This window comes from Sporanaerobacter acetigenes DSM 13106, from assembly GCF_900130025.1.
In the GTDB taxonomy this organism is placed as follows: Bacteria; Bacillota; Clostridia; order Tissierellales; family Sporanaerobacteraceae; genus Sporanaerobacter; species Sporanaerobacter acetigenes.
In genome coordinates, this window is record NZ_FQXR01000016.1 from 1 (window position 1) to 57671 (window position 57671).

The following is a 57671-nucleotide window of genomic DNA, read 5'->3' on the forward strand; positions in this document are numbered from 1 at the left end:
GAAACTATTAGAAGAATTGAACTTGGCAAAGTCATACCAAAATTTGAAACTCTAGAATTATTATCCCTTGCATATAAGCAAGATTTAAATGCTATGTTTCTAAAATATAGAATAGATGATTGTTCTTATTTTTATGAAATTAAAAATAGATTAGAAAGAAAATTTGATGGGGATGAATTTGATACATTATATATTGAACTTGAAGAATTAAACAATTGTATCAAACATATCAAAAGTCCATTTTATAAAAAACTTATAGAACAGTTAATTTTACTTACCCATGCCGTTATTTTATATAAAAATAATAATGATAATGATGAATCCCTTAATAAATTAATTGAAGCAATTAAAATAACTATTCCTGATTTCTCTCTTGATAATTATAATTCATTTATATATTCTTCTATCGAAATAAGAATACTTATGAATATAGCTTTTGTATTAAACGGATTAGGACATAAAGACAAATATCAAGAAATAATGGAATTTTGTATAAGCTCAGTAGATTCTAATGATGAAATGTATCCTAAACTGTGTCACAACTTAGCTGGAGTTTACAGAAGAAATAAAAACTTTGAAAAAGCATTGAAGTTTTCTAATATGGGAATTGATGCTTGTCAAGAAATAGGAGATTTTAATGGATTAAGTATTCTATACTATGGGAAAGGAATTGCTCAATATAAATTGAATAAAATAGAATATAAGAAATCGCTTGAAACATCCATAGTTTTATGTGAAGCATTTGGACAAGAAGAGTTAAAAGATAAAATTATAAGTAACTGTAGAGAAATTTTTGGTATTAAAATGTAAAAGGGTAGAAAATTCTTTTTATTCAACTAATCCAGTTTTGAATGCAAAAATAGCTACTTGAGTCCTATCTCTTAGAGCTAGTTTTGATAGTATTGTGCTAATATTGTTTTTTATAGTACCTTCTGAAAGAAATAGCTTTTCACTTATTTCTTTATTTGTAAGTCCTTTTGCTATTTCTTTTATCAAAGCTATCTCCTTTTCCGTAAGATTGTATTTTTCTATCTCCTTGGTATAATCTTTCTCATTAGCTACATGGGACATCATCTTGTTTGCTACCTGTGGATGAACTACTACACTTCCCTTTAATGAAGCCTTTATTCCCTCATATATTAAATCATAGGAACTATCCTTTAAAAGGTATCCTGTTGCTCCATATTTTAAGGCCTCATGAATATATTCTGTGTCGTTAAAGGTAGTTAATATTAGAATTTTTATATCTTCAAACTCTTCTTTAATGATTTTAGTTCCTAATACCCCATCACATTTCGGCATTCTAATATCCATAAGTATTACATCAACATTTGTCTTCCTGCAAAATTCCAAAGCTTCTCTACCATCTTCACACAATCCTACAACCTCAATATCCTCATAAGTAGATAAGATTATTTTAAGGCCATCCCTTATTAACTTTTCATCATCTACAATTAAAATTTTTGTCTTATCCATAACTCTCTCCTAGAATACTAAACTTTTGTCCAATTTTAATACCACTCTCAATAAAAATCCTTTATCTTTTTGGGTATCATAATCAACTTGTCCACCTAATTCATTTACCCGTTCATAAATGTTGGTAAGTCCCATACCTTTTTCCAAATTATCAGCACCTTGTCCATTATCTTTAAGGGTAAGGATTAAATCATCCTCATTAAAATTCATAAATATATTTACCTTAGTTGCTTTCCCATGACGAACGGAATTAGAAAGAAACTCCTGAACTATTCTATAAACTACAAATGATTGCCCCCCATTTAAAGGCCACTTTTCTTTTGTAAACCCTAGCTTTACATCTACTCCTGTAAGCTTACTGAATTCCTTTGTTAAATCTTCAATAGCTATTATACTTTCATATTTTTCAAACTCCCTAGGTTTTAATTCCCTTAAAGCAGTCCTTATTTCATTTAACCCATCCTTAGCAAACCCACTTAAATTTTTTGCCATATCAGAAGCCATGTTTCCATCTTCTTGGGCAATTTTCTCTATAGCCCCTAATTGTATTATTATAGTAGATAAACTATGTCCCACACTATCATGAATTTCTCTAGATATTCTATTTCTCTCCCTAAGTATAGCTAGTTCTTTTATAGAGTTTGTATAGATTTCTAATTCGCTATTTGCCTTTCTTAATTGTTCTTCAGAAATTCTCAATTTATCATATAGTTCTTCAGTTTTTATCAATCTATCATTTTTATCTTTTACGTAATTTGATAATATGGCCAAAGTAATAAGAGATGCTACATTTAAAGTAATTTCATTAATATTTAAATTTCTGCTCATTAGCCCTGTAGTAAGCATAGCTAGTCCAATAGATATGTATGATAACTTTCCTTTTAGGAGAAAAACTCCATCAATTATTCCTATGCACATATAAGAAAAAACTAATCCACCATAATTTTTATAACAAAAATAAGACACAATCCATTCTAACATCAAAGATATAAATATTATATATTTTTTATCCTTAAAAATAAAAAATCTAATTTGATTATTTATGATAAATATAAGTACCGAAATAACAGTATAAACATCTACATTTTCTTTATATCCTACAATGCTAAATATCAAAGTGGCCAATATAAAATATCTAATGATTATTAATTTTTTATTATTCATAATTTCACCTATTTATTATTTATAACACATATTATAGCACATTGTAAGCTTTTGATAACTACTAGTATGCTTGTCCTGAATTTATAAAACTGTAACCTGTCATATATGTTATAATAGTGATTATTGCACAATTTATATTAAAGGGGGTCTTAATTTGACTTTTAAAATTGGTAAAACTTACTTTGGATTTAATTTAGTAGATGAGTATGAAATAAAAGAAATACAGTCAATTGCAAGAATTTTTGAGCATGAAAAATCAGGTGCACAATTGCTCCATTTAGAAAATAATGATGACAACAAAGTTTTTTCAATTGGATTTAGAACTCCACCATCAGATAGTACAGGGGTTCCTCATATAATAGAACACAGCGTTCTATCTGGTTCTAAAAAGTACAAAACCAAAGAACCTTTCATGGACATGTTAAAAGGTTCATTACAAACCTTTATCAATGCTATGACCTTTGCAGACAAGACAATATATCCTATAGCAAGTAGAAACGAAAAGGATTTCTTCAACTTGATGGATGTCTATTTAGATGCGGTTTTTTATCCTAGTATATATGAAAAGCCTGAAATATTTATGCAAGAAGGTTGGCATCATGAATTGTTTGAAAATGAAGATGATATAGAATATAAAGGTGTTGTTTATAATGAAATGAAAGGCGCCTATTCATCTCCTGAGGCAATTCTAGAAGAAAATATAAGTAAATCACTTTATCCAGATACTTGTTATAGATATTCTTCCGGTGGAAACCCTGATGTTATTCCAGAACTTAGCTATGAAGCTTTTTTAGCTTTTCATAAAAAATTCTATCATCCTTCCAATAGCTACATATATCTATATGGAAATGGAGATATACAAAAACAACTTAAATTTATAGACGAAAACTATCTATCAAAATTTGATAAAATAGAAGTAGATTCCCATATTCATCCTCAAAAACCTTTTACATCTAGAAACGAAATAGTAGACTACTACCCCATTTCAAGTGATGAAAATGAAGAAAATCGTACTTATTTAAGTTTAAACTTCGTATTGGGAGAAAAAACAGATTCAGAAACCTATTTAATGAGCAATATATTGAGTCAATTGTTAATAGAATCTCAAGCTGCTCCCCTTAAAAAAGCATTGATCGATGCTGGAATAGGAGAAGATATATTCCCAATAATCACAGATGGTGTACAACTAGGTTTTGGCATTGTTGCAAAAAACACATCCTTAGATAAAAAAGAAGAATTTGAAAAAATAGTTTTTGATACTTTGAACAAATTGGTTAAGGAAGGCATCGATAAAAAACTAATTCAAGCTTGTATAAATATAATTGAATACAATCTACGAGAAGCTGAAAATTTCGCAACTAAAGGCCTTATATATAATATACAGTCCTTGGATAGCTGGTTGTATGATAGTAGCCCTACAACTCACCTACAATATGATGAAACCATAAATAAAATAAGAGCTACTATAGATAATGGTTACTTTGAAAATTTTATTGAAGAAAAAATCATAAACAACCTCCATAGTTCTATAGTCATCATAGAACCTAAAAAAGGATTGGGAGAAGAAAAAATTGAGAAAACAAAAGAAAAACTAGCTGATTATAAAAAATCTCTTACTGAAAAAGATATAGAGAAATTAATTGCACAAAATGAAAAACTTAAAACAATCCAATTGTCAGATGATACTGAAGAAACCAAAGCTACAATCCCAAAACTTTCAATATCTGATGTAGAACCTAAAGCTTTAATTATTCCTCAGGAAATAATCAAAGATGAAAACTACACTATACTTTATCATGATATCTTCACTAGTAAGATTGCCTATGTGGACTTTTATTTTGATATATCTATGATTGATGAGGAATTGATTCCATATACAAATGTATTAGCTTGGATTTTAGGAAAGATGGATACAGAAAGCATGACTTATTCTGAACTTTCAAATGAAATCTATGTAAATACTGGTGGAATCAATTTCAATGTAAATGCCTACGGGAAAAATAAAAATAGTGAAGTTTTCCATCCTAAATTTATCATAAGTGGCAAGGCTATAGGGAACAATATAGCTAAACTATTAGAACTTACAAATACATTGATTACAGAAAGTAAATTAGAAGATAAAAAACGAGTTAAAGAACTACTTCAACAGTTGAAATCAAGAATAGAAATGATCATATTTGATATGGGACATTCTGTAGCTTCTGTAAGAGTTGGTTCCTACTTCTCACCAATTATGAGATATATGGACAAGATAAATGGGCTAGATTTCTACTGGTTCCTTTCAGATATCCTAGAAAACTTTGATGAAAATTGTGAAGAAATCATGTCCAATCTTGATGAAGTATACAAAAAGATCTTTAATATAAATAATTTAATTGTATCCTTTACTGGAGATAAGGAAGATTTCGCTATTGTCAAAGATAATCTAAAAGTTGTAACAAAAGAACTCAATAAAGAAGAAATAAAAAATAAAGAATTTAATTTTTCTGAAGAAAAATTAAATGAAGGAATACTTTCTGCCGGCAATGTTCAATATGTGTCAAAGGGTTACAATTTCAAAAAACTTGGCTACAACTACAATGGCAGTATGATTGTCCTAGCTACTATACTAAATGGCGATTATCTTCACAATAGGATAAGAGCAAGAGGTGGAGCTTATGGTGCAGGTATATCCTTTGATAGCGCTGGCCATGTAATTACTTACTCCTATAGAGATCCTAATCTTAAGGAAACTATAGAGGCTTATGACAATATGGCAGATTATATTAAGAACTTAAGTCTAGATGATTCCGATTTAACAACATTCATCATAGGAACTATAAGTCGTCTAGATCCAGCTTTGACTCCTCACATGAAGGGTCAAATAGCAACTGTCAGATATATTTCTAATATAAGTCAAGGAGAAGTACAAAAAACAAGAGATGAAGTATTAAACACAAAACTTGAAGATATAAGGGCTCTATCACCTATTCTTGAAGATACAATGAAACAAGATTATCTATGCGTACTAGGCAATGAACATAAGATAAGAGAAAATAAAGAAGTATTTAACAATATTGTTAAATTGAAAAAATAATAAGAAAAGCGGGAGACCACAGGTCTCCCCTACATAGTTTCTATAGATATATTAAATGCCTTATTCCATGCAAATATATTTGCTATGACTAATATAAGTATATAGATATATCTTCCATAGTCAATTTTTGTAGCCCCATAGTGAACCCCAGCCAAAGCCGCTATAACTAAAAACAATGGTATAACAATAAATCCCTGACTCTGACTTACAACTTCAAAAGGTTCAGAAAAAGGTAAAGTCTTTTTCATGCATTTAAAGCAAATCACGATAAATAGTATTATATTTAAAAATGCTATGATCAAATCTAAGGCTATTTTTCCTTTAAATATAATCATGAATACTATACTTTCGAAAACATACATAGGAAGTAAAAGATTAATAACAAAAGCTTTTAAAGTACCTTTAAATATATCTTTTGCCTCAGTAAAAGGCAGAAACTTATAAATCCAAGCACCTTTATACTTATCTGAATAACCTATGACCATAAGTATGGTTGGTATCATAAGGACAACAAAATATATATTAAAGTACATCTTGCTATTGGCTATATTTGCCCATCCTTCATCTTTTGCCATTGACAACAAAAATATAAAGGGAAAAACCAAAGAAATTCCCAATGAAGGATAGGTTTTAAGCTTAAAATTTCTTTCTTTTTTCATCATATTGGTAGCAAATCTAAAAAACGTTCTTTCTTCTTTAGTTCTACAAAATATATTTGATAAATAGAAATTTAATCCTCTATCCCTAACTTTCACATTTCCACTGCTATTGTTCAATTTCTGCAAATTACTTTCAAATGAAGGTGTAAGCTTTACATATATTATTATGGATAGTATAGGAACTATCAAAGCTAATGCTGAAAACAATATCATAGAAGAACTATGATTTATACCTACTATCAACTCAAAAGGACCTCCAAACCACATAGATGGAATTAAGTACTGCCACCACTTGGGAACAAAATCAATATTCATAACATCACTAAAATTAAATAACCTTCCTATAAGTTGATAACCTACAGATAGTGCTATGGACAATATTATTTGTACATAGTTGATAATATCTTTAAGCTTTTCACCATCAAAAAACTTAAGTATCAACAAGTACAATAAAGCAGTTAAGGCTACTATCAACAAATCCATAAGAATTATTTCCAATAAAAATATTATAAAAAATAAAAATCCATGTCTAAATAGTGATACAAGAAGTGCTGGTCCTGTAAAAGAAAATGTTATATAAAACATATATATCAATATATGCACAATCTTTGCCGCACTTAGGGTTTTCCCATCTACTGGCTTTGACAAAATGATGTCTTTGTCTCTTAAATCTAATAGTACAGATGAAAAATCTGAAATCAAAATAGTCATCATCATAAACATCAATATTCCAAATAGAAAACTCATTTGAAATAGATAATTTTCTTTCATAATAACAAAAGGAACTAACATCAATCCTAGCAATATATAAAACCACAGAGATTTTACAATGCTATTTCCTTCTTCACTCTTCTTTTTAGAAGTATTATTTTTCATTACTGTAGGAACTCTTCTTTCATCTAACATAAGCTTAACTTGAAGTATTTTTCTCATAATACAATAGTCTACTCCAAATTTTTCAAATATGGGTTTAAACTTATCTAGGAATTTTAGTATCTTAAAGTCTTTCATATTTCCACCTCTTGAACTACGGATACAATTTCTTCTGCAATTTCTTTGTGTTCATTGAATCCAGTAAGTTCGTTAAATATTCCTTCCAATGAACCTTCCATAGACTTTTCTTTTAGTTCATCAAAGCTCCCATCTGCAACAACTTGTCCATCATTTATAAGGACTATTCTACTACTTATCTTTTCAACTACCTCCATTATATGAGAAGAATAAAATATGGTTTTCCCTTTAGAAGCCAATTCTGCCAATACTTCTTTGAAAACCATAACACTATTTGCATCCATACCGCTCAAAGGTTCATCTAAAAATAGTATATCTGGATTGTTCAATAAACTTGATATTATGACTACCTTTTGTCGCATACCCTTTGAGTAAGAAGAAATTCTTGAATTATATACATCTTTTAGACTGAACAATTCCATTAGTTTCTCTGCCTTTTTATCAGCTACATCTATGTCAAGGCCATAAAGTTCTCCTATGAAAGTTAAATATTCTCTTCCTGTTAAATTGTCATATATATCTGCTATTTCAGGAACATAGCCTATTTTTTTCTTGTATTCTACATTCCCGCTTGATATATTTTGTCCAAATATTTTTACTTCCCCTGTATATTGTTCAATAAGCCCTAGCATTATCTTAACTGTAGTACTTTTCCCAGCACCATTTGGCCCAATATATCCTATGATTTGTCCACTATAAACATCTAAATCTATTCCCTTTAACACCTTTTTAGTACCAAAACTTTTTTTTAATCCTCTTATTGTTATTATTGGTTCATTATATGCTCCCATATATTCACTCCTTCATATTTGTTATGATACAATTTTATCACAAAAATATGTTGAAGGAAAATCCTTCACATTAATCTTTCTTTTTTACTCCAAAAAACCAATTATTTATATCTTCTTCATATTTTCTTTCTGCTAACTCTTCGCATACATCAATAAAGTCCCTCGTCGTAGCAATGGAAAATTTATATTTTTCGTAATAAGTGTTTAAAATATTATAAAATTTATCCTTCCCTAAATCTTTTTCAATTTCATGTAAAAACATAGCTCCTTTGAGCAATAAACCAGTATACTCATTCCCATCTTCTATCATATAAGTTGGCATCAAAATCAATTCTTTTTTACCACTATCGCCAATCCTATTTTTATAGATATCAACAATTTCATCATAGTATTTCTCCCCTTGCTCCTCTCCATAGACTTCATCATAGAAAAGTTTCTCTGCATATATGGCAAAGGATTCATCCAACCAAGCCTCATATATCTGGTTATTCCCTACCACTCCATACCACCATTGATGAGCTACTTCATGAATAATTGTAGTTTCAAGACTTTTATCATTTAATTTGTTACTCTTCCACACAAACACCATTCCAGGATACTCCATACCAGTTGCATCAGCAGTTACAACAGATAATACCTCATAAGGATACTTTCCGAATATTTTATTGTAGACCTCTACAGATTTATATGCTAATTCTGCTGCCTCAGTATTAATTGTCTCACTATTTGGCAATAGATAATTCTTGACCAATACTCCATCTATAACCTTTTCTTGAATAATAAAATCCTGACTCGCGGCCCAAGCAAAATCCCTCATAAGTTTTGCTTCCACATTCCAAACTTTACTTTCTCCCTGAACTTCTTCCGAAAGAATTTTCCCAGAACAAGCTATAATATAATCTTTTGGTGCCTTAATAGTAACACTATAGTTGCTAATATCACTGTAAAAAGGGTCTCCCATGGAGTAATACGAATCAATATTCCACTTTCTGCTATCATATACTGCTGCAATGGGATAGCCGTTTCCTATTTGAAACGTGTTGTCTCCATAACCAAAGCGTTCTTCTGCATTAGGAAGTATAACTTCATATTCCATGTAAATTTCTACAGATTTTCCAGGAACAAGAGCTGATTTCATAGGTATTTTCAATAATGTGCTGTCATCACCAAGTATTGAGTATTTAATCTTTTTACCTTCCACCATGACTTTTGTAACGTTAATTAAGCCTGAATTAAAACCTCCGATATAGGAATCTGAAGAATAAGGTGTTGTACTATCTTCCTTGAATGCATTGGGATAAATGTGGAAGTATATTTCACTTAAAGATACATCTTCATTATTTATATACTTAACCGATTGCTTGCCTATGTACTTTTTCTGTATTGGATCAAACTCTATATAAATTTTATACTCATTTGGTGTCTTAATATCTAAAACATTTCGATTATATTTCTCTTCTGAAAGGTAACTTTCCCAATCCGCCTTGCTTGAAAAGTCTGTTTGTCCTATCTTCTCTTTCGGAGTATCTATTCCTCCTGTTGTAGATGTAGTTCCACCTTCCTTTGTATCACAGCCAATCATTGAAAATATTATAAGGATAATCATAACAATCAATAAAAACCTTTTAATTTTACTCATTATCTTTTCACCTCCAATTATGCCTTTCCAACAATTACAGCAAACTTTAAAAGACTATCGTCAACTGTTTCATAAAACTTTACTTCCATCATCCATGAATCACCATCCTATCATACAAATTATTCTTTCAACATATTTAGAAACTTTATCTTCCTTTGCTGAAGAATTCTCTCATAACAAACTATACAATAATGCTTACCCCTAGAAACTCAAGCTTTTCACTATAAGGAGAATCCTTCAGGTATTGATTTTCTCAATTAATACTTATATATCTTCATCATGAGCTTTTAATAAATGCTAGTATCAAACTAAATTCAGTCCCATTTATTTCGCATTTGATATTTCCCTTAATTTGTCTAACTAATTCATCTACAACAGCCAACCCTATACCACTAGAACTTTTACTTCTTGCCGAATCACTTTTATAAAACAAATCAAAGATTCTATTTGAATCAATCTTATCACTGATGTCAAATCCATTTTTAAATTCTAATATGATTTCATTGTTTACTTTTGACATTGCTATTGCCGCACTATCTCTAGCATGTTCTAAGATATTTTTAATGATATTTTGTATAATTCTAATCAAAGCTATTTCATTTGAAACAATAGAATAATCTTCATCTTCATTGAATTCAATTGATAAATCAATGTTTTCTTTTTCAAATTCTTCATAGTATTGAAAAATTGTATTAACTAAAATTTTCTTTAAATCACATGTTTCTAATTCTAAATGAAATGTTTGATTTTGAAGTTTTGAATATATAAACAAATTCTCAATCATGTAATTTAAGACATTTACCCTATCTTGTAATATATCCGTATAATAATCCTTTTTGTTCAAATCATCGCTTACTTTTAGCAATTGAATATAGCCATCTAACGAAGTTAATGGCGTTCTTATATCATGAGATAAGCTTGTTAAAGTGTTTTTTAAATAAATATCTTTATTTACATATTCCTTTTTTAAATTCTTTGATTGATTGATCAATTCATTAATTTCTCTAGCTAATTTGTTTATTTCTTTATCTTTCATATTGCAAAAAATAATTTTATTTGTATCATGTGAAATAATAAATTTTAATTGTTCAGTAATAGAACGAACTTGTTTCCGATAATTATATAAATATAATATAGCAATAAATAAAATAATAATGATAATAATTAACGCAAACTTCATCCTAATACTCTCCTTATTGAATATCTCTATTATTGATGACATACATACTAATTGCCATATATATTGTCATTGAAACAACCGCTATAAGTAATGGTCTACAATCTCCCAAACTTAATCGTCCAATGTTTCCTGAATTTAAAAAGTACATTATACTTTTTTTATTTGATTTTATGAAAGCATCAACAATTTGTAGTATACCAGCAGAAACTAAAATTCCTATCAATAAACTTGCAATTTCATTTTTTAAAAGTGTAATTAAAAATATCATAAATGATCCAAATGCCACATGTAATATCCATTGATAAACAATATATTTTACCAACAATCCTAAATCCTCCACAAAAACATATCCAAACAATATCTTACTACTTACAAATATTGTTACAGTTGCTACTGCCAATAAAATTAATGAATATATCCCTACGATAATCATTTTAGACAACAATATAAATCCACGATTTGATACTTGTCCTGCAATATTTTTAATAAAACCAGAAGTATTTTCTTTACTTACAAAACCCACAACAAACACGACCAAAAACATTAATACAATTTTGCTCTGAATATTTATTTTGATTAATCCATCAATGGGAACTTTATTATCTTCGCACCACTTTGGCGAAACACTTCCTATATATATTCCCCAATTAACTTCCTCCGAAGATGATTTTAGATTTTCTAATGCAGATGGATTGTTCTTATAATACTCTATATCTGAATAAGACATATAAATGGAGGCAAACATCATTAATATCAAAAACATCAAAATAATCCATGTGGTTTTACTTTTTCTCATACGATAAAAATCCATTCTAATTAGATTGTTCATCAATATTCCCTCCCGTTAAATGAATAAAATAATCCTCTATGGAAATAGATTCTATAGAAATGCTGTTAATGGAAATATCATTCTTATATAATTCCATTGAGATTAATCCACTATCATTTAATCTTTCATAAATATTTATCGTATGATTATCTATTACCTTGTAATTGTTAAATCCTAATTTGTCTAGGACTACAATTGCTTTTTTAGGTTCTTCTATATTTATTTCAATATGATTGCAACATATTTCCTTAAGCTCAGCCTTTGATATTTCTTTTAATAGCCTTCCATCATTGATTATTCCAAACCTATCAACGATCTTTAACAATTCATCCAAAATATGACTTGAAATTATCATTGTTATCCCATACTCTTTGTTGAGTTTCAATACAATATCTCTAACATCCTTTATCCCCTGTGGATCTAATCCATTTATAGGTTCATCTAATAATAATAAATCTGGTTCTCCTACTAATGCCATGGCAATTCCTAATCTCTGTTTCATTCCTAAAGAATATTGTTTTACCTTTTTGTTTGACTCCCCTTCTAGCCCAACAATTTCTAAAATAGAACCAATATATTTAGGATCATTTATCCCTAAGCATAAACACTTTAACTTCAAGTTGTCATATGCCGTTAAATTTGAATATAGTCCAGGAGCCTCTATCAATGTACCTATTCTTGATAAAACCTTTTTCCTGCTAGCCCCACTATAATCAAATAAAGCAACGTCTCCATTGCTAGGTTTCACTAATCCTGATATAATCTTTAAAAGAGTAGTTTTTCCTGCTCCATTTTTCCCAATTAGCCCATAAATTTCGCCTTTTTTTAAATTCAGGCTTATATTATTAATGGCAAATTGATTGCTATATTTTTTTGATAAGTTTTGAACTGAAAGTAAATAATCCATTTTTTAACCTCCTTCTCTTATAATCACTTACATTATAAAAGAAAAAGTTTAATAATTCGAAAATAAAGATTAAAGAATTGTTAAAGATTTATTTGCTTAACCGAAATCCTATTCCCCAAACTGTTTCTATATATTCTTCATCTGAATACTCTTTGAATTTTTTTCTTATATTACTAATATGTACATTTACTGTTTTATCTTCTCCTTCAAAGTATTCGTCCCAAGCAAAATCATAGATATCTTGCTTTGAAAACACTCTACTGGGAAAGTTTAATAATAATTCTAAAATTTTAAATTCTTGTGGAGTTAAATCCACTTCATGATTTTCAATCATTACCTTATGCAAAGATTTATCTAGTGTCAGATTTTTATATTTCATCAATTTATTATACACTTTCTTGTTTTTATTTCTTAATTGTACAAACATTCTAGCCTTTAATTCTTCTATTTTAAAGGGCTTTGTGAGATAATCATCTGCTCCTAACATTAATACATCGACTTTGCTTTCCAATTCATCCTTCGCAGAAATAACAATGATAGAGGAGTCCGTCAAATTCTTTATTTCTGATATTAATTGTTCCCCTGAAATTCCTGGAAGCATTAAATCAAGCAAAATAATATCAAAATCATATTTCCCTAAATAAATCAAAGCTTCTGTCCCAGAAAAAGCCTGTTTACAATTATAATTATTAACTGAAAGACTTTCAAAAATATAATTATTGATATTTGTATCATCTTCTACAATAAGTATTCTTGAATCATTCTCATTAGCCATGCTACCCCCCCTTCTACCTATTCCACCTTACCAACTTTTTAGTACATTATATCATAACAAATATAATACAACCAGCAGGGACCGTTTGAGCTGAACTCTAATGTTATATGGTTTTGCGAACATTTCTTTATTCCAAAAACAAAAAAGGTAAACCCTGTTCCATCCATGTTTTCTGTGATTGAAAACAGAGGTTTACCACCTTGAAAAAGTAAGGACTATTACCTTTTTGTTATGGGGATCGTTCTTCCATTTATACTTATTGAATTAATAGATGATGTATCAATGGGCTTAGGGCTATCAAACAGAATAGCCTCATACTTTCCATCGTTAGAAAAACCAACTCCTCCTCCCCATTTAAGCTGTACACTCTCATTATTTCTATATACTCGCACATCAAAGTTCTCAGCGTCATAAGTATACTTGCTTCCTGAAAAATCTATGCCAAACGGTGTTATTACTATTTTATCAATACCAAGTCCATCAATGTCCATTTGTTTATTAATCTCAATAATATCCTTTTTGGAATCAAATTCAGCCGTTACCTGCCAATTTCCATCTATTTCATCAAATTTCGTGAATTCCCCAGTAAGTGTATAGTCTTCAATATTATTAATATCAATATCATAAATATATTCTGTATATTCATAATGCTCTGGTATTCCCTCATTTTTTACAATCTTACCATTTTCATCAGCAATGCTTAGAATTCTATCGATTTTGTTGTTTTTGTCAACTGCAAAGAAAGCTCTATCAATTTCCTGTATTAACTGACCCTTTTTATCGATAAGGTAAATGTTGGAAAAGGGTTTGACTGTTGAGTCCCTCCAAACCTGTAAATGTAGTTTGCCGTCTATAATGCCCATATTAGTAATTTTGCAATAATCAATTTTAGGGAATGTCTTAATTATTTCGTTTGGCTTTAGAAGGGACATTGCTACATTCCCATTTTGAGAAACGGTAGCGCTAACACCTATATCACCATTTCTGCTTACTTGCACGATCTTAGGATTCTTATTTACTTGGGTTAAATTGATATCATATTCTTGGCCGTTATAAATTTGAGGATTAGACTGGATTTCTTCCATACTAAATGTGACTTTCCCGCTTTTTGCCAAAGCAGAACTTGGAACAGTTTTGTATAAAACAGTCCATAACCCACTGTCTTTGTCATAATAAGCATTTTCTGCTCCGCCGCCGAGAACACCACCGTCAGCTTTTGCGTTAATATAAAATTCTGATGTTTCATTAAGGCGTTTTCCTTCAATATCTTGCATTGTAATATAAGCCTTAAGTCTGTTTCCATACGCTCCAACTGCCACAACTTCCATCTTTATACCATTGTCAATACAACTTAACTCAATTGGCTGAACATAGTGCCTATCAATGGGATTTAACTGACTTAATAACTCTTGAAAACTTGAATTTGTTGCGGCAAGTACGGTTGTAGCACCTAACACCACAATTACCGCCGTCACCAATATAAATCTTGCACTTACTTTTTTGGTACTTTTCATTTCAAAAAAATCCTTCCTTTCAATACTAACAGGTGATACAATGTGCTCCTTTACACTTTTACCGTGCAAGTATAGCTTTTTTTCAAATTCATTCACTATAAGACATCCCCTTCCAATAAATTTTTTAATTCGCCCAATGCAATTTTAGTTTTGTACCTCACGGTTGAAACAGGTTGATGGAGTGTTTTTGCCACTTCAGCATAGGTCATATCATTGTAAAAGCGCAATGTTATATATGGTGTATGCTTTGGATTTAATTTACATATTGCATCCATTATTTCAAGGTCATCTGTTGGCATATCATAAAACGCATTTATATTATCGTTGAGTTCCTCGGTATATCTTTTCTTTTTTAAGGAATTCTTACACTCATTGATAACAATACGCGTCAGCCAAGTTTTAAAATATTGCTTGTGTTTTAATTTGTTAAATGATTGATAGGCAGATAACACCGCTTCCGAAACGGCGTCCTTAGCATCCTCGCCGTTGTGCAAATAACCGATTGCGACCAAATACAACGATTTATCTATCTTTCTGTATTCCTGTTCAAAAAGTTCCTGTGAACACTTCTCCTCTTTTACATCTTGCAAACACTTCTCCTCCTTTACAAATTGATTTTGTAAAGCCTTTACACTTATTAGACAATTTAGAAATGAAAAAAGGCAAGAATTCATAAAAAATAAGGATACAAGGCAAAAACAAATTTGTTTCTACTTTGTACCCTTTGATTGATTAATCAGCTCATTAATTTCTCTAGTTAATTTGTTTATTTTTTATCTTTCATATTGCAAAAAATAATTTTATTTGTATCATGTGAAATAATAAATTTTTCTTTATTTATCAATATAATACTTGCTGAAACTAATATAATTGACAATAACACATTTGTTCCCAATAGTCTTTCTCCAAGAAAGATGTAAGAAAGAAATACGCCAAATATAGGTATGCTGAACTTATATATACTAATCTTACCAACACCATTGTATTTAAGCAAAATTGTCCACATGGAAAATGCTGCTGCAGATATAAATGCTAAATATAGAAGCAATCCATAGCCTTCTGGAGTAGAAACAAGTCCCCTTTCTCCTCCTAAAAGTCCTGCCACTATTAAAAATAAAGAACCTATAAATAATTGATATCCTGATACGACAAAAGGATCCATATCTTTTGCAATTTTTTTAGTATATATCCCTCCCAATGCTCCCATTAAACTTGAAATTATAACAAATCCATCTCCTGTAAAAGTAAATCCTCCATGAATACCATTGCCACTCATATTTACAATGGATACCCCTATAAATCCCAACACTACCCCTATTATTTTCCTTATATCCAATTTATCTTCCTCATAAAAGAAATGCGCCAATATAACAGCAAAAAATGTGCTAGTACTAGCTAGTATAGACCCTTTTGTTCCACTGGTATTTGAAAGTCCGATATAAAAAAAAGTATATTGTATTGCAGTTTGTATTAGACCCAGTAAAACTAATTTACGTAGATCTGAATTTTTCACTTTCAGTGTCCTCTTTGTCCCTAGACAAAATAAAAATATCATCATAGAAGATAAGAAAAATCTAAATCCTGCAAATATTATTTTTGCAAAAGTATCATCATCACCTATAGAAAATAACTTGTACCCTATTTTGATAGAAGGAAAAGCACTTCCCCACAACAAGCAGCTTAGAAGTGCTAATAAAACTATTATATAATTTTTAGTAAATATGTTTTCTCCCTTATCTCTCATACTCGCCTCTCTCCCTACCTCATATTCATCATAATTCAATTGTATCACAAAAATATTTTGCTGTCCCTACTATCACATGCTATTTTAAGATACTTCTACATCTTCAAACTGGCTATTGTAAAGTGAATAATAAAATCCACCCTTTGCTAGAAGTTCTTCATGATTACCCTGTTCTACTATATCTCCATCCTTCATGACTAATATCAAATCTGCATCTCTTATAGTTGAAAGTCTATGAGCAATGATAAAAGCTGTTTTCCCTTTCATAAGATTTGCCATAGCCTTCTGTATAAGTATTTCAGTTCTAGTATCCACTGAAGATGTAGCTTCATCTAATATAAGCACCTTTGGATTGGATAAAATTGCCCTTGCTATAGTAAGAAGCTGTTTCTGTCCTTGGGATATATTGTTTGCCTCTTCGTTTATAACCATATCATATCCATCTGGTAAAGTGGTTATAAATCTATGAGCATGAGCTAATTTTGCTGCTCTTATTACTTCTTCATCTGTCGCATCTAGCCTTCCATATCTTATATTTTCCATTATAGTACCACTGAAAAGCCATGTATCCTGCAAAACCATACCAAAATTACTTCTCAAATCACTTCTAGAAAAATTCACTATATCATGACCATCTAGAAGTATTCTACCACCATTTAAATCATAAAATCTCATGAGAAGTTTAACTATGGTAGTCTTTCCTGCTCCAGTAGGTCCAACGATGGCAATTTTTTGCCCCGAGCTAATGTCTTCTGAAAAATCCTTTATTATAATTTTATCTTCATTGTAACCAAATTTAACATTTTCAAAAGTTACTCTTCCCTCTACTTCTTTCAGTTTAATAGGTGTTTGAGATTCTGTAGCTTCCTCTTCTTCACCTAAAAATTCAAATACCCTTTCAGCAGCGGCCATAGTAGATTGCAATACATTACTTATTTGAGCCACTTGAGTTATTGGCTGAGTAAAGCTTCTTATATACTGAATAAAGGAAAGTATATCTCCTACCTCTATGGTCTTTTTAATAGCAAGCCATCCACCTAATATTGAAACTGCAACATAACCTAAATTCCCAACAAAAGTCATGATAGGCATCATTAAACCTGATAAAAACTGAGCTTTCCAAGCAGAATCATAAAGTTCATTATTAATATCTTCAAATTCAGAAATTACTTGTTCCTTAGCATTGAAAGCTTTCATTATATTGTGTCCACCATATACTTCCTCTATATGTCCATTAACTTCCCCAAGGGACTTTTGCTGTGCCTTGAAATATCTTTGACTTCTCTTAACTACTCCCATTACTACAATCATTGATATAGGTAATATCAAAAGTGCAACAATAGTCATCTGCCAAGATATAGACAACATCATAATGAGTACACCTACTAATGTAGTAGCTGATGTTATTATCTGGCTTAAACTTTGATTTAATGATTGACTTACTGTATCCACATCATTAGTAACTCTAGATAGCACTTCTCCATGACTTACTTTATCAAAATATTTAAGAGGTAGTCTATTTACCTTTTGTGATATTTCTTTTCTTAATTTGTAAGATACCTTTTGAGAAACCCCAGTCACTATAAAACCTTGTATATAAGAAAACAATGCAGACAATAGATATAATCCTATTAAAGTTAAGATTATATTTTTTATATAGGAAAAGTCAATTCCTTCACCGCCAGATACTTTTGATATCAATCCTTCAAATATCTTAGTTGTTGCCTTTCCAAGTATTTTAGGCCCTACTATTGAGAAAATAGTACTTCCTATAGCAAATATTATTACTATGATTAGTTTCACTTTATATGGTTTTAAATAGTTGAGAAGCTTAGAGAAGGTTCCTTTAAAATCCTTTGGCTTTTCAAACTTTCCAGCCATAGGTCCATGACCCTTTGGTCCCGGTCCCATTGGTCTTCTATTTGTATTGTTATCTTTACTCATATGCAAGTTCCTCCTCCGATAGCTGTGATAAGGCAATTTGCTTATAAACTTCACATTTTGTTAACAATTCCCTATGAGTCCCTATTCCTACTATTTTCCCTTCATCTAAAACAATAATCTTCTCTGCATTCTTTATCGTATTTATTCTCTGAGCTACTATGAGCATTGTTCTATTTTTAATCTCCGTATTAATCGCCTTTCTAAGTTCAGCATCTGTCTTAAAATCAAGAGCTGAAAAACTATCATCAAATATTAATACCTTTGGTTTCTTAGCCAATGCCCTTGCAATGGAAAGCCTTTGTTTTTGACCTCCAGATACATTGGTTCCACCTTGGGCTACCTCAGATAATATTCCTTTTTCCTTTTCCTCAACAAATTCTTTAGCTTGAGCTATTTCTATAGCTTTTAGTACATCCTCATTACTTACTTCGGAATTTTTCCCATATTTTAAATTGCTTTCTATAGTTCCAGTAAATAATACTCCCTTTTGAGGAACATATCCTATTTGTTCTCTAACATCATGAAGAGTCATATCTCTAATATCTACCCCATCAAGAAGAATCACTCCACTTGTAGCATCATAAAATCTAGGGATTAAATTGATCAGTGTAGATTTACCACTTCCTGTACTTCCTATAAAGGCAGTAGTCTCTCCAGGTTTTGCAGTAAAGGATATATCTTTAAGAACATATTCTTCTGCTCCTGGATATTTAAAGCAAACATTTTTAAATTCTATTGACCCTTCTATATCATCATTTAATTGTTTTGGACTTTCAGGATCTTTAATTGTAATCTCTTCATCTAATACTTCACCTATTCTCTGAGCTGATACTGAAGCCCTTGGAAGTATCAATGAAACTGCAGATATCATAAGGAAAGACATAATTATCTGCATTGCATATTGCATAAATGCCATCATATCTCCAACCTGTATATTAGCTTTATCTATTTCATGAGCTCCCACCCATATTATTAAAAGCATTATACCATTCATTATAAGCATCATGGTTGGCATCATTACAGTCATTATCCTCGAAACAAATAAATGGGTTTTAGTTAAATCCTTGTTTGCATTATCAAACTTCTCTTCTTCAGTTTGCTGTGTGTTAAAAGCCCTTATTACCATCATTCCATTAAGAGATTCCCTCATTACTAGATTTACCTTATCAACAAACTTTTGAACCTTTTTGAACTTTGGCATGGCAACAGCAAAAAGAGTTCCCACAAGTATAAGTATAGCTACAACTCCAACTCCTACTATCCAAGCCATAGAGGTATTTGTATTAAGAGCTCTTATTACTCCACCAACTCCAAGTATTGGAGCATAAAATACTAGCCTCAATAACAACATCACAAACAATTGCACTTGTTGTATATCATTGGTACTTCTAGTTATAAGAGATGCAGTTGAAAAATTGTCAAACTCTGCATCTGAAAAAGATGTAACCTTTTTAAACACCTTATCCCTTAGATTTCTACCAAGAGAAGCAGAAACTCTCGCACCTAAAAATCCTACAATTACAGAAGCAATCATTCCCAATAAGGCAATAAGTAACATTATTCCACCAGTAGATAGAATATAATTAGACTGAATGTTGTTCATATCTATTCCTACAGCCTCATATTCAAGCTTTATATAATTTATAGCAGATTGGATTACTATTGATTGAGGAATATCCTTAAACTGCTTATCCATTTCAGCTTTTAACATATCCAATTGCTCTTTAGGTAAACTTTTAAGTGCCATAAAAGGATCTGTTCCTTCAGGCAAATTTGGCATAGCTTGTTTAAGTGCACCTTTTTCTACACCATATTTACTAAGTATGGCTTTTCCCAAAAAGGAATTTATCTTCTCAATATCTTCTTCGTTTGAAGTATCAAGTATATATAAACTTTCATTTTCTAATGCCTTATACTTCTTTAAATAGTTATTATATTCTTCTTTAGTTAAATTCTCTTTGCTTATTAGTTTATAATTTCTATCAACCAATTTATTTTCTTCTTCAGTTAAAAATATCTTTAACTTATCCATTTCACTAACTCTAATTACATCAGGTACAGCTCTTTCAATACCCTTTTGCTGTATTCCTACATTGACTATATTTGACATATAATCAGGAAGAGCAAGGTCTGTCATAGCCTGAGCTAAAAGCAGAACTATTATTATAATTATAAATATGCTAAATGGTTTAAGCTCCTTTATTATCTTGAACATAAATTTCCTCCCTACGATATCTAAATTTCGCCATTCTCTTCAAGCACATTGTTGAGATTGTCTCTCATTTGCATGAATAATCTTCTAAGAATTATCTTTTCTTCTGCTGTAATATTTGCAAAACATTCGTCTTGAACTTTATCCATTACTTTAATAGCCTCATCACACAATTTTCTTCCTTTTTCAGTTATATACACTCTAGTTATCCTCTGATCCAATTCATCTTTCCTGCGTTCTACTATGCCTTCCTTCTCCATTCTTTTCAACATTACTGTTATAGTAGAAGGCTTTATTTGCAGTTTTTCTGCCAATTCACTCTGGCTCTGACCACCTTCTTTGTTTAAGATAAAAAGCATAGGTGGTTGACCAGGATAAATCCCCACCTCCTCAAGAAGTACATGAGTACGATAATAATGAAGTCTCAGTATTTCTAAAAATATAAAGTATAGTGAATCCTTATCTAGCTCTTTCATATTTTACCTCCAATTTATGTTTAGCCTACTAAGTATAAAATAAATGATACTACTATTATATAGCAGAGTCAATATATAGTTATAATTTTATTTATTCATATATATTCCATTAGTCTGCTAAGTGGTTTCTATTAAAAATGCGACAGCGAGTCTACTTGTCCCTTCTGTCATATTTCCAATAGCTTTTCTTGGGAAAAGTTGATTCCAATTGCTCCTAAAGGTGCTGTAATCAATATTGACAATACTGCTATAGCTAAAATAACATCTCCTGATTCTACTCCCAATGTCAATGGGACTGCTCCCATAGCAGCCTGTACAGTTGCTTTGGGGATATATGCAATAACACAAAATAATCTTTCTTTCCAATTTAAATCTGTACCTATTAGAGAAATCAATACTCCTATGCTTCTTCCTATTAGTCCAATGAATATAACTATAATACCTACCATTCCTGCCTCAAGGGCTACTCCAATATTTACCTGAGCACCTACTAGTACAAACAACAATATTTCTGCAAAAACCCATATTTTATTGAACTTTGCTGCTAATCTTTCACCTAAATCTGGCATTTTTTCTACTATTATAAAGCCTATAGTCATGACTCCTAACAGAGATGCTATCTCTATCTTAGTCTTTAACAAATTTTCAAACTCAGTAAGTAAAATGGATACTCCAAGTATCAATAAGACCTTTTTAGTATCTCGTATATGATACTTGCTAAAAATTTTCACCATTGTAATTCCAATGACAATCCCAGATCCAATTCCTAACAGTATTGATAATGGAATGTTTAACAATTGTACTCCAATATTTACATGAGCCCCACTGTATAGTCCTAGAAAAGCGCTAAATATAGTAATGGCAAACACATCATCTATAGAAGCTCCCGCCAAGATTAAAGTTGGTATACCTTTGTTTGTCCCTATATTATTTTCAATCAAATTTAGCATAGATGGTACTACAACAGCAGGAGAAACTGCTGCAATTATAAATCCTAACATTCCTCCTTGAACAAAAGAAAAATCTAAAAATTTTGTTGATGCAAAAGCAATAAAAAACCCTTCTATTAATCCTGGTATACAACTCATTTTTAATGCGCTATTCCCAACTTTTTTCAAATCAGCCTTATTGATTCCAAGTCCTGCCCTTAATAGAATAATAATTAAAGCAATTTTTCTTAAATCTCCCGATATATTAATCATATCCGCTTGAAGCAAGTTCAAACCATAAGGGCCTATAATCACTCCTAACATAAGCATTCCCAACAATCCTGGCAGCTTAAATTTTTCAAATAATTTATTTGCTGGTAATCCTAATAATAAAATTGCTGCTAAGCTTTTTGCCATTGAAAATTCCTCCTCAAATGTAATTATGAAAACAAAAAACTCCTACAGATAATACCATGTATTACCTGTAGGAGTCATTAGCATAATGCAGTTTTGGTGAACTCCATCACCATTATTTATTTTTCTAATGATATTATATAGTATCATAATATTCGTGTCAAGAAATCTATTTTATGTTTTTATCTTAAGCCTGTTGAGCTGTTTTAGAAAAATATAATCCCATCAACAAGAATACTGCACCAAACAACAATTGCATTAAAATTTCAAATCTCATATCTGAAAAAGAATTAACTGTCATTTCATTTACTCTAACAAAATAATAAGTTGGGAAAAACTTTGCTATCATAAGAGTCTTTTCACTTAAAAACTGTTGTGGTACCATAACTCCTGATATAAATGAAGTTCCTAAAGAAAATACAGTAGCCATTGCATTTATAACAAATTTATTCCTCGTAACATTATTAATTAAAAACGTAAAACATAGAGCGGAAAGTGAGAAAACTACTGTATTTAATACATATTTCCCAAAATTAACTTCTCCAATGTATTTACCCTTTAATACAATACTTCCTACAATAAATATTAGTGTAATCATACTCGCCATTGTCAATTGTCCCAGATACATTTCCATATTGAATTTTAAGAATTTCTTAGAAGATATTTTCATTCTGCTTTCTATATTTTCATCTTTGAAATCAGCCATTACAAGGCCTATTGCTGAAATATAAATAGCCATAATCACATAACTGGTAAAATTGTAATAATACTTAAACCAGTTGGCCACCCCTTCATTTGCCATTTTGTTTTTAGGCTTTATAAGCTCTACATTTGCTTCTTCATTTAATGCCACTTCTAAATCTTCTAAATTAAATTCTCCATTTTCATAGGTAGCATTGGCAAATGTAAGGAATTTATTGATTTGATTTTGGATTTGCATAGATTCTATTTTTCTATCATCATTATATACTTTGATAGAGTTTTCTTTATTTATAACTTTTTCATCAAAATCCTCTGGGATTATTATCACTGCATCTACTGTTTCTAAAAAAATTTGTTCCTTTATATATTCTTCATCTGGCATTGTGTCAATTATATCGTTCTTTTTTTCTAAATAATTCTTTAAACCTCTTGACAGTTCACTATTGCAATTATCAATTATTCCTATGTTTAATCTCTTTTCCATAAAACTAGTTTCTCTTTCAATAGTACCTGAACCATTTAGTATTGATAAAATAAAAAATATAAGTGTATAAGTAAGGATAACCCCCTTGTTTCTCAATGCTATTTTAGTAAAATATTTATATACTGTCATAGTTTTTCCTCCTCAAAAATATATAGGATGTAAATATTAAAGCTATGCAATAAAAGGATAAAAGAAGAATTCCTTCTCTTGCACTCTTAGTGCTTCCTAAAAGATTTATCCTATATAGATTGTTTGTAATGATAGAAATAGGATTTATTCTACTTAAAATAGGTGCATGTTTATCAATCATAATTTTTATATTAGGTCCCATCATTCCAGATAGAAATGATAAAAACAATGTAATCGCCACAGCCATTGCATTTTTTACACTTTCATTTTTCTTGTTGGACACACCTATAAATATTCCTAAATCTATGCCAAACAAATTCCCCATTAGTATCAAAATAGTGCTGTATTTTGTCTCTGTGAATAAATTTAGCCTTAAAGCATATTTTATAAAAATAAGCAATATTCCATTGGCAAATAAATTAAGTATCAGTGCAACTACAATCCCTGCCAATAAAAACTCATGTTTTTTAAGTGGAGTAACATTGATCCTTGCACCTATATTGGACATGTTGGCTTGAATTAATTTGACTATTTCGATACCGGAAAAAATCCCATAGGTTGAAACCATAGCAATCAGTGAATAAAAAATAATTATTACAGGATTTGCCTTTTGATTTCTATCTAAAATATAATCTATTGAAAAATCATATTTTTCAATAGGCCTGTTTAATTTTTTCATCTGCTTTATTTGTCCTATTATTTCCTTTATTATAGTTTGATTTATCCCAGATTCTTTTACTGCCAAATTTAAATCTTCATCTATATATCCATCGATTTCTCCATTGTCTAACTTTTCTACTATTTCATCATCAGTAATTTCGTGGATATTTATAAAATCTATTTCTTCTAATACATATAAAATAGGATTTCCACTTTCTATTCCCACATTTATAATTTCTAATTCTCTATCTAGCATTCCATTAAAAGCTGTATAAAAGAAAACTGCCATAATGAGTGGATATATTAAACTCCAAAATAAAAAGCCAAAATCCCTAAATAAGTTTTTACCTTGATATACACAGTTTCTAAATAATCTTTTCATATTAGTCCCTAAGCTCCTTTCCTGTTAACTCCAAAAATACATCATTTAATGAAGGTAATTGGCTATGAAGCTTTGTATAGGTTAAATTGTTGGCCTTTATAAAATCTAAAAGATTGGCTAAATTGTTAATGCCATTTTCAAATTTTATAATATAATCCTCTCCCTCTCTCTCTACATCAATAACATGAGGTATACTTTTCATATTTTCAATAACTTCATCTTCAATGTCTAAAAACCCAACTACTATCTTTTCAGATGTGGTTATCATGGCCTTTAGTTCTTCAATTGTCCCAGAAACTAAGCTTCTACCCTTATCCATGATTATAATTCTTTTACAGAGCATTTCTGCTTCTTCTAAATAATGAGTTGTGTATATGATGGTACTTCCTTCTTCATTCAATTTTCTTATTCCGTCTAATATAAAGTTTCTACTTTGAGCATCTACTGCAACTGTAGGCTCATCTAGAAAAATAAGCTTAGGTTTATGAACTATGCCGCAAGCAATGTTTAATCTTCTTTTTAAGCCTCCACTTAACTTTTTAGGATAAAACTTTACATAATCCTTTAAATCCACAAATTCTATAGCTTCTTCTACATATTGTTTTCTTAATTTTTTATCGTCTATATACAGTCCACAGAAATAATCTATATTTTCTTTCACTGTCAATTTTTCAAAAACCGAAACTTCCTGAGGTACTAATCCTATTTGTCTTTTTATATCATAAGAGTTAGGAGTCATTTTCTCTCCAAATACTTTTATCTCTCCTTTATCATAACTTAATAGCGATAGTATACAGTTTATAGCTGTAGTCTTTCCGCAACCATTAGGTCCTAAAAGTCCTATAATTTCCCCTTCTTCAACCTCCATATCAAAATGGTCAAGAGCAATTAAGTCTTGATATCTTTTCACTAAATTATTTACCTTAACTATCATATATATCACTCCTCGATTTCATCTTAAGATAATTATATGATTTTAAATAAATCTTTTGTAGTGTATAAAATTACAATACAATATGACATTTGTCACTGATTAAATTGTATTTCATAATAAATATCAGTATAATTAAAATATAGAATATTTAGTGAAAAACTTTAGTATTTAACAGGAGGTCTCATATGAGAAATTTTGTAGAAAAGCTTTTTATCATGTTACTTTGCTTATACAATACTTATAAAATAGAGCCAGATGCAAATTTAGTTGTTTATTTTCTCATAAGCCTAATTGTTTCGTTAGCTTTAGACTTATTGGATGATAAAAGAATAAAATCTATTATATATCTTTTATTCGTAATACTGTGTTTTTCTCATAATTTATTTGTTTTTTATTTGCCACTAATTTTATACAATATGTGCTTGGATTTTAAGATATACACTTTATTTACATTACCTTTAGTTCTAATGAACTCCTCCATAATAAACTTGCTTTCATCTATTGGAGCAGTTTACCTTTCCATCATGACAAAAAAATATAATATTATTTTAGATGAAAACAAAGTAGTTCGAGATGATTTAAAAGAAGATACCTTTTATTTAAAAAAATATAATGAACAATTGAAAATAGATAAGGAAAAGAATATACATATTGCCATACTCACTGAAAGAAATCGAATCGCAAGAGAAATTCATGATTCTATAGGTCACACCATAAGTAGCAGTATACTACAGGTAGAGGCATTGAAAGTCATTTCAACTGAAGACCATGTTGTAAAAAACTTGGATACCCTTCAGGAAACCTTGCAAAATGGAATGAATGATATCAGAAAAAGCATTCACAATCTGTACAATGAATCACTAGACTTAAAAAATCAAGTTGAAAAACTTTGTAGTAAAATACCAGCCATTGATATTGAACTCGTATATAGAATTGAAGATGAGCTTGGCTATGATTTAAAGTTCGACATCCTATCCGTAGTAAAAGAGGCTATGACCAATTGTTCCAAACATTCCAATGCCACAAAGCTGAAAATAAGTTTAATTAGTCAACCAAAGTTTTATTCTATACTAATAGAAGACAATGGAAGCCAATTTGATGAAAAAAATAAAGGCATGGGGCTTCTTTCCATGAATGAAATAGCTCATAAATATAATGGATATTTCAATTATAGATTTGACCAGGGATTTAAAATACATATGACTTTAATGAAAGGATAATGCATATGAATATTATAATTGTAGATGATGATCCACTAGTAGTGGAATCTTTAAAAATAATTATAAATGCCAACGGAATAGATATACTAGATGTAGGCTATGATGGTCTTCAAGCTGTAGAGCTTTATACTAAACATAAACCTGATTTAATTCTTATGGATATAAGAATGGAAAAACTTAATGGTATAGAAGCTGCCAAAGAAATTTTAAAAGTAGACAACAATGCCAAAATTTTATTGATCACCACTTTTCAAGATGATGAATATATAGGAGTAGCCCTTTCTCTAGGTTGTAAAGGATACATATTAAAGCAAAATATCAAAGGAATTGTTCCTGCGATAAATGCAGTCCACTCTGGAAATTTGGTTTTTGATTCAAAAATTGTATCAAATATTAAAAAATATGCTAAAAAAGATATAGACATAAATCTATCTGATAGAGAATTTGATATTTTGCTTTTAGTAGCAGAAGGATTAAATAATAAAGAAATTGCCGAAAAACTTTATTTAAGTGAAGGAACTGTTAGAAATTATGTTTCTAATATGCTTGAAAAATTATCTTTAAGAGACAGAACACAACTTGCCATATACTATTACAAAATGAAATTCGGAGTAGGAGAGGAGGAATAAAGTGAAAAAGAAAAATCAATCTGATGACCTTCAAATGGTTGTTCTGAAAACTTCTAACAACAATTATGAGATAGACTTGATAAAAAGTCTTTTAGAAGAAAATGAAATTCCATATATTTTAAAAGAACGTGGAATTGGCGGATATATCAAAATAATTAGTGGATCTTCTCTTTTTGGAACTGATATATTAGTAGAAAAGTCATCCTTTGAAAGGGCAAAAGCTATTATATACGAATTAGATTTAAATCAATAATACTGGTATCCTTATGACACAAAAGTTAATTAGAAAAGATAAGGTGACAAGGAGAACTTTCTCCTGTCACCTATTGTATTTTATCTAATATTTCTAAATCTTCAACAACATTTCCAATCCATTTTTTTGAATGAAGTCGCTTTGCCTCAAAGCCTATCTTGATTACTTCTTCTAAACAAATTATAAAAAATACATTATCAAGTGGTAATTTAAAATAAACAGCTGCTATATAACCTGCAGGAATAGCAAAACACCAAACCGTTCCAAGTTGTACCCACATAGAATAAGTTGTGTCTCCTCCACCTCTAAATACACCTACAATCATAAGCACATTGAAAAATCTAAGAGGGGCAAATACAGCCATGATCCTAAGCACAGTGATTGTAAGTTTTAAAGTATCTTTATTTATATTAAATGGCCTTGTAATTAAAGGTGCTGTAAACCATAGTATTATACCTGTTGCTAATCCTATCATTGGTACCAATATTCCTAATCTAGTTGCATATTCAATGGCTAGATCTTCTTCTCCTGCACCTATCTTATTTCCTACCATAATCGCAGCTGCTGTGGCAATACCTATACATAAAACCATAAACATATTGTTTATAGTAGTAGCTATCTGCATACTAGCTACTGCACTGATACCAATTTTAGCATATATTATTGAATATGCTGTTAAACCTAGTGACCACAACAATTCATTTATAATTACAGATGAAGATGTCCCAAAATAAATCTTAACAAATTCATAGTTAAAACTCATTATTTCCTTTATATTGCTAAAAATAGCTTTGTTGTTTTTATGAGCTGAATAGATTACATAAACCATTTCAACAGTTCTTGCTATACTTGTAGCTATTGCAGCCCCTACTACTCCCATAGCTGGAAATCCAAGGTTTCCAAATATAAGTATCCAATTTAAAAAAGCATTGGTTAATACCCCTATAAGGCTGGCAAACATTGGTGGTTTTGCTTGTCCAATACATCTTAAAAGTGTGGAATATCCTTGGGTCAAACCCGTTATTATAAAAGTTATAGAAATTATTCTTAGATATTTAACTCCTAAGTCTATAACTACAGCATCTTTAGTAAAAATATTCATTATAACTCTAGGAAATATAAATCCTAAAATAGAAAAGATTAATGCTGCTACAGTACTAAGTACAATCTCTAATCCAAACATCTTTCGTATATTTGAAACATCCTTTTTGCCCCAAAATTGTGATATAAATATACCAGCGCCAGCATTAATTCCAGATAAACATAACATGAATATGAAAAAGTATTGATTTACTAGGCCAACTGATGCAATAGAGCTTTCTCCAAGTTTTCCTATCATTAAATTATCTACCATATTTAATGATGAACTAATTAAGTTTTGTAATGTTATTGGTATAACTAATGTAAGAATTTCAAGAAAAAATTTCTTGTCTTTAAATAACTTTTTCATTTCTAACCTCCTTATCCAACAAAACAAAAAATAAAAAAGCACATGGGTTATTTTAGCTGCCCACCTGCTTTTAGATTTTATTTATTTCATCCATATTAAATTACCTCAAATATTATATATTAATATTACAAATTAGTCAAATATATAAACTTTATATATTCCTTTCTTTTCTACGATATAATAACTATAATTAATATATGAAGTCATATAAGGAGCTGGTTATGATGGACGAAATAAATATTCAAAAAATCATATTACATATTTTAGATAATTCAGTGGCAATACCTGTATTGTCGGAAAAAGAACATCCATACAACAAAGATATAATGGAGTTTTTAGAAATTCATATAGGAAAAGTTTTTAAAGATATTAATATCAAAAAAGCTTTTTTCCCCGATAAAGAAAATCGAGTTAAAAATCTTTGCATAGATATTTCAAATGACAATGACAAATTTGTAGAAAGCACTAAAAAATTTGCTCAACTCATGTACAATATAATGGTTGAAAACCCTACAATACCACCTTGCGATTTGATTTGTTGCCTTTTTAATGGAGATGGGAAAAGATACTTGGGTTTCTTTATATTGAATTATAAACCTTCTTACATACACTATGTAGATGAATCAGAAAATAAACGAATCAATCAAGTAGTTAAACAAAAAACAACATTACCAAATGAAAATCAAAAAATTGATGAATTTATAATAATAAATTTAGAAGATTTTTCAATTCTATTAAAAGAAAAAAAACATGAGATTAATGGAGAAAAAGACTATTATATATCTAAATACTTGCTAGAATCACAAGATACATTATCTGACAAGGAAAAGATAGATATTGTAAATATGGTATCGAAAAAAATAGTGAACGACTACTATGAAAATGATGTAACTAAAATGGCAGAAATAAAAAATGCTATAGTGGAAAGTGTCGAAGAAAAAGATGCTATAGATATAGACCATATTAAAACTAAAGCCTTTAACAATAATTTAGACCTTCAAAATATCTATGAAGAAGAAATAACAAAAAGAGGATTATCAGAAAAAACCATAGATATAAATGAAAATTTAAATAAAAAAATAGCCAGAACTCAAAAATTAGTAACAGACGATGGAATAGAAATAAAAATACCTGTATCTTATTTGACCAGTGACGATAAAGTCGAATTTTTAAACAACCCAGATGGAACCATATCTATTCTACTCAAAAGCATTAGAGAAATACAAGGCAAATAAAAAGCCACTAACTCATGACTGAAGTCAAGAATTAGTGGCGATTCGCCAAAACCACAATATGAATTTTTCTATGCTCTTTTTTGCTTATTAATTCATTTTTAAGAGAGAAGAGGTCTTTTCAGCCTATAAACTATCAACATAATCCTTTGCTTCTTTTAGCCCCATACCTGTAGCTTCTCTTAATCTCTTTATTGCTTCAACTTTTTTATTTTCCATAACAAGTTCTGATAATTCACTTTTCAACTCATCGCTTATATACTCCCTAGATGGTTCAGGCAATCCAAGATGCTCCATAATTCTATCTAATTTTGATTCTATCCGTTTTTGATTGCTTTCCAATGCATTAATGCTTGAACTAAGAATTATAAATAAGATTATTAAACCCATGTATAATATATTTTCCATATTTTACCTCCATAATCAGTTAATATATATCAATATTTTCCTATACCTATTGTATAAACAATTTATCATAATCAAAAGCAATCAAGTCTTTTGCATTTCCACTTGTAATTTTAACATTAACTCACTATAAGGATTTATTTCATTTTATTTTACAAAAGTAACGCAATTATAGTCGCTAGCTTTTACCATTCCATTTTTCTGATAGAAATTAATTGTTTTTTCAGTTTGATCTGTCATTAAAACAATCTGACGAATTAATTTATATCGTTCTAAAATTAGTTTTAACAAATAACTTCCAACACCTTGACTTTGATAATTTTTTAGAATTAAAATATCTTGTATATAAATAATTGTGTAACCATCACCTACTACACGAATCAGCCCGACTAATTTCTCATTATCCCAAGCAGTTAATACCTTCAGTGAATTACTAATAGCATTTTTTAGTTTTATTTTATCATCTGTATAGGCATACCATTCTACATCATTGTACAAATCCATTAATTGGTCAATCTCAGGTATGAAATCCTCTTTAATTATTATTTTGTCCATTTTTATCCTCCTCAAATTTTATTATCTAATTTGAAGAAGGTTTCTTAATTTACCCACCTTATTCACTCCTTTAAATCAATCTTGCCCTATAAATACAAATTAGGGTAATTTTTAAGCTGAATAATTCCTGCGCAATGGGATATAGTTGTAAAACTAATATCTTCTTTAGGAAAAATTTTTTTTAGTTCATCAAATACAATATATATTTCTTCATCATCCCATTCACCAGTCTTTATTTTGCACTGTTCTAGCAATGCTCTTGTTTCAAAAGCTATATCTCCAATAATGATTTCACCATCATTAAAAAGTTGCTTCTTTAATTTATTAATAAATTTTATTTTATCTTTGTCTTCTAAATGATGCATTGCATAAGTACTTATAATGTAGTCAAACTGTATATTTTCAAGTTCTTTCGGTAAACCCTTAGAAAAATCATATTGATGTAATTTAGCTGAAGGCATTTTATCTTTTGCAATTTCTAGCATTTTTCTGGAAAAATCAATGCCATATATTTCATATCCATCATCATATAGTTTTTTTGTTAATACTCCTGTACCAAATCCAATATCCAATACTTTTATCGTAGCCATCTGCCCATAAATCAAAACCCTTATTATCTAACATTAAAGAACCTCCAAATAATATAAATAATCTTTAGTTTGCTTTTTTCTACTATTACGCATTATATAACAATATTGTAGCATAAACAAGGTTGTCATTCTGAGTAAAACGAAGAATCCTATCTTTAAAACTCCTCAGATAAATCTTTCCATTCAGAATTTGCATTTTGTATTAATTCATTTTTCTTTAGTTAAATATACTCATATTCCATAATGAATCCCATATTTGTTTTCATACTATTTTCTCTAACAAGAAAATAAATTAAATGATTTTACTTACTAAATGCAATCTACAATATCCTGGCTCATAAGATATAACTCCCTCATCCCTAAAACCATTATCTAAGAACCATTTTAAATCACCATTTGGAAAAGTTCCAACTTCGTCACTAATAGCAATAATCTTCGAATATTTATCCTTTAAATATTCTTCTAAAGCTTTAAGTGGAGCAGATTTATAATCATATCTATTTGAGGAAAGATATGCACATGTCAGAAAAGCAATATCTTCAGACTTTGGGATATCATAAGGAACTATCTTAGATGGAACATATTCAACTCCACCCAAAAGCTTATCTCCCTCAACATTAATAAACCCAAAAGTATCTAAACAACAATCCTTCAAAAACGCAAACTTCTTTTGGCAGTTTTCAGAACAATTTCTTCCTGTACATGTCCCAGCAACTTCTATGTTTTTTTCTGTCAAAGGTATAATCTCACCTGTATATTTTTCTCTTCCATGTTTTATTATAAATGTCTTCTCTTCAGGATATTGATTATTTAATAGACTATCTAAAAATTTATCTGATATAGGACTAAAGTACCTATTTACACCGTTCACAACAGTCAAAGTAGGGAAAAATAATCGTTGTTTTTTTGCAATTTCAAAATTATCTTTAACATTATAAATGGTTATCTCAAAATACTTACCGTACTTTTCAAGCAATCTCAACATCTCATTGTTTATTGGGCATTGCATATCCCAATAATAAAACTCTATTTTCATATGTGTCACCTTCCTTAAACTCTTATAACTATATAATCATTACTAATAAAAGCCCCATAATACCACCAATATTTTTTGCTATCGCCTTACCTTCTTTCTTCATTGTAAAGGTTTTGATTAACAATCCTATTTCAATACATAAAATTGAGATGCTTATTATAACTTTACTAAAAATAAGGCTCGAAAAAGCGAATTCATGGCCCATTTTAATGAATTTACATTCTGTCCCTTGGTACAAAATTTTTCAACTTCACTTCTATACTTTTCCAAATATCAGATTACGCAAAAATATTAATGCATCTTCTTTATTAAATTGGTTTTCTATAAACCTTAATCTTAGCTTTTGTAAATAATAATTAAAATATTTATGTTCTTGTATCATAGAACCTGATACATACTGTCCCCTTATACCATTTGATTCTAGTTTATGATAACCTCTTAAACATTATCCTACAACACATAGCTTGTCCACTACTTATGATACGGTTCACCGTATCGGTTCTACTAGCAAAATAAATAGAATATGTTTGTTGGATGACTATAAATTTTACTTATAGCACTTTCTTCTGCCATTTACCATGTTCCTTATAATAATAGAATTCACTCATATTATCAGAGTCAAAAATATTAAACATATCTAGAAAATCAGAAGCTAGCTGATACTCAATTAAATTCTCTTTTTCTATCCAAAACACATCACCTTCTTTTGAGGATTTTAAATTTCCTTTAAATTGATTAGTCTTAAAAAACAAAACTACATATCGTTCATTTTGCTTTGTTTGAAATTGCTTTACCCCACATAAAATTGGATTTTCAATAATAAGACCCGTTTCTTCAAAAACTTCTCTCTTAACAGATTCAACGAAAGATTCCCCATGTTCAACATGTCCTCCAGGAAATGTAACTCCTGGCCAATCTGGATTTTGTCTATCCTGCACTAAAATATAATCTTTATTATATATCATACACATATTAGTAAAAATAGCTTGTTCGCTTTGCCTCATTGCTATACCTCTCTTATATATTTATTTGTTTTACATATCTTAATTCAATAGGTTTATTGGAAAAATGGCTGTACTTTTTAATATATTTATAGCTTCATCCATTAACTTAGTACCTAACCCTTTTCCCCAGTATTCCTTAAGAAAATATATTGAATAAATAGAGCCACACTCAGCCAATTGCTCATCATTATCTTTATTTGCAAATACCAAACCACAAGGCATATCATCATAAATTCCAATTAAAATAATTTCACCATTTTCAATAAATTCCTCAAACTGCTTTTGCCTTCTTTCCTTGTCTAAAAACTTATTTGGTGATAAGTATAATACCATAGAATTAAAGCAGTAGATTTATTATAAAAATAATCTACTGCTTATATTTCAACACTATTAAAAACTTATGAAATTAATTTGTTATATATTGTAAACTTCTCCTCGAGATGCAATTTCAATAATGTTTATAACTAAGTCCTTCTCATCTTTACTAAATATAATTCTATATTTACCAACTCTTAGCCTATAATCTTCAGTATTCCATTGTAGCTTTTTAACATCCCCAGACGGGAGTTGGTTTATAGCCTTAATTATTCTCAATTAAGTATTTTTATCTAGTCTTTTTAGATACTTAAGACAACCTTTTTCATATTTAATATTATATTTCATTTTTATTAATCCCTAGTTCTTTCAAAAGGTCATCTTGGTCAATAAATTCACCTTTTAATTTACTCTCTTCCAACTGAAGACGTTCTTCTTCAGTTATATATTCATGTTCTAGTTCATTTATTTCATCCCATTTATCTTGGGTCTCTTTAAATTTTAAAAACTCAGCCAAGTCAATAACTGTTTTAATATTCTCTGGCCTTAGCTCATCCTTTAATATTTTTTCAATTTTTTTTGCAAGGGTCATGATTTTCCCCTCCCTATTTATAATACTTTTTTTGAAAAAATACTAATAAAAAAATTATTCATATATATTATATCATAATTTTCTGTATATAATAATTTGTAAATACCTATTTCGATATTTGTTTCTTATATCTATTATCGTATGTAAGACCATTATCTAAATCCATTTCATAGCTATTTCCTCCATCTATCCACTTATTACAGACATCTTCCTTTCCTTCAGCCTTATAAAATTCTATAATCATAAAATATAATTTCTCATCTACTAGTTTTAAATGTTCCATGGCACATTTCTTGTATATTGGATACTTCTTTTTTAATAGGGTTTAAGAGTATGAATGGTGGTATATAAAAGTTTATATTTAATGATTATAGTACATTCCACAAGAATTGAGCTTTTACAAATGTATTTTGTGCTTTGCCTTCTCTTAAAATCGCCTCTATTGCTATATATAATATAAAGATTATGACACATTATACTGATTTAATCATAGACCTTTTCCATCTTTTTAACTTTAAATAAGACCCTTGTGGTAAAATACCTATAATAATAAAAGATATCCCCAACCCTTGTAAAAATCCTAAAAATAAATCAGGTACATTAAATAAACGTTACGACACATTCTTTAACTTTTTGTTTCATTTTCCCCAGTAAGCTCCTCAAGTTTTCACCTCCTTTGCCTTAATGGAGGTACTTTGCTAAAGAAACAACTCACCATATTGTATCATATTGTCTATTACATATAATAATAATTATGTGTAATAGGTGCGGGATGGCAAAGCCATCCCCTACATATGATAAAACCAATATTGTAGGGGCGACCTGTGGTAATCAGTTCTACTGGCAAAATGAATGGGATGTATTTAATACTTAATATAGATTAATAAAATTAAAGCATTAGGTTTTATTAAATGGAACCTAATGCTCTTATTTCAATATTTTATCTTATCCCCAATATGACAATTTCAAAAACATATTTACAATCTTTTGTAATTCAGAAAATTCTTCTTCACTTAGTACACCATAATCCCTACCATAAATATCTCTTGATTCCAAGCTCCATAAAAATGATTTAAAATTAGGATATTCTTGAATATTCTTCTTTAATAAATATATAAAATCCTCCAACTTCTGATAATTAATAGTATTATTGTTTTTTTCCTCTTCATATAAAGATAAGTCTACTATCAATTCTAGGGGTTTAGTAATTTTATATCTATAGGCATCAGTATTATTGGGTAAAAAATCACTTTTATAGTTTTCATAACTTTCACATACTATTCTATACATAGTATCTCTCCCTAAACTGTGGTAATCTTTTTATAAATTGATTTTTTTTAGATTCATATAAATCATCTCTCAATAATACCTCATTTATAATTTGATTTATTAATTCTTTATCAGCTATATCTATAAGTTCATCCATATCCTCTATGTCTTTTTGTTCTAGCCTGATTATTTTGCTTACAATTATATCTTCAGGGGACAATAAATACACATTTAAATATTTAAATTTGTTTAGCCTTATAGCTCTTTCCTTATATTTAGGTGATATTATAGTACTTTCATATTCTAACATATCAAAATCCCTTAATTGTACAAAAATCCTCCCTAATTTGGAGGGATAATTTAAATCTATAAAATCAAAATCCCTTGTGGCTCTTTCTGTATATTCCCCTAATATACAGGCAGCTCCTCCTAAAAAATATATGTCGAAAGGTTCAATATCAAAAGCTATAGCAACCTTTTCCATATCTAAAATTTTATCTTCTAATTGTTTCTTTAATTCCACACTTATCACCCTATAATAATATAATAACATTATTATATCATAATTTTCTGTATATAATTGCATATTAATATTCATTTTCAAAAACTATATTATCATTAACATCTTCAAAACCTTCTTTAGAGATAAACAACAATCACTCAAGATAATTATTAAGTTCACATTTTTCTGCTATATCTTTATATGTACTCAATCCATTTATATAAAATTCTACAACCACTGGTTGACTTTTATTGATTTCATAAATGGCTTCCATAAATTCTACAAATCTATCCTCATATTAAGGTTATACCCTTCAAAAGAGCATAGTAATTCATCCGCTTCTTCAACAATTAAACAATGGTCATAAACATCTAAACTCCCATGAGTATATTTTCAAAACAATCTTCTATTTTTTCATGGTTTATATTCTATCAAATTATTCTTTCATCATTGGCTTTAATAGTTTCATTTTCCCTTTACACCTCTCTCTTTATTTGATGAACTCGCCATCAACAGAATCTCTTACAGACTTTTCTTTCATTTTTAATCTTTTATATCTTAAACCGCATCCCATAAGAAAAGATGGTAACAAATTTTGAAATAGTGCTAATAATGGTATTAGGGGTATGCCCAAAAGGAAATCAATCATTGTAAATGGAGCATGATAAATATTAAATAATATCCAATATTCACTTAGCTCTCTAGGTACCTCTAATAAATTTTTACCAGTTATTGAAAATGTATATATCCATAATCCAATTCCAATAACGACAATAGTACTACCAACAAAAAAATCATATTTTTTATCTTTACTAATATCTAAAAATGTACCCATGTAAATATAAAAAATTATTAATAATATCGTTAAAAACAACCTACATACTATATTGGTTGTATACTTACCAAATAAAGGTCCAGTGGCAACAAAGATTATCAATAAAATAGAAGATACTATTACAATAATTAAATGTAATACTAATGCTTTAATATTATTTTTCACTATTGGGTTCTCCTTATACTTTTATTTAACTTTTAATAATCTCCTAAATATTTATACAATAACATAGCTTGTCCTACTTATGGTATGGTTCACTGTATCAGTTCTACTAGCAAAACTTATTTGGTAGTAGATGTACAAAACAAAATCAACCTTAATTAAATTCAATCATAATATTTTAATTCTTTCACCACAACGTCTACAATGATGTACATGATTCTTGGCATATATCAACCTATCAAGATTTTCATATGCTCCACAATTTGGGCATCTTAACCTTTTTCTATCTAATACAATATAGGAAAATAGAAAAACACCAGCAAATATAAATAAAGGCCATTTTATAAAACCACCAACTATTGATATAGAAAATAAAATAACAAAAATCAGACCGAGATTAATATCTTTTCTTGATATATGATTCATATGCTACACCTCCTTAAATCTAATAATATATATAATATGAAGAATGCGCCATTAAATATAATATTTATCATCTTCCCATTTCAATGGATTTGTTTCTATGTAATTCCATATTTCTTGGTATTCTTGTTCATTTCTGATTATATGGTCATAGAATGATTTTTGCCATAATGAAAAACCAATCTGTTTAGAGATAGAACCTTTAAATTGCTGGATAATACGAGATATTGTAGGGACGGTCTTTGACCGTCCGTTTCCATTATATAATATAATAATCATATGTATATGATTGGGCATAATAACATATTTGTTGATTTCAACATTTTCATAAATAGAATTAATTTTATTTATTTCTAAATCAATAATTTCTCCTATATTTGATAATGGTGATATTTCAAACTGGCGACCACAGGTCCCCCCTACTTCCCAAAATAGACTTTTCTTATCCTTGCTACATATAGTTATAAAATAATATCCTGCTTGCGAATAATCATAATTTTTTAATCTAATATTCTCTCTTCGTGGTAATTCATCCATATAACCACCATCCATCTTAATATTATCCCTATGTCATAAATACTTATATGCATTATATCATTTAATCCTAATTAATGATAATCCCTTAAATATTATCCTATAGCCCATAGCTTGTCCTATTTATGATACAGTTCACCGTATCAGTTCTACTAGCAAAATTTATTTATCAATCAAAATATAATGAGAATTAAGATTAAAGTAATAAATATATAAATAAAGCAGTAGATTAACTACAATAAACCTACTGCTTTTATAATGCCTATATATTAATCCTTAAATAAAATTATCGCTAACAAAAATAACAAATTTCTTTATCTCAATTAAATTATTTTTTAAAATACTATATATTATTTTTTTATCTATGTTTATATATTCGTGAGACAATATATTTCTAAGGCCTACCATATTCTTATAAACTTTCGTTTCCTCATCGTTTAAATATTTCTCCTTATTTAAGATGTTAAATGCTTCACCTAATGTTTCTGGATTGCCCATATTATTATCTACCACAATATGAGTTGCTATATCAATCATCATGTTTATTGCTATAAACAAATTATATTCTACCACATCTTGTATAATATCGTCTTTTAAAAATTCTTCCAGAGATATTTCCTTAAACCTTTCTATTTTATTTATAGAAGTTGATAATTGGTTTAACCTTTGTTTAATCACTTCAATATTAACCATTAGACTCCACCTCTTTTTTCAATCTTTCTATAGTTTTATCATAAGATAAGTTTAGGTACCTTTTTATATCACTATATTCAAACAAGGTTTTTACTTTATATTTACTTTCCAAAGTTTTATCACGACTAAAAAGCAATATATTATTTTTATAGATTTCATATTTTAATAGAGGAGGTGCATTATTTAATATTACTAAATCAACTTCCCTTTTAAGAACTTCTGATAAATTCATTTTAATTTCAAGATATGTATCTATATCTATATTTTCCTTCAAATATATGGCAATATCTATGTCGCTATTTTCTCTTATCCTATTTTGAGCATACGAACCAAAGATATAGGAGAAGACAACATCTTCATATTTCATTAAAATATCTTTACACTTTTTAATAATATCCATCTTATCACTATCCCTTAAATGGTATGTTATATATTTATTATACCCCATTAATAAAAGTTTGCTATACGTTGAACATAATATAAATAATGTGTAATAGGTGCGGGACGGCAAAGCCATCCCCTACATATGATAAAACCAATATTGTAGGGGCGACCTGTGGTCGCCCGTTGTACGACACATTGTTCCAATTATACACATTATACCATTTCCTTATGGTCCGTGGTAACCCCTAAATCCTAATTTATAATCAATAAGGCTTGTCCTACTTATGATACGGTTCACCTTTGCTTATCTTAAATCCTCTATATATCTGTTCAAGAAGTATGAGTCTCATGAGTTGATGGGGAAAGGTCATCTTTGAGAAGGAAAGTTTGAAATCACTTCTATCTAATACTTCAGCTGACAAACCAAGGGAGCCTCCAATTATAAAAGTTAGATCTCCCTTTCCTTCTAAAGCTAGATTGTCTATTTTTCTTGAAAAGTCTTCACTAGATAAGTTCTTTCCATCTATAGCAAGGGAAATCACATAGGTATTAGTTGGAAGCTTGGAAAGAATTCTTTGTCCTTCTTTTCCCTTGATTATATTTATTTCTTTTTCGCTCAAATTTTCTGGTGCTTTTTCATCTATTACTTCTATTATTTCTAGATTGCAATATCTAGATAATCTCTTTGAATATTCTTTTATTCCTTCTTGTATAAATTTTTCCTTAAGTTTTCCTACTGCTACTATTCTTATATTCATGATTTTTTAAGCCAACTTTCTACTTCTTCTATCAATTTGAAATTTGTAAAATCATATTGAAGAGGTGTGACTGTTACATATCCTTTTTTTAAATAATATCTATCCGTACCCTTTTCTAATTCATCCTTTCTTCTACCGCTAACTACTAGAGACATTTCTTCTTCATTGCCTTCTTCCATAAAATAATAATCATAAATCATTCCACCAATTCTGCAAACTTTGATACCTTTTATATTTCTTTCATCAACACAAGGGGTATTTATATTGAGCACAGTTTTGCTATTCAAAAATCTGTCATTGACAGTTTGCAATATGTATTTCAAATATTTAGCCCCAATTTCATAGCATGCCTTTCCATCATTCATCTCAGCTGAAACTGCAATAGACGGTATATCATATATATTTGCTTCTATTGCTGCTGAAACAGTTCCAGAATACAAAATATCCATACCTAAATTGGTACCCATATTTATACCTGATACAACTAAATCAACAGGCTCTTCCAATATTTTATCCAATGCAACTCTCACACAATCTGCTGGAGTACCTGACACACTATAAGCTTCAGATTTTATTCCCTGAAGATTCTTCTTCTTAACTATTATAGGTTTCGTCAAAGTAATTGAATGACTAGTAGCACTCATTTGATTGTCTGGTGCCACTATTGTCACATGATGATCTTTCTCTAAATATCTTGCTAAAGTCTGTATTCCCTCTGCATTTATTCCATCGTCATTAACCAAAAGTAATCTCATATCTTTCCTCCTAAATACCTGATTTTCTGAGCTTATATATTATTATAGCAAAAGAAGAGAAAAAATAATACACAAAGAAAAAGCATGATAGATAAACTACCATGCTTTCAAACTTTATGCCTTTACAAATAGATGAATAATTGCCATTATGATTGCTAAATAATTAAATACTTGATATGTTTTAAAAGTACTTTCTTCAAATTTCTTTCCTTCACCTTCATTTGCAAGGCCTATAATTAGTCCTATTATTGCCAATATTCCTGCTGAAATACCTACCCAACTAATTGATGTATAATTCATTATATAGATAAAATGTAGTACAATAGTGATAATTGCTACTATTGCAAATGTTTTGAAGCCTTTGTCAATAAATTTAGCAAAACCATTTGGCTCTTTGTTTTCTCCATCTTTCTCGTAATAGCTAGTGTAATAGATGTTTAAAAATGCTAGAAAGTATACAACCAAACTACACCAACCAAAAATGCTAGCTGCAGTTTCCACATTGTCACCTTCTTTCACTATACATTTTATTATCTATTTTATACATACCCTGATGTTCATATAGCAAACATAATGAGCTCAGTTTTTCGTTTTTTTTAACAACTTACAGTGATAAATAGATAAATTGCAATGATTACACTACTAAATATTTGGGAACTTTATCGCAATAATCACATGTATGGGGACTTGTCCAGTCAGTAAAACTTGTCTTGTCAAGTTCATATATATCCGGTGATTGCTCGTATATTTCAACAAAATCTTCTATGGCATTTTCTAAATGTTCATTGCAGACAACATACATTCTCATCATCTCCATTTTATATTTTACTATTAGTATATACAAAAAAAGTATTTTTAAAGGCCTGACATTTTGTCAAGCCTCTAATTTTAAAACAAATTATTATTCAAATCGTATATCTACTTTTTCTTCTCGCCCATTTCTAATTATAGTTAAAGTAGCATTGTTGCCTTTTTTATATTTATACAACATTTTCTTCAACTGATTCATGCTTTCAACCTTATTTTCATCTAATTTAACTATAATATCTCCTGTGCTAAGTCCTGCCTTATCTGCTGGTGAGTTTGGCATTATTTCAATGATTATTACACCTTCATCTACATTTAAATCTACTCCCAATTGTCTTTCATATTTATCTACTTCTACTCCTGTAATGCCTATATATACTGTTTTGAAATCTCCTTTTTTTATAACTTCTTGCAGAATTGGTTTTGCTACATTTATTGGTATAGAAAATCCAAGACCTTCTCCTGTTTGAATCTTTGCAGTATTTATTCCTATTACTTCTCCATTCGCATTTAAAAGTGGTCCTCCACTATTCCCTGGGTTAATAGAGGCATCTGTTTGAATCAAATCCTCTATTATATTGTAACGATCTACTCTTATGGTCCTATGAAGTCCACTTACGACACCTGATGTAACAGTTCGCTGGAAATCTAATCCTAGAGGATTACCAATAGCCACTGCAAGTTGCCCCACTTCCAGCATATCTGAATTTCCCAAGTCTGCAGCAGGAAGTCCTGTTGCATCTACTTTGACTACTGCTAGATCTAGTGCCGGGTCAAACCAAAGAACTTTTCCAACCTTTTTATCTCCATTTTCAAATAGCACTGTGATCTTTCTTGCATTTCCATCACCTATTACATGAGAATTAGTCAAAATATATCCATTGCTATCTACAATGACTCCAGAACCAACTCCTTCTACTTCTCTTTCCCATATGAATTCCTTCACTACTTCTACTGTAGTGATCCCAACTACTGAACTAACTGATTTTTTTGCTACAGCAGTCACAGCAGTCACATCATCTTTAGGAGTAATCTTTATTTCTTGTTTAGTAATTGATCCTTGACTAGAATAAATTTTAGGCATTGGAAGTACTTTGCCATATAAATAATTTGGTGCAACATAAGATGTGATAAGCCCTCCTATTATTGCAGCAATTAAAGCTACTATAAAGTAAGAAAAGAAACTTCCTCTTTTTTTAGGAGGCTTTCTTTCAACTATTGGCCTATCCACATAATAACTTACATCAGGTTTTCTATCATCCATATTAGTCCCTCCTGCAATTAAAAATTATATACTTTAGATACTTTGTCTCTATGTGTAAGATCTAAAGTTATATCAGTATGTACATCTATTCCTGAGTCTTCTAATATGTTTTTTACAGTTTTGTATGCTAAAAGTGGAAAGTTGTTTTCTTGACTTAAATGACCTAACAAAGCTATTTCTCCATTTCCTGAAACAATTTCTGAAATGATTTTTCCTGCATCATCATTTGAAAGATGCCCTTTTTCTCCCATTATTCTTTTTTTAAGAGGCCAAGGATACTTGCCAACTTTCAGCATCTCTAAATCATGATTTGACTCTATCAAGTAAAGAGAGGATCCTTTAATATATTCCTTCATATCTTCATTTACCCATCCTGTATCAGTTATAATACTTATTTTTTTATTTTTATAATATATAGCATATCCTACAGGTTCATATGCATCATGAGAAATATTAAAAGGAAGTATTCCCAAATCCTTAAGTTCAAATTCTTTTCCTGTATTAAACGTTTTTATATTGTATTCTTTTATATTTCCTATAGTCTTTCCCATGCCAGACCAAGTGCCTTCATTGGCCAAAATGGGTATATCATATCTCCTTGACAATACACCAACTCCTTTGGTGTGATCTATATGTTCATGAGTGACTAATATAGCATCAATGGTATTTGGAAGTACATCTATATCACTCAACAACTCTTCTATTTTTTTGCCACTCATCCCTGCGTCTATTAAAATCCTTATATTATCTGTTTCTATATATTGACAATTTCCACTGCTCCCACTTGAAAGGGAACAAAATTTAAATCCCATTATTTTTCCTCCAATATTGCTATACTTTTTTCACATTAGCTCCTATTTTCTTTAATTTAAATACTAAATCTTCATATCCTCTTTCTATATGTTGAATTTCTCCTATAGCTGTTGTACCTTCTGCCATAAGCCCTGCCACAACAAGTGCTGCTCCTGCTCTCAAGTCAGTAGCCCTAACTTCTGCTCCCATAAGCTTATCTACACCTTTAACAATAGCTGTACTGCCATCTACGCTAATGTCAGCACCCATCCTCTTTAATTCATCTATATATTTAAATCTACTTTCAGAAACAGTTTCAGTGACAATACTAGTCCCTTTTACTGTACTTAAAAGAGCAGTCATAGGCTGCTGCAAATCTGTTGGAAATCCTGGATAAGGAAGAGTTTTTATATTTACATTTTTTAAATCAAAATCCCCATCGATTTGTATACTATCACCATATTCTATGACTTCTACACCCACTTCTCTAAGTTTCGCTGTCACTGGCTCTAGATGCACTGGTATGACATTTTTAATAAGCAAATTCCCTTTCGTACCTGCAGCCATTATCATATAAGTGCCAGCCTCTATTTGATCTGGTATAACAGAATAATTACAGCCATGGAGCTTTTCTACTCCATTTATCTTTATGACATCTGTCCCTGCTCCTCTTATATCTCCTCCCATAGTATTTATGAAATTCGCCACATCTACTATATGAGGTTCTTTAGCCGCATTTTCAATAATAGTAGTTCCCTCTGCCATTGTAGCTGCCATCATAATATTTATAGTGGCTCCTACACTGACTACATCTAGATATATTTTACTTCCTACAAGTTTTTCTGCACTACATTTTATTACTCCATGGTCTATCTCCACTTTTGCACCAAGAGCCTCAAATCCCTTTATATGTTGATCTATAGGTCTTACCCCTATATCGCAGCCTCCTGGATATAATACTTCAACTTCTTTAAATCTACTAAGCCCTGCTCCTAAAAGGTAATAGGAAGCTCTCATTTTCCTAGTTATTTCATCTATAAGTACACATTTTTCAATATTATTTGTATCTATATCTAATATACCATTTCTATCAAGTTTCACGTCTGCACCAAGCATTCCCATTATTTTTGTTAGGTTTGAGACATCACTTATCATAGGTAAATTTTCTATTCTACATTTGTCACCTGAAAGAACCGTTCCTATAATTATAGGAAGAGCTGCATTTTTAAATCCACTTATATTAACTTCTCCAATTAATTTATTTCCACCTTCAATTATTATTTTATCCATTGTTAAACCTCTCTTTCTAATGGAGGAATCAGTAGTTATCAATAACATTATACCGCTAAATGTAAATATAATCTATATTAAAAAGAAAAAAGAAGAATCCATGATTCTTCTAATTAGTATTCATCTAATAATATTTTACTTCCATCATCAAATTGTATTCTCCAAGCTGGTATAGCTTTACCTTCTCTTGTTTTTTTAGGGTCATTTATATCTTCATGCCTTGAGGGATCAAAATAATAGCACAATGAAATATCTTCAATAGTTTTCCCATAAGCTTCTTCCATTGTTAAAAGACCCAATATGGCTTTTGGTGCCGTACTTATGTATATTTGATTTTCACCAATTTCTTTGGTATTTAACCAAAAGCGTTCAAATCTTTTAACTCCACATTTATCTATCTCAAATTTTGTATAAGTTTTTTCTACATACAATCCCTCATATATTTTAGTATATTCTAAATAATATATGCCATTGTCATTTTTTATAAAACTAAGTTTCATATCATCCATAGAAAACCTTTTTTCCTTTAAAAAATCCTCTGCAATAGAAATAGCCTTTTCTTTATCTAATTTAGCATATTTTTCTTTATCATCACTGTTTTCATATATTAGAGTTTTCCCATCAAGAAGGGTAACTTTCTCTTTATTTATTTGAAATTCTACCTTTCCCTCTTCTTGCTCAACGCCAATAGTCTTTCCTCCAAAAAAATTGTTATTTATTTCATCTATGCCTTTTTTTCATATTCAACATTCATCATACTCAAGGAAGGTTGCGTATTTGGTATTTTACAATTTACTTTAATGTTTTTCGATTGAAGAAGACCAACTGCATTTTCTATAAAACCTTCTTTAATCGTAGGCTCATCTATGTTTTCATTGTCAAAAAGCACATGGGCTAAAAGCAAATTAGTTACAATAAAGGCTATTATTAAAATAGTTTTTGCTTTTGACCAGTCCATTTATATTCACCATCCACACACTCTCCCTATACTTTCCCTTTTTCATATATCAATTTTCCAGTATAGACATCAAAAACATAAATCCTTCCTTTTATGTTTATAGCCCATACTCCTATCAATTTTTCATTACTCTCTTTTTTACATGGATCAAAATATGCCAAAGAAATATCTTCAATAGATTCCATTATCTTCTCATTTAAATCTTCTATCCTTACATCTTCAGTTATGCCCATATCTTCTACATATCTTTCTTCAAGTAAATCAAAATTCATATCAATGACTTCAAATGCTGATAACATATTTTCTTGTTCAATTGCTTCTTTATATATAGGTACATGCATATCTTTTCTGACAAATCTCTTATATACTTTTACATATTTATTGAAAACCTCTATTTGTATAAAATCTTCTACCTCATCACTGCCTAAAATAAGGGGAATCCCTCTTATTCTATATTTAAAAGTAAATTTATATCCTAAATTGTTATCTGATCTTATTTCTTCAATTTTATCCAAATACATTTCCCTTGGTGGTCCTGAATGACTAGAGATAAAATCAGCTGCAGTATTTAAACTGATATATAAATTTCTTTCTGTAACAGGCTCGTCTAAGGGAGAAAAATATTCAAGCAAACCATTTTTATGGATTTTTAAAACCTTTTGATTATATATATATATGGTTGAACCATTATTTTCCACAATTTCTCGTAAATAGTCTATATTCTTGTTGAAAAATTTCTCTGCAATCATCCTTATTTCGTCTCTATTATCTATCCTTATTTCATTTTGAACAAATACACTGGGAATTTCATTAGCCATTTCAAAAGGAATGTATATATCATTGTTGCTACCTAATGTATCTCTAATAGAATAATACCTTGTATATTCTTCTTCTGCTTCTATTCCACTTAAAATTTCCCTTAACGCCCTCGTTTGAATGTTTAAATCTGATATTTTTAAATAAGTATCATCATTGCAAAAAATTATAAATGGATTGCCTTTTTCAAGATATATATATATATTATTTACTTTAGATATCCTTTCTGTAATGTTGTTTGGCTCTTTAACATCTAGTGCTTTAGCTAAAATATAAGTATTCATTTCTTCTGCAAAATAAAAATTTATAGACTTATTGTTTTGATATTTTAAAAATTCCTCTTTTTTCATATGTGATACTTTATAATTCTTCTCAGATAGTGCTTTTTTTAAAATCATTTTCCCGCCAGGCCAAAGCCCATATTTTTCATCTGAATAAAGAAGTGTATGATTTTTATCGCTAAAATTTAAAAGGATTTTATCAGGGATAAGCATATCTGAAAAAAGGTAAGAACTACCAATTCCTTCTTTGATCTTAAATACAGGAATCATTTCACTAGGTATTTTAATCCACAATTTTTTTGTCAAAAAAATACTAATACAAACCAACAGTATAAGGAATAGTGTTTTTAAATCCTCTTTGTTCATGAAAGCTCATCTCCTTATACCATTGATTTTTTATTCCATAAAATCTGATATTTTTTTGTTCCCAATATCATTGGCAGCTTTGCTAGCTTGAGATATATCTGATACATATATTATCTTTTGATCTATTACTTGATCAGATTCATTTCTAAAAGTAATCACAATCTTATTTACTCCCAATATAAGTTCCATTTGCTTTGAAAAAAGCCCTGAACTACCTATCTTTATAGTTTCACTATATCTTTTTATATAGTCTTTTTCTCCTGGAAGGTTCTCCAAATTGAAATTACTTCTAGTCATATCAGTAGTTCCATAAGCATCAATAATAACGGTAGTTCCTCTTGGAGCTTTGCCTGATATTGCTATAATTTTGTCTGGTGTAGCAAAGACATTTTCTTCTGGACTTATAACTTGATATTTATTGTTATCTTGTACAGAAATAGTTTTAGCACTTGCACTTCTTCTTGCATAAGAATTACCTGCTGCATATCCAATAGGACTATTTATGAAAATAGTGGTTATAACTAATGTTCCAATAATAAATTTCTTCCACATTTAGCCAGCCTCCTTAATCCAATTACATTTCATCATTTTTATTATATAACAAGTATATTACAATCATATTACAGCCCAGTTAAAAATGAATTACACCCTAGTCCCTATAGGCAGAACAATGTCAACTTCTGTTCCCATATTGTACTCACTGCTTAAAACTATTCTTCCATTGTGAGCCTCTATTATCTGCTTTGCAATAGAAAGACCCAATCCTGTCCCTCCAAGATCACGACTTCTTGCTTTATCCACTCTATAAAATCTTTCAAAAATTCTTTCTCTATCTTTTTCAGGAATTCCTATTCCATTGTCTTTTATATTTATGACAACATCATTTTCCACTCTATTTACAGTAACATATATTTCTCCATTTTCAGGTGTATATTTTATTGCATTAGATAATATATTTAGTATTACCTGCTCAATACCATCTTTATCACCAACAACATTTGGAAGATCTTCTTGCATATCTATAATAAGAGAGTGATTTTTCTCTTTAAAAGATAAATCTAATTTCATACAAGCTTCCCTCAATAATTTTTCTACATCTATATCAATCTTTTTCCACTTTGTCTTGTTATAGTCCATATTAGACAATTGCAATAAGTCTCTGACAATCCTAGCCATTCTATCGCATTCCCCATCTATGACCATTAAAAATCTATTGGACAATTCTTCATCCAAATCTTCATTCTCTATTAAAGTTTCAGTATAGCTCTTAATTGTAGTAATTGGAGTCTTTAATTCATGGGAGACATTTGCAACAAATTCTCTCCTCATATTATCTAATTTATGCTGTTCTGTAATGTCTTGGAATACTATTATTACCCCTACTATATTGTTTTTTTCATTTTTAAAAGGAGCATATTTTACTCTATATACAGATTGGCCTATTTCTACAGTTTCATCACCTTCTAAATTGTCTATATTTTCCTGTTTTAACCTTTTTAAGTTTATATCCTTGTCAAGTATTGTAACTTTTTCTCTTGTATTTGGGTTAGATAATTTTTCATAATCTATTCCCAAAATATTAGAAGCTATAGGATTTGAATGAATGATGTAGCCTTCCCTATCTATAGCTATAACTCCATCAGCCATATATCTAAAAATCGTATCTAATTTACTTCTCTCTAAATCTATCTCCTTAATAGTATCTTTTAACTTCAATGTGAGATAATTAAACATACTAGCTAGCTGTCCTATTTCATCATTAGATTTAACTTCAACAAATTGGTCAAAATCACCCTTGGCCATTTTTTCTGCTTTGATGGTTACATCTCTTATTGGTTCTGTGATACTGCTCGCAATTAAAAATCCCAAAAATACAGTTATAGCTAATGCTAGCAAAGTAGCTTTTGTAAGTATTATCTTTGATTCATCTATATTTTCATATATTTCACTCAAATCTGCTGTCATATAAAGTATTCCCTTTATTTGACCAAATTCATCTACAACTGGATATGCTAAATGTTTCAATGTAGTATCTTCATTGTTATCCTTTACTATGCCATCACACTTTTTTTCACTTTCAAAGGCTTTCAAAATAAGTGAAGGATCTAAAAATTTATAAACCAGTGCATTTTGCCCTACTATCTTTTCATAATTTTTTGATGTAGTAGCTATAATGGTTGGCACATCTTCATTGTCTATAACATATAGAGTTTCTGTTCCATCTAATCTCCATTCATTGATCGTCTTTTGAATATCTTTAGCTACACTTCTCCAGTTATCTTCTGAAATATACGAAGAAGTATTAATTATAGTTTCCATATGTTGTTCCATGGTGTTTTCTATATGACTTAACTGTTGATTTTCAAGTTTTTCAACTATGAATACTCCTACTATGACCATGGCTATAAATACTAACAAAAAATATACTATAATAAATTTCCATCTTATGCTTGAGAACATTTTTACTAGCCCCTTCCGAAATAGTAGCCTACTCCTCTCTTAGTAAGTATGTATTTATACTCTCCATTTTCATCTTCTATTTTTTCTCTAAGCCTTCTTACCGTTACATCCACTGTACGAATATCCCCATAATATTCATATCCCCATACTTCTTCTAACAGTTGCTCCCGCGAAAAAACTTGTTCTGCACTGGAAGCAAGAAATTTCAGCAATTCAAATTCTCTAAGGGTAAGCTCTACTACCTCTCCACATTTTTTTACCTCATATTTGTTCAAATCTATAGATAAATCTCCTGAAACTATTATTTCACCATTTATTGCCTCACCATTAGAAAATTCCACTCGTCTTAAATTTGCCTTGACTCTAGCCATAAGCTCTCTCATACTAAAAGGTTTTGTCACATAGTCATCGGCACCTAATTCCAAACCCAGTACTTTATCTACTTCTTCCTCTTTAGCTGTAAGCATAAGTACTGGGATTTTTAATTCTTTTCGTATTTCCTTCAAAACTTGAAAACCATCTTTTTTAGGAAGCATAATATCAAGTAAAACTAAATCTGGTGAAGTCTTAAAAACTTTTTCAATAGCTTCTTCACCATCATAAGCCACTTCAACCATAAATCCTTCTTTTTCTAAATTAAACTTCAATATATCGGCAATAGATTTCTCATCATCAACTACTAATATCTTTTTATCCATAAACAAATCACTCCATTTATAGTTTGTCCTATTTTTGTTAACAATTTAGTCAATATCTTTAAATTTCACCTTTAATGACATCTCAACTGACTTTTTGATATTTTTGCCATTACCAAGGCTATCTAACAATAAATTGAATCCAGTAAAACCATATTCATCAATGATATCTCTCACTATTTCAAAAGATTTCCTATAAGCCACTTCTTCTCTTATACCTTGAAAATTATCATTTAATTCTTCTATCCCTATATTTGAAGTCTCATCTTTTCCTGCATCCCAACTAAATCCTATAATAGTATTCTCCATATATAATGAAATACCTTCTGTAAGCCACATAGGATAATTCCCTTTTGTCTTTTCATCCACTAAAAGATGAGTAAATTCATGAATATGAGGGCCTGTCTTTCTATAAATCTCTTCTGTATTCTCAATGCCATCACCCCACATATAAGGAGAAAGAATATTTATTGTCCCACAATAATAAGCTCCCAAAGGCAAGTCCTTATTTTTAAATTTTAATGCCTTCCTAAAATCATCTTCACTATTATAAATTATAACAATATTTTTATCTTTTGGAAAGCACTCAAGTTTATTACATACTTCATCATAATGTTCTTCTAATACATCTCCTGTAATAGTTGCAATATTTTCATCTCCATCATTATATTTTATAAGAAAATGAACGGTATTTAAACTACTATATTTACTAGTATCTTTTAATATCCTTCTTTTTTCTATGTCCTTTACAATGGAATAAGTTGAAATTTTTAAAAAACCTTCTATAGATATGACAAAAAGTATTATAATAGACAGAATTGAAGTATATACAAATAATTTTTTCAAAGATTTTCCCCCTTCAATATTTATATATGTAGAACTTTAATAAATATTCTATTGAAATATTTTCCTAAATACTATATAATCTTTAATATCAAAGGGGAGTAGCCCAATACAATTAGTCGTCAAGACGGAACTTTCCCGGCTAATTGTCCTAATTTGTAGGAGGCAAGACCTTTGTTTAGACCTATGAGTCTAAACAAAGGTCTTTTTATTTTATTTTTATTTATACTATTGTATCAGTTTTCAAATATTCATTCAACAGCTATCCATTAATTAACACTTTTGTTTAATCCCCTTTGCTTAGTGGTATACTAACAATAACATAGAACAAGGAGGCTAGAAACACGTGGAGTGGTACAGAAAAGATATTGAAAGCACATTGGATGAACTGTTTTCCGATAAAAATGCAGGTCTTTCCAATGAAGAAGCAAAGAAAAGAATAGAAAAATATGGTTTAAACGAATTAGAAGAAAAAGAAAAAGCAGGACTTTTTTCTAAAATAATAGCTCAGTTTAAAGACTTTTTAGTATTGATACTTATAGGTGCAAGTATAGTTTCTATACTTGTAGGTGAAATAACAGATTCTATTGTAATAATAGCTATAGTCATTATAAATGCCACTTTAGGCATCATACAAGAAGGCAAGGCAGAAAAAGCCCTAGAAGCCCTCAAAAAAATGGCTTCACCCAATGCCAAAGTCATTCGAGATGGACATTTAAATATTGTATCTGCAAATATGCTGGTACCAGGAGATATAGTAGTGTTAGAGGCTGGAGATATTATACCTTCTGATTTAAGACTTATTGAAAGTTCCAATTTAAAAATTGAAGAAGCTTCTTTAACTGGAGAATCTGTCCCTGTTGAAAAATCAGCAAATATTACTCTTGATGAAGAAGTTTCACTAGGTGATAGAAAAAACATGGCTTATATGAGCACTGTAGTCACCTATGGTAGAGGAAAAGGTATAGTTGTGGGAACTGGTAACCATACAGAAATAGGTAAAATTGCTGAAATGATTCAAACTTTTGAAGATGACACTACCCCACTTCAAAAAAAGCTAGATCAATTGGGCAAATATCTAGGAGTTGGTTGTTTAGTAATATGTGGTCTCGTATTCCTGATAGGTATACTTCAAGGAAGAGAAATATTAGATATGTTCATGATCGCTATAAGTCTTGCTGTAGCTGCAATTCCTGAAGGATTACCTGCCATTGTCACCATAGTACTAGCTTTAGGAATGAGCAAAATGGTTAAGAGAAACGCAATTGTAAAAAAACTATTAGCTGTAGAAACTTTGGGTTGTACAACTACTATATGTTCTGACAAAACTGGTACCCTAACCCAAAATGAAATGACTGTAATAAGAACTTATACTGGAAACAATGTAGGAGAAGTTACAGGAAAAGGATATGCTCCCAATGGAGATTTTTATATAACAAATGAAAAAATAAATCCCACAGAAAATATAAACTTAAATTTACTTCTATCTATTGCTGCTCTTTGCAATGACGCTACATTAGAATATGAAAAAGAAGATGATATCTATAAAATTGTAGGAGATCCTACAGAAGGTGCCTTAATTACTTTGGCTGAAAAAGCTAATCTACTCAAATCTGAATTAAATGAAAAATATCCTAGAATAGAGGAAATTCCCTTTGATGCAGATAGAAAAATGATGACTACATTCCATAAAAATTTTATAGATGGAAAAATAGTATCTTTTACAAAGGGTGCTCCAGATATAGTTTTAAAGAGATGTAATAGTATTTATTTAAATGGAAATGTTCAACCACTTACAGATAATATAAGAAAAGATATTTTAAATACTAATAGCAATTTTTCTAAAGATGCATTGAGGGTATTAGCTTTTAGCTATAAAACTTATGACAAAATTCCAAATGATATTTCATCTGACAATATAGAAAATGATGTGATATTTGTAGGACTAGTAGGAATGATAGATCCACCACGAAATGAAGCTATGGATGCAATAGATAAATGTAAAACTGCAGGTATAAACACTATCATGATTACAGGAGATTATAAGGAAACTGCTTTTGCCATAGCAAAAGAATTAGGGATGGCTGAAAGTATTGATGAAGCTATGACTGGAGAAGAATTGAATAGAATTTCAGATGAAGAACTAAAAGAAAAAGTAAAAACAACTAAGGTATATGCTAGGGTTTCCCCTGAACATAAAGTAAGAATAGTTGAAGCCCTAAGAGCTAATGGCGAAATAACTGCTATGACTGGTGATGGAGTAAATGATGCTTTAGCACTAAAAAGGGCAGACATAGGCGTCTCTATGGGAATCACTGGTACTGATGTAGCTAAAAATACAGCGGAAGTAATACTTACTGATGACAATTTTGCAAGTATAGTATCTGCTGTAGAAGAAGGAAGAATAATATATAGCAATATCAGAAAATTTGTCTTTTTCCTTCTTTCTTGTAACATAGGAGAAATACTAATAGTCTTTTTAAGTATATTGTTTAATTTGCCAGTACCTTTACTCCCTATACAGCTATTGTGGCTAAATCTGATAACTGATAGTTTCCCAGCATTAGCATTGGGAGTAGAAAAAGGTGAACCAGATATAATGAATAATCATCCAAGGGATCCAGAGGAACCCATTCTGGATAAAGCTATGATAACGGGTATTTCTGTACAAAGTCTAGCTATAACATTAGCAACAATGCTTGCTTATATTTGGGGACTCAAAACTTATGGAATGGATAATCTTTTGATGCCAAGAACTATTGCTTTTACTACGCTTATAATGGCAGAACTCGTTAGAGCTTTCTCTAGCCGTTCAGAAAAGCACACTCTTTTTAAAATAGGATTCTTTACAAATAAAAACTTAGTTTATGCTACACTAATATCTTTCGGTCTATTGATGGCTGTACTATACATTCCAGTTCTTCAACCAATATTTAAAACTTATGCATTGAGTCTAAAGGATTGGGGAATTGTATTGAGATTTTGTATCATTCCTATTGTAGCAGGAGAACTAAATAAATGGATAGTGAATAAAACAAGTATATAGCACATTTCACTTTTTCCTTGCATAAACTAAAACAAGGAAGGTGATTGTTATTATGCGAAGAATTCAAAACTCTAAAATATGTCCAATATTAAGTGCTAAACTCTCCTCTCAGTCAAGAGAAGAACTACCTGTAATAGTTCAAAGTTCAAACAATGACTATACACAACTTAAAAGCTTAATTTTTAATTTGTCAGCAAAAGACGTATATACTCTACCCCTTATTGGAGGCATGTCCTGTAATTTGACGACAGAGGCCATCTATAGACTTGCTGATAATCCTAATATAGAATATATAAGTTTTGACTCTAAAGTTTTTGCCCTATTAGATATTGCTACAGCTTCTATTGATGCTAGTTTCCCCCATGAAATGGGATATTTGGGAGAAGGGGTGACTGTAGCTGTAATAGATACAGGAACTAACCCTCATAATGACTTGACAAAACCTAACAATAGAATAGTGGGATTTAAAGACCTTATAAACAATAAAACATCTCCTTATGATGACAATGGTCACGGAACTCACGTAGCTGGAATCATTGCTGGTAATGGCTATTCTTCCAGAGGTAAATATTCAGGTGTTGCTCCTAAGGCAAATATTCTATCTATAAAAGCCTTGGACGAAAACGGGAGTGGGAATACATCAGATATTATAAAAGCTATATCTTGGGTATTAGAAACAAAAGATGAATACAATACTAAAGTAATAAATCTTTCTCTTGGAAGTCCAGCCAACAATCCATGCAAAACTGATCCACTTTGCAAAGCTGTAAATAAAGCTACAAACAGTGGTTTAACTGTTGTAGTAGCTGCAGGTAATAGTGGCCCATCAGAAAAATCAATTTTATCTCCAGGTATAAGCCCAAATGTCATAACTGTTGGTGCTGTCGATGATAAGAGAACTCCAGATCCTAGCGATGACACTATAGCCAATTTTTCTAGTAGAGGACCTACAAAAGATGGCCTTATGAAACCAGATATAGTAACTCCTGGAGTAAATATAATGTCTCTTTCCAACAAAAAAGAAGACGGATATATTTCTTTAAGTGGTACTTCTATGGCAACACCTTTAGTATCTGGCAGTATAGCACTTTTACTAAATAAATATAAAGATTTAAAACCTCATGAGGTAAAAGAAAAATTGCTAAAATCATGTATAAATCTCAATTCTCCTCCAGAAAAACAAGGTTCTGGAATGTTAAATTTAAAATTATTATTTAATGAGAATAATAACAATTCAAAAAACAACAATCTCTCCAGCCCTAATGCGTTTGAAGGAGAATTGTTTGAAAATATTATTATTCTTTTAATTGTACTATTTTTACTTGATTCTAAAATATAGATATTCAAATATCAATATATAGGGGCAAACTATGAGTCATAAAAAAATAAGAGGAAGAATTCTTCCTCTTATTTTTTTATGTAATATTATCTTCCTAAATATTTAGCTGGATTTTGATGTACCCCATTTTTAATCACTTCAAAATGTACATGAGGTCCAGTGGTGCGACCAGTACTACCAACATAAGCAATGGTTTGACCTTTATATACCTTGGCACCTTTTTTTACACCCAATTTACTACAGTGTCCATATCTTGTCACATATCCATTGCCATGATTTATTTCTACCATATATCCATAAGCACCTTTATATCCTGAAAAAGTAACGGTACCTCCATCTGCCGCCTTTATTGGAGTTCCCGTCTTTGCAGCAATATCGATTCCTTTATGCATTCTCCCATATCTCATTCCATATCTAGATGAAAGAGAACCTCTAGTAGGCATAACAAATGCACCTGTTGCCATAGTTTTAGGAATTGCTTTTGTTCCTTTAACTATCAATCGATCTACTGGTTTAGTTACAATTTCTTCCTTAACTATTTCTCTTCCCACTTCAACACCATTGTGTTTCTCAACTTTAGCCAACACTTTGCTTTTCCCTGGAGAACCTTCATTTTTGACTTTCTTTTCATTTTTATACATAGAATTGTTATATTCAATCTTTTCCTCGCAAGCTATTTCTTCTTCATATTCTACTTCTTCTACTGTTGCAATCGTTATAAGTGCCTTTGGTACTATAAGATTAACTTCATCGCCTGGAAAAACTTTTTCTGGATCTTTTCCTGGATTGGCTTTAATCAAGTCATCTACTTTCATATTACATTTCTTTGCTATTGTCCAATAGTTTTCTCCATCTTCTACTATATGTGTTTTTATTTCATCCGTTCCCTTTGTAATTATAGAAAATACTTCTTCACTATTTTTTATATTTGCTAGAGGCACTTCTTTTTTAACTACTTTGACATCTTCTAAAAATTTTATTTCTTTTAAGTTTAGATTTTCTCCATTTATTTTTTCATAAGGCTCTTTTATTTTATCTAATACATCCTCTGCTTCTTTCTCAGTTTTAAAAGCTCCTATATCTTTTC

General features: G+C 29.9%; 59 protein-coding genes and 1 riboswitch (1 of these 60 running past the window's edge). Of the genes, 8 read left to right on the plus strand and 51 right to left on the minus strand.

Annotated elements, in window-relative coordinates; all coding sequences use genetic code 11:
* Positions 1–810, plus strand: an 810-nt coding sequence (locus tag BUA21_RS14765; RefSeq protein WP_084604288.1) for a tetratricopeptide repeat protein, incomplete at its 5' end; no start/stop codon positions are given.
* Positions 811–828: 18 nt separating this feature from the next.
* Here the strand turns inward: BUA21_RS14765 and BUA21_RS12095 are convergent.
* Positions 829–1476, minus strand: a complete 648-nt coding sequence (locus BUA21_RS12095) for a response regulator transcription factor (RefSeq protein WP_072745097.1) — start codon at positions 1474–1476, stop codon at positions 829–831.
* A 9-nt stretch (positions 1477–1485) separates the two neighbouring features.
* Positions 1486–2640 (minus strand): sensor histidine kinase, encoded by a 1155-nt coding sequence (locus tag BUA21_RS12100; RefSeq protein WP_072745098.1) that lies wholly within the window; start codon positions 2638–2640, stop codon positions 1486–1488.
* Between the two features lie 154 nt (positions 2641–2794).
* Between BUA21_RS12100 and BUA21_RS12105 the strand changes: the two genes are divergently transcribed.
* Positions 2795–5716, plus strand: coding sequence for an insulinase family protein (locus tag BUA21_RS12105; RefSeq protein ID WP_072745099.1), 2922 nt, complete (start codon positions 2795–2797; stop codon positions 5714–5716).
* Between the two features lie 29 nt (positions 5717–5745).
* On the opposite strand, the gene BUA21_RS12110 is transcribed toward BUA21_RS12105, so the two are convergent.
* The 17 genes from BUA21_RS12110 to BUA21_RS12190 all read right to left on the minus strand — a co-directional run bounded on the left by BUA21_RS12110 (position 5746) and on the right by BUA21_RS12190 (position 26031).
* On the minus strand, positions 5746–7386 hold the full coding sequence (locus BUA21_RS12110) for a hypothetical protein (RefSeq protein ID WP_072745100.1): 1641 nt from the start codon (positions 7384–7386) through the stop codon (positions 5746–5748).
* Positions 7383–8177 (minus strand): ABC transporter ATP-binding protein, encoded by a 795-nt coding sequence (locus BUA21_RS12115; RefSeq protein WP_072745101.1) that lies wholly within the window; start codon positions 8175–8177, stop codon positions 7383–7385. Before BUA21_RS12115 ends, BUA21_RS12110 begins: the two co-directional genes overlap by 4 nt.
* A gap of 70 nt (positions 8178–8247) precedes the next feature.
* Complete coding sequence (locus tag BUA21_RS12120; RefSeq protein ID WP_084604289.1) at positions 8248–9816, minus strand: M1 family metallopeptidase; 1569 nt, start codon at positions 9814–9816, stop codon at positions 8248–8250.
* Between the two features lie 277 nt (positions 9817–10093).
* A complete protein-coding gene (locus tag BUA21_RS12125; protein WP_072745103.1) occupies positions 10094–10996 on the minus strand; it encodes a sensor histidine kinase in 903 nt (300 codons plus the stop codon).
* Positions 10997–11009: 13 nt separating this feature from the next.
* A complete protein-coding gene (locus BUA21_RS12130; RefSeq protein ID WP_072745104.1) occupies positions 11010–11825 on the minus strand; it encodes an ABC transporter permease subunit in 816 nt (271 codons plus the stop codon).
* Positions 11809–12732 carry an ATP-binding cassette domain-containing protein gene (locus BUA21_RS12135; RefSeq protein ID WP_072745105.1) on the minus strand — a complete coding sequence of 308 codons (924 nt, stop codon included), beginning with the start codon at positions 12730–12732 and terminating at the stop codon, positions 11809–11811. Before BUA21_RS12135 ends, BUA21_RS12130 begins: the two co-directional genes overlap by 17 nt.
* A gap of 88 nt (positions 12733–12820) precedes the next feature.
* Positions 12821–13507 (minus strand): response regulator transcription factor, encoded by a 687-nt coding sequence (locus BUA21_RS12140; protein ID WP_072745106.1) that lies wholly within the window; start codon positions 13505–13507, stop codon positions 12821–12823.
* 218 nt (positions 13508–13725) lie between these two features.
* A complete protein-coding gene (locus BUA21_RS12145; protein WP_072745107.1) occupies positions 13726–15117 on the minus strand; it encodes a hypothetical protein in 1392 nt (463 codons plus the stop codon).
* On the minus strand, positions 15117–15611 hold the full coding sequence (locus tag BUA21_RS12150) for a sigma-70 family RNA polymerase sigma factor (RefSeq protein WP_072745108.1): 495 nt from the start codon (positions 15609–15611) through the stop codon (positions 15117–15119). Before BUA21_RS12150 ends, BUA21_RS12145 begins: the two co-directional genes overlap by 1 nt.
* Positions 15612–15787: 176 nt before the next feature.
* Positions 15788–16765 carry a DMT family transporter gene (locus BUA21_RS12155; protein ID WP_072745109.1) on the minus strand — a complete coding sequence of 326 codons (978 nt, stop codon included), beginning with the start codon at positions 16763–16765 and terminating at the stop codon, positions 15788–15790.
* A gap of 84 nt (positions 16766–16849) precedes the next feature.
* The gene (locus BUA21_RS12160; protein WP_072745110.1) at positions 16850–18709 is read right to left on the minus strand and encodes an ABC transporter ATP-binding protein; all 1860 of its coding nucleotides are present in this window, start codon (positions 18707–18709) and stop codon (positions 16850–16852) included.
* A complete protein-coding gene (locus BUA21_RS12165; protein WP_072745111.1) occupies positions 18702–20924 on the minus strand; it encodes an ABC transporter ATP-binding protein in 2223 nt (740 codons plus the stop codon). The genes BUA21_RS12160 and BUA21_RS12165 overlap by 8 nt, the downstream gene beginning before the upstream one ends.
* Positions 20925–20944: 20 nt before the next feature.
* The gene (locus BUA21_RS12170; RefSeq protein WP_072745112.1) at positions 20945–21397 is read right to left on the minus strand and encodes a MarR family winged helix-turn-helix transcriptional regulator; all 453 of its coding nucleotides are present in this window, start codon (positions 21395–21397) and stop codon (positions 20945–20947) included.
* A gap of 167 nt (positions 21398–21564) precedes the next feature.
* A complete protein-coding gene (locus BUA21_RS12175) occupies positions 21565–22743 on the minus strand; it encodes a cation:proton antiporter domain-containing protein (protein ID WP_072745113.1) in 1179 nt (392 codons plus the stop codon).
* A gap of 61 nt (positions 22744–22804) precedes the next feature.
* Positions 22805–22863: riboswitch (Fluoride riboswitch) on the minus strand.
* Positions 22864–22927: 64 nt separating this feature from the next.
* Complete coding sequence (locus tag BUA21_RS12180) at positions 22928–24055, minus strand: ABC transporter permease (protein WP_072745114.1); 1128 nt, start codon at positions 24053–24055, stop codon at positions 22928–22930.
* Entirely contained in the window at positions 24042–25097 is a 1056-nt protein-coding gene (locus BUA21_RS12185) for an ABC transporter permease (protein ID WP_072745115.1), read from the minus strand. Before BUA21_RS12185 ends, BUA21_RS12180 begins: the two co-directional genes overlap by 14 nt.
* 1 nt (position 25098) lies before the next feature.
* Positions 25099–26031, minus strand: coding sequence for an ABC transporter ATP-binding protein (locus tag BUA21_RS12190; RefSeq protein ID WP_072745116.1), 933 nt, complete (start codon positions 26029–26031; stop codon positions 25099–25101).
* 185 nt (positions 26032–26216) lie between these two features.
* Here BUA21_RS12190 and BUA21_RS12195 point away from each other — a divergent pair, with 185 nt between their 5' ends.
* Genes BUA21_RS12195 through BUA21_RS12205 form a run of 3 tightly spaced genes read left to right on the plus strand, consistent with a single transcriptional unit; the run spans position 26217 to position 28133 of the window.
* Positions 26217–27251, plus strand: a complete 1035-nt coding sequence (locus BUA21_RS12195; RefSeq protein ID WP_072745117.1) for a sensor histidine kinase — start codon at positions 26217–26219, stop codon at positions 27249–27251.
* Between the two features lie 5 nt (positions 27252–27256).
* The gene (locus tag BUA21_RS12200) at positions 27257–27880 is read left to right on the plus strand and encodes a response regulator transcription factor (RefSeq protein WP_072745118.1); all 624 of its coding nucleotides are present in this window, start codon (positions 27257–27259) and stop codon (positions 27878–27880) included.
* A 1-nt stretch (position 27881) separates the two neighbouring features.
* Positions 27882–28133, plus strand: a complete 252-nt coding sequence (locus BUA21_RS12205; RefSeq protein WP_234973716.1) for a putative signal transducing protein — start codon at positions 27882–27884, stop codon at positions 28131–28133.
* Positions 28134–28203: 70 nt separating this feature from the next.
* On the opposite strand, the gene BUA21_RS12210 is transcribed toward BUA21_RS12205, so the two are convergent.
* Entirely contained in the window at positions 28204–29583 is a 1380-nt protein-coding gene (locus tag BUA21_RS12210; protein ID WP_072745119.1) for an MATE family efflux transporter, read from the minus strand.
* Positions 29584–29807: 224 nt separating this feature from the next.
* Here BUA21_RS12210 and BUA21_RS12215 point away from each other — a divergent pair, with 224 nt between their 5' ends.
* Positions 29808–30818, plus strand: a complete 1011-nt coding sequence (locus BUA21_RS12215; RefSeq protein ID WP_158281690.1) for a nucleoid-associated protein — start codon at positions 29808–29810, stop codon at positions 30816–30818.
* A 123-nt stretch (positions 30819–30941) separates the two neighbouring features.
* On the opposite strand, the gene BUA21_RS12220 is transcribed toward BUA21_RS12215, so the two are convergent.
* From BUA21_RS12220 to BUA21_RS12365, 30 genes are all read right to left on the minus strand, one after another.
* Positions 30942–31223, minus strand: a complete 282-nt coding sequence (locus BUA21_RS12220) for a ribosomal protein L7/L12 (protein ID WP_072745121.1) — start codon at positions 31221–31223, stop codon at positions 30942–30944.
* Between the two features lie 144 nt (positions 31224–31367).
* Positions 31368–31775 (minus strand): GNAT family N-acetyltransferase, encoded by a 408-nt coding sequence (locus BUA21_RS12225; protein ID WP_072745122.1) that lies wholly within the window; start codon positions 31773–31775, stop codon positions 31368–31370.
* A gap of 86 nt (positions 31776–31861) precedes the next feature.
* Positions 31862–32365: a class I SAM-dependent methyltransferase gene (locus BUA21_RS12230; RefSeq protein WP_234973717.1), complete on the minus strand. Its 504-nt coding sequence runs from the start codon at positions 32363–32365 to the stop codon at positions 31862–31864.
* A gap of 292 nt (positions 32366–32657) precedes the next feature.
* Positions 32658–33401 (minus strand): hypothetical protein, encoded by a 744-nt coding sequence (locus BUA21_RS12235; RefSeq protein WP_072745123.1) that lies wholly within the window; start codon positions 33399–33401, stop codon positions 32658–32660.
* A gap of 551 nt (positions 33402–33952) precedes the next feature.
* Positions 33953–34405: an 8-oxo-dGTP diphosphatase gene (locus BUA21_RS12245; protein WP_072745125.1), complete on the minus strand. Its 453-nt coding sequence runs from the start codon at positions 34403–34405 to the stop codon at positions 33953–33955.
* A 39-nt stretch (positions 34406–34444) separates the two neighbouring features.
* Complete coding sequence (locus BUA21_RS12250; RefSeq protein ID WP_072745126.1) at positions 34445–34738, minus strand: GNAT family N-acetyltransferase; 294 nt, start codon at positions 34736–34738, stop codon at positions 34445–34447.
* 81 nt (positions 34739–34819) lie between these two features.
* Entirely contained in the window at positions 34820–34999 is a 180-nt protein-coding gene (locus tag BUA21_RS15345; RefSeq protein ID WP_412458291.1) for a type II toxin-antitoxin system RelE family toxin, read from the minus strand.
* Between the two features lie 58 nt (positions 35000–35057).
* On the minus strand, positions 35058–35312 hold the full coding sequence (locus tag BUA21_RS12260) for a hypothetical protein (protein WP_072745127.1): 255 nt from the start codon (positions 35310–35312) through the stop codon (positions 35058–35060).
* A gap of 106 nt (positions 35313–35418) precedes the next feature.
* On the minus strand, positions 35419–35595 hold the full coding sequence (locus tag BUA21_RS14770; protein WP_159429111.1) for a hypothetical protein: 177 nt from the start codon (positions 35593–35595) through the stop codon (positions 35419–35421).
* 662 nt (positions 35596–36257) lie between these two features.
* The gene (locus tag BUA21_RS12265) at positions 36258–36602 is read right to left on the minus strand and encodes a hypothetical protein (RefSeq protein WP_072745128.1); all 345 of its coding nucleotides are present in this window, start codon (positions 36600–36602) and stop codon (positions 36258–36260) included.
* A complete protein-coding gene (locus tag BUA21_RS12270) occupies positions 36595–37104 on the minus strand; it encodes a DUF6036 family nucleotidyltransferase (RefSeq protein ID WP_084604293.1) in 510 nt (169 codons plus the stop codon). Before BUA21_RS12270 ends, BUA21_RS12265 begins: the two co-directional genes overlap by 8 nt.
* Before the next feature lie 469 nt (positions 37105–37573).
* Complete coding sequence (locus BUA21_RS12275) at positions 37574–38083, minus strand: hypothetical protein (RefSeq protein WP_072745129.1); 510 nt, start codon at positions 38081–38083, stop codon at positions 37574–37576.
* Positions 38084–38248: 165 nt separating this feature from the next.
* The gene (locus BUA21_RS12280; RefSeq protein WP_072745130.1) at positions 38249–38506 is read right to left on the minus strand and encodes a hypothetical protein; all 258 of its coding nucleotides are present in this window, start codon (positions 38504–38506) and stop codon (positions 38249–38251) included.
* 51 nt (positions 38507–38557) lie between these two features.
* Complete coding sequence (locus BUA21_RS12285) at positions 38558–39040, minus strand: transposase (RefSeq protein WP_072745152.1); 483 nt, start codon at positions 39038–39040, stop codon at positions 38558–38560.
* A 273-nt stretch (positions 39041–39313) separates the two neighbouring features.
* Entirely contained in the window at positions 39314–39730 is a 417-nt protein-coding gene (gene hepT / locus BUA21_RS12290) for a type VII toxin-antitoxin system HepT family RNase toxin (protein WP_072745131.1), read from the minus strand.
* Entirely contained in the window at positions 39723–40130 is a 408-nt protein-coding gene (mntA, locus tag BUA21_RS12295) for a type VII toxin-antitoxin system MntA family adenylyltransferase antitoxin (protein ID WP_072745132.1), read from the minus strand. The genes hepT and mntA overlap by 8 nt, the downstream gene beginning before the upstream one ends.
* Before the next feature lie 262 nt (positions 40131–40392).
* On the minus strand, positions 40393–40872 hold the full coding sequence (rlmH, locus tag BUA21_RS12300; protein ID WP_072745133.1) for a 23S rRNA (pseudouridine(1915)-N(3))-methyltransferase RlmH: 480 nt from the start codon (positions 40870–40872) through the stop codon (positions 40393–40395).
* Entirely contained in the window at positions 40869–41627 is a 759-nt protein-coding gene (gene surE / locus BUA21_RS12305) for a 5'/3'-nucleotidase SurE (protein ID WP_072745134.1), read from the minus strand. Before surE ends, rlmH begins: the two co-directional genes overlap by 4 nt.
* Positions 41628–41741: 114 nt before the next feature.
* The gene (locus tag BUA21_RS12310) at positions 41742–42146 is read right to left on the minus strand and encodes a hypothetical protein (protein ID WP_143147167.1); all 405 of its coding nucleotides are present in this window, start codon (positions 42144–42146) and stop codon (positions 41742–41744) included.
* Positions 42147–42261: 115 nt separating this feature from the next.
* A complete protein-coding gene (locus tag BUA21_RS12315; protein ID WP_234973718.1) occupies positions 42262–42444 on the minus strand; it encodes a CxxH/CxxC protein in 183 nt (60 codons plus the stop codon).
* 84 nt (positions 42445–42528) lie between these two features.
* The gene (htrA, locus tag BUA21_RS12320; protein ID WP_084604294.1) at positions 42529–43698 is read right to left on the minus strand and encodes a serine protease HtrA; all 1170 of its coding nucleotides are present in this window, start codon (positions 43696–43698) and stop codon (positions 42529–42531) included.
* A 17-nt stretch (positions 43699–43715) separates the two neighbouring features.
* The gene (locus BUA21_RS12325; RefSeq protein WP_072745137.1) at positions 43716–44510 is read right to left on the minus strand and encodes an MBL fold metallo-hydrolase; all 795 of its coding nucleotides are present in this window, start codon (positions 44508–44510) and stop codon (positions 43716–43718) included.
* 19 nt (positions 44511–44529) lie between these two features.
* Positions 44530–45780: a UDP-N-acetylglucosamine 1-carboxyvinyltransferase gene (locus BUA21_RS12330; protein WP_072745138.1), complete on the minus strand. Its 1251-nt coding sequence runs from the start codon at positions 45778–45780 to the stop codon at positions 44530–44532.
* Between the two features lie 113 nt (positions 45781–45893).
* Positions 45894–46508: a YcdB/YcdC domain-containing protein gene (locus BUA21_RS15300; protein ID WP_327198061.1), complete on the minus strand. Its 615-nt coding sequence runs from the start codon at positions 46506–46508 to the stop codon at positions 45894–45896.
* Positions 46505–46738 carry a two-component system regulatory protein YycI gene (locus BUA21_RS12340; protein ID WP_072745140.1) on the minus strand — a complete coding sequence of 78 codons (234 nt, stop codon included), beginning with the start codon at positions 46736–46738 and terminating at the stop codon, positions 46505–46507. Before BUA21_RS12340 ends, BUA21_RS15300 begins: the two co-directional genes overlap by 4 nt.
* Positions 46739–46764: 26 nt before the next feature.
* Positions 46765–48201 (minus strand): YycH family regulatory protein, encoded by a 1437-nt coding sequence (locus BUA21_RS12345; RefSeq protein ID WP_072745141.1) that lies wholly within the window; start codon positions 48199–48201, stop codon positions 46765–46767.
* 30 nt (positions 48202–48231) lie between these two features.
* On the minus strand, positions 48232–48753 hold the full coding sequence (locus tag BUA21_RS12350) for a hypothetical protein (RefSeq protein ID WP_072745142.1): 522 nt from the start codon (positions 48751–48753) through the stop codon (positions 48232–48234).
* Positions 48754–48843: 90 nt separating this feature from the next.
* Complete coding sequence (locus tag BUA21_RS12355) at positions 48844–50661, minus strand: sensor histidine kinase (protein WP_072745143.1); 1818 nt, start codon at positions 50659–50661, stop codon at positions 48844–48846.
* 5 nt (positions 50662–50666) lie between these two features.
* Entirely contained in the window at positions 50667–51359 is a 693-nt protein-coding gene (gene yycF / locus BUA21_RS12360) for a response regulator YycF (RefSeq protein WP_072745144.1), read from the minus strand.
* Between the two features lie 45 nt (positions 51360–51404).
* Entirely contained in the window at positions 51405–52202 is a 798-nt protein-coding gene (locus tag BUA21_RS12365; protein WP_072745145.1) for a peptidase MA family metallohydrolase, read from the minus strand.
* Between the two features lie 343 nt (positions 52203–52545).
* On the opposite strand from BUA21_RS12365, the gene BUA21_RS12370 reads away from it, so the two are divergent.
* Together BUA21_RS12370 and BUA21_RS12375 are read left to right on the plus strand one after the other, a co-directional pair.
* Positions 52546–55245, plus strand: a complete 2700-nt coding sequence (locus BUA21_RS12370) for a calcium-transporting P-type ATPase, PMR1-type (RefSeq protein ID WP_072745146.1) — start codon at positions 52546–52548, stop codon at positions 55243–55245.
* 52 nt (positions 55246–55297) lie between these two features.
* On the plus strand, positions 55298–56584 hold the full coding sequence (locus BUA21_RS12375) for a S8 family peptidase (RefSeq protein ID WP_072745147.1): 1287 nt from the start codon (positions 55298–55300) through the stop codon (positions 56582–56584).
* 86 nt (positions 56585–56670) lie between these two features.
* Here the strand turns inward: BUA21_RS12375 and BUA21_RS15245 are convergent, their stop codons facing one another.
* Positions 56671–57671: the 3' portion of a peptidoglycan DD-metalloendopeptidase family protein gene (locus BUA21_RS15245; protein ID WP_072745148.1), read on the minus strand. 448 nt of this gene lie beyond the right edge of the window; 1001 of the gene's 1449 nt are visible here — the last part of the coding sequence; its start codon lies off the right edge, out of view; it ends in the stop codon at positions 56671–56673.

What these genes read in the sequence shown, in the direction of transcription:
- BUA21_RS12095 (WP_072745097.1), bottom strand. Translation starts at nt 1,476, where the DNA reads ATGGATAAGACAAAAATTTTAATTGTAGATGATGAAAAGTTAATAAGG.
- BUA21_RS12100 (WP_072745098.1), bottom strand. Translation starts at nt 2,640, where the DNA reads ATGAATAATAAAAAATTAATAATCATTAGATATTTTATATTGGCCACT.
- BUA21_RS12110 (WP_072745100.1), bottom strand. Translation starts at nt 7,386, where the DNA reads ATGAAAGACTTTAAGATACTAAAATTCCTAGATAAGTTTAAACCCATA.
- BUA21_RS12115 (WP_072745101.1), bottom strand. Translation starts at nt 8,177, where the DNA reads ATGGGAGCATATAATGAACCAATAATAACAATAAGAGGATTAAAAAAA.
- BUA21_RS12120 (WP_084604289.1), bottom strand. Translation starts at nt 9,816, where the DNA reads ATGAGTAAAATTAAAAGGTTTTTATTGATTGTTATGATTATCCTTATA.
- BUA21_RS12125 (WP_072745103.1), bottom strand. Translation starts at nt 10,996, where the DNA reads ATGAAGTTTGCGTTAATTATTATCATTATTATTTTATTTATTGCTATA.
- BUA21_RS12130 (WP_072745104.1), bottom strand. Translation starts at nt 11,825, where the DNA reads ATGAACAATCTAATTAGAATGGATTTTTATCGTATGAGAAAAAGTAAA.
- BUA21_RS12135 (WP_072745105.1), bottom strand. Translation starts at nt 12,732, where the DNA reads ATGGATTATTTACTTTCAGTTCAAAACTTATCAAAAAAATATAGCAAT.
- BUA21_RS12140 (WP_072745106.1), bottom strand. Translation starts at nt 13,507, where the DNA reads ATGGCTAATGAGAATGATTCAAGAATACTTATTGTAGAAGATGATACA.
- BUA21_RS12155 (WP_072745109.1), bottom strand. Translation starts at nt 16,765, where the DNA reads ATGAGAGATAAGGGAGAAAACATATTTACTAAAAATTATATAATAGTT.
- BUA21_RS12160 (WP_072745110.1), bottom strand. Translation starts at nt 18,709, where the DNA reads ATGAGTAAAGATAACAATACAAATAGAAGACCAATGGGACCGGGACCA.
- BUA21_RS12165 (WP_072745111.1), bottom strand. Translation starts at nt 20,924, where the DNA reads ATGTTCAAGATAATAAAGGAGCTTAAACCATTTAGCATATTTATAATT.
- BUA21_RS12170 (WP_072745112.1), bottom strand. Translation starts at nt 21,397, where the DNA reads ATGAAAGAGCTAGATAAGGATTCACTATACTTTATATTTTTAGAAATA.
- BUA21_RS12175 (WP_072745113.1), bottom strand. Translation starts at nt 22,743, where the DNA reads ATGGCAAAAAGCTTAGCAGCAATTTTATTATTAGGATTACCAGCAAAT.
- BUA21_RS12180 (WP_072745114.1), bottom strand. Translation starts at nt 24,055, where the DNA reads ATGACAGTATATAAATATTTTACTAAAATAGCATTGAGAAACAAGGGG.
- BUA21_RS12185 (WP_072745115.1), bottom strand. Translation starts at nt 25,097, where the DNA reads ATGAAAAGATTATTTAGAAACTGTGTATATCAAGGTAAAAACTTATTT.
- BUA21_RS12190 (WP_072745116.1), bottom strand. Translation starts at nt 26,031, where the DNA reads ATGATAGTTAAGGTAAATAATTTAGTGAAAAGATATCAAGACTTAATT.
- BUA21_RS12195 (WP_072745117.1), top strand. Translation starts at nt 26,217, where the DNA reads ATGAGAAATTTTGTAGAAAAGCTTTTTATCATGTTACTTTGCTTATAC.
- BUA21_RS12200 (WP_072745118.1), top strand. Translation starts at nt 27,257, where the DNA reads ATGAATATTATAATTGTAGATGATGATCCACTAGTAGTGGAATCTTTA.
- BUA21_RS12210 (WP_072745119.1), bottom strand. Translation starts at nt 29,583, where the DNA reads ATGAAAAAGTTATTTAAAGACAAGAAATTTTTTCTTGAAATTCTTACA.
- BUA21_RS12215 (WP_158281690.1), top strand. Translation starts at nt 29,808, where the DNA reads ATGGACGAAATAAATATTCAAAAAATCATATTACATATTTTAGATAAT.
- BUA21_RS12220 (WP_072745121.1), bottom strand. Translation starts at nt 31,223, where the DNA reads ATGGAAAATATATTATACATGGGTTTAATAATCTTATTTATAATTCTT.
- BUA21_RS12225 (WP_072745122.1), bottom strand. Translation starts at nt 31,775, where the DNA reads ATGGACAAAATAATAATTAAAGAGGATTTCATACCTGAGATTGACCAA.
- BUA21_RS12230 (WP_234973717.1), bottom strand. Translation starts at nt 32,365, where the DNA reads ATGGCTACGATAAAAGTATTGGATATTGGATTTGGTACAGGAGTATTA.
- BUA21_RS12235 (WP_072745123.1), bottom strand. Translation starts at nt 33,401, where the DNA reads ATGAAAATAGAGTTTTATTATTGGGATATGCAATGCCCAATAAACAAT.
- BUA21_RS12245 (WP_072745125.1), bottom strand. Translation starts at nt 34,405, where the DNA reads ATGAGGCAAAGCGAACAAGCTATTTTTACTAATATGTGTATGATATAT.
- BUA21_RS12250 (WP_072745126.1), bottom strand. Translation starts at nt 34,738, where the DNA reads ATGGTATTATACTTATCACCAAATAAGTTTTTAGACAAGGAAAGAAGG.
- BUA21_RS12260 (WP_072745127.1), bottom strand. Translation starts at nt 35,312, where the DNA reads ATGACCCTTGCAAAAAAAATTGAAAAAATATTAAAGGATGAGCTAAGG.
- BUA21_RS14770 (WP_159429111.1), bottom strand. Translation starts at nt 35,595, where the DNA reads ATGGAACATTTAAAACTAGTAGATGAGAAATTATATTTTATGATTATA.
- BUA21_RS12265 (WP_072745128.1), bottom strand. Translation starts at nt 36,602, where the DNA reads ATGTATAGAATAGTATGTGAAAGTTATGAAAACTATAAAAGTGATTTT.
- BUA21_RS12280 (WP_072745130.1), bottom strand. Translation starts at nt 38,506, where the DNA reads ATGAATCATATATCAAGAAAAGATATTAATCTCGGTCTGATTTTTGTT.
- BUA21_RS12285 (WP_072745152.1), bottom strand. Translation starts at nt 39,040, where the DNA reads ATGGATGAATTACCACGAAGAGAGAATATTAGATTAAAAAATTATGAT.
- hepT (WP_072745131.1), bottom strand. Translation starts at nt 39,730, where the DNA reads ATGGTTAATATTGAAGTGATTAAACAAAGGTTAAACCAATTATCAACT.
- mntA (WP_072745132.1), bottom strand. Translation starts at nt 40,130, where the DNA reads ATGGATATTATTAAAAAGTGTAAAGATATTTTAATGAAATATGAAGAT.
- rlmH (WP_072745133.1), bottom strand. Translation starts at nt 40,872, where the DNA reads ATGAATATAAGAATAGTAGCAGTAGGAAAACTTAAGGAAAAATTTATA.
- surE (WP_072745134.1), bottom strand. Translation starts at nt 41,627, where the DNA reads ATGAGATTACTTTTGGTTAATGACGATGGAATAAATGCAGAGGGAATA.
- BUA21_RS12315 (WP_234973718.1), bottom strand. Translation starts at nt 42,444, where the DNA reads ATGGAGATGATGAGAATGTATGTTGTCTGCAATGAACATTTAGAAAAT.
- htrA (WP_084604294.1), bottom strand. Translation starts at nt 43,698, where the DNA reads ATGGATGATAGAAAACCTGATGTAAGTTATTATGTGGATAGGCCAATA.
- BUA21_RS12325 (WP_072745137.1), bottom strand. Translation starts at nt 44,510, where the DNA reads ATGGGATTTAAATTTTGTTCCCTTTCAAGTGGGAGCAGTGGAAATTGT.
- BUA21_RS12330 (WP_072745138.1), bottom strand. Translation starts at nt 45,780, where the DNA reads ATGGATAAAATAATAATTGAAGGTGGAAATAAATTAATTGGAGAAGTT.
- BUA21_RS12340 (WP_072745140.1), bottom strand. Translation starts at nt 46,738, where the DNA reads ATGGACTGGTCAAAAGCAAAAACTATTTTAATAATAGCCTTTATTGTA.
- BUA21_RS12345 (WP_072745141.1), bottom strand. Translation starts at nt 48,201, where the DNA reads ATGAACAAAGAGGATTTAAAAACACTATTCCTTATACTGTTGGTTTGT.
- BUA21_RS12350 (WP_072745142.1), bottom strand. Translation starts at nt 48,753, where the DNA reads ATGTGGAAGAAATTTATTATTGGAACATTAGTTATAACCACTATTTTC.
- BUA21_RS12355 (WP_072745143.1), bottom strand. Translation starts at nt 50,661, where the DNA reads ATGTTCTCAAGCATAAGATGGAAATTTATTATAGTATATTTTTTGTTA.
- yycF (WP_072745144.1), bottom strand. Translation starts at nt 51,359, where the DNA reads ATGGATAAAAAGATATTAGTAGTTGATGATGAGAAATCTATTGCCGAT.
- BUA21_RS12375 (WP_072745147.1), top strand. Translation starts at nt 55,298, where the DNA reads ATGCGAAGAATTCAAAACTCTAAAATATGTCCAATATTAAGTGCTAAA.